General features: G+C 39.7%; 45 protein-coding genes (2 of these 45 running past the window's edge). 32 read left to right on the forward strand and 13 right to left on the reverse strand.

Going from position 1 to position 57671, the window contains the following annotated elements; genetic code table 11:
• Both ACX0HA_RS02780 and ACX0HA_RS02785 read left to right on the forward strand, forming a co-directional pair.
• Positions 1 to 2461 carry the 3' portion of a hypothetical protein gene (locus tag ACX0HA_RS02780; protein ID WP_458843748.1) on the forward strand. It extends 323 nt beyond the left edge of the window, so the window shows 2461 of its 2784 coding nt (coding positions 324-2784); its start codon lies off the left edge, out of view; its stop codon occupies positions 2459 to 2461.
• A gap of 256 nt (positions 2462 to 2717) precedes the next feature.
• Complete coding sequence (locus ACX0HA_RS02785) at positions 2718 to 3668, forward strand: alpha/beta hydrolase (protein WP_458843749.1); 951 nt, start codon at positions 2718 to 2720, stop codon at positions 3666 to 3668.
• Here ACX0HA_RS02785 and ACX0HA_RS02790 read toward each other — a convergent pair.
• Positions 3663 to 4637 (reverse strand): LysR substrate-binding domain-containing protein, encoded by a 975-nt coding sequence (locus ACX0HA_RS02790; protein ID WP_458843750.1) that lies wholly within the window; start codon positions 4635 to 4637, stop codon positions 3663 to 3665. The two genes, ACX0HA_RS02785 and ACX0HA_RS02790, sit on opposite strands and share 6 nt — an antisense overlap.
• A 156-nt stretch (positions 4638 to 4793) precedes the next feature.
• Here ACX0HA_RS02790 and ACX0HA_RS02795 point away from each other — a divergent pair, with 156 nt between their 5' ends.
• The 6 genes from ACX0HA_RS02795 (at position 4794) to ACX0HA_RS02820 (ending at position 10929) form a co-directional block, all read left to right on the forward strand.
• Positions 4794 to 5213 (forward strand): OsmC family protein, encoded by a 420-nt coding sequence (locus ACX0HA_RS02795; protein WP_458843751.1) that lies wholly within the window; start codon positions 4794 to 4796, stop codon positions 5211 to 5213.
• A 264-nt stretch (positions 5214 to 5477) separates the two neighbouring features.
• Complete coding sequence (gene lpxD / locus ACX0HA_RS02800) at positions 5478 to 6470, forward strand: UDP-3-O-(3-hydroxymyristoyl)glucosamine N-acyltransferase (protein WP_458843752.1); 993 nt, start codon at positions 5478 to 5480, stop codon at positions 6468 to 6470.
• A 168-nt stretch (positions 6471 to 6638) separates the two neighbouring features.
• Positions 6639 to 7817, forward strand: a complete 1179-nt coding sequence (locus tag ACX0HA_RS02805) for an acetyl-CoA C-acyltransferase (RefSeq protein ID WP_458843753.1) — start codon at positions 6639 to 6641, stop codon at positions 7815 to 7817.
• Between the two features lie 170 nt (positions 7818 to 7987).
• Positions 7988 to 8749, forward strand: coding sequence for a C40 family peptidase (locus ACX0HA_RS02810; protein WP_458843754.1), 762 nt, complete (start codon positions 7988 to 7990; stop codon positions 8747 to 8749).
• A 160-nt stretch (positions 8750 to 8909) separates the two neighbouring features.
• Positions 8910 to 9602 carry a carboxypeptidase-like regulatory domain-containing protein gene (locus ACX0HA_RS02815; protein ID WP_458843755.1) on the forward strand — a complete coding sequence of 231 codons (693 nt, stop codon included), beginning with the start codon at positions 8910 to 8912 and terminating at the stop codon, positions 9600 to 9602.
• Positions 9603 to 9693: 91 nt separating this feature from the next.
• Positions 9694 to 10929 (forward strand): glycoside hydrolase family 5 protein, encoded by a 1236-nt coding sequence (locus ACX0HA_RS02820; protein ID WP_458843756.1) that lies wholly within the window; start codon positions 9694 to 9696, stop codon positions 10927 to 10929.
• Between the two features lie 258 nt (positions 10930 to 11187).
• On the opposite strand, the gene dnaK is transcribed toward ACX0HA_RS02820, so the two are convergent.
• From dnaK to ACX0HA_RS02840, 4 genes are all read right to left on the reverse strand, one after another.
• Complete coding sequence (dnaK, locus tag ACX0HA_RS02825) at positions 11188 to 13071, reverse strand: molecular chaperone DnaK (protein WP_458843757.1); 1884 nt, start codon at positions 13069 to 13071, stop codon at positions 11188 to 11190.
• A gap of 204 nt (positions 13072 to 13275) precedes the next feature.
• Complete coding sequence (locus tag ACX0HA_RS02830) at positions 13276 to 14253, reverse strand: endo alpha-1,4 polygalactosaminidase (RefSeq protein ID WP_458843758.1); 978 nt, start codon at positions 14251 to 14253, stop codon at positions 13276 to 13278.
• A gap of 56 nt (positions 14254 to 14309) precedes the next feature.
• On the reverse strand, positions 14310 to 15089 hold the full coding sequence (locus ACX0HA_RS02835) for a DUF2490 domain-containing protein (RefSeq protein ID WP_458843759.1): 780 nt from the start codon (positions 15087 to 15089) through the stop codon (positions 14310 to 14312).
• A gap of 150 nt (positions 15090 to 15239) precedes the next feature.
• A complete protein-coding gene (locus ACX0HA_RS02840; RefSeq protein ID WP_458843760.1) occupies positions 15240 to 17741 on the reverse strand; it encodes a M14 family zinc carboxypeptidase in 2502 nt (833 codons plus the stop codon).
• A gap of 98 nt (positions 17742 to 17839) precedes the next feature.
• Between ACX0HA_RS02840 and ACX0HA_RS02845 the strand changes: the two genes are divergently transcribed.
• From ACX0HA_RS02845 to pheT, 3 genes are all read left to right on the forward strand, one after another.
• On the forward strand, positions 17840 to 19450 hold the full coding sequence (locus ACX0HA_RS02845; protein ID WP_458843761.1) for a S8 family serine peptidase: 1611 nt from the start codon (positions 17840 to 17842) through the stop codon (positions 19448 to 19450).
• 84 nt (positions 19451 to 19534) lie between these two features.
• The gene (locus tag ACX0HA_RS02850; protein ID WP_458843762.1) at positions 19535 to 20668 is read left to right on the forward strand and encodes a DUF4369 domain-containing protein; all 1134 of its coding nucleotides are present in this window, start codon (positions 19535 to 19537) and stop codon (positions 20666 to 20668) included.
• Positions 20669 to 20759: 91 nt separating this feature from the next.
• Positions 20760 to 23183 carry a phenylalanine--tRNA ligase subunit beta gene (pheT, locus tag ACX0HA_RS02855; RefSeq protein WP_458843763.1) on the forward strand — a complete coding sequence of 808 codons (2424 nt, stop codon included), beginning with the start codon at positions 20760 to 20762 and terminating at the stop codon, positions 23181 to 23183.
• Between the two features lie 70 nt (positions 23184 to 23253).
• Here pheT and ACX0HA_RS02860 read toward each other — a convergent pair whose 3' ends face one another.
• Both ACX0HA_RS02860 and gyrA read right to left on the reverse strand, forming a co-directional pair.
• Positions 23254 to 24543 carry a tetratricopeptide repeat protein gene (locus tag ACX0HA_RS02860; RefSeq protein WP_458843764.1) on the reverse strand — a complete coding sequence of 430 codons (1290 nt, stop codon included), beginning with the start codon at positions 24541 to 24543 and terminating at the stop codon, positions 23254 to 23256.
• A gap of 13 nt (positions 24544 to 24556) precedes the next feature.
• Positions 24557 to 27121, reverse strand: a complete 2565-nt coding sequence (gyrA, locus tag ACX0HA_RS02865; RefSeq protein ID WP_458843765.1) for a DNA gyrase subunit A — start codon at positions 27119 to 27121, stop codon at positions 24557 to 24559.
• Between the two features lie 280 nt (positions 27122 to 27401).
• Between gyrA and ACX0HA_RS02870 the strand changes: the two genes are divergently transcribed.
• The 8 genes from ACX0HA_RS02870 (at position 27402) to ACX0HA_RS02905 (ending at position 35523) form a co-directional block, all read left to right on the forward strand.
• Positions 27402 to 29951 carry an ATP-dependent Clp protease ATP-binding subunit gene (locus ACX0HA_RS02870; RefSeq protein ID WP_458843766.1) on the forward strand — a complete coding sequence of 850 codons (2550 nt, stop codon included), beginning with the start codon at positions 27402 to 27404 and terminating at the stop codon, positions 29949 to 29951.
• A 325-nt stretch (positions 29952 to 30276) separates the two neighbouring features.
• Complete coding sequence (gene rimK / locus ACX0HA_RS02875; protein ID WP_458843767.1) at positions 30277 to 31644, forward strand: 30S ribosomal protein S6--L-glutamate ligase; 1368 nt, start codon at positions 30277 to 30279, stop codon at positions 31642 to 31644.
• Between the two features lie 12 nt (positions 31645 to 31656).
• Positions 31657 to 32019, forward strand: a complete 363-nt coding sequence (locus ACX0HA_RS02880) for a DUF1304 domain-containing protein (protein WP_458843768.1) — start codon at positions 31657 to 31659, stop codon at positions 32017 to 32019.
• A gap of 11 nt (positions 32020 to 32030) precedes the next feature.
• Positions 32031 to 32228, forward strand: a complete 198-nt coding sequence (locus ACX0HA_RS02885) for a GldL-related protein (RefSeq protein ID WP_458843769.1) — start codon at positions 32031 to 32033, stop codon at positions 32226 to 32228.
• Between the two features lie 3 nt (positions 32229 to 32231).
• Positions 32232 to 32633 carry a hypothetical protein gene (locus ACX0HA_RS02890; protein WP_458843770.1) on the forward strand — a complete coding sequence of 134 codons (402 nt, stop codon included), beginning with the start codon at positions 32232 to 32234 and terminating at the stop codon, positions 32631 to 32633.
• Positions 32634 to 32819: 186 nt separating this feature from the next.
• A complete protein-coding gene (locus tag ACX0HA_RS02895; protein ID WP_458843771.1) occupies positions 32820 to 34139 on the forward strand; it encodes a T9SS type A sorting domain-containing protein in 1320 nt (439 codons plus the stop codon).
• The gene (locus ACX0HA_RS02900; RefSeq protein WP_458843772.1) at positions 34139 to 34552 is read left to right on the forward strand and encodes a DUF1801 domain-containing protein; all 414 of its coding nucleotides are present in this window, start codon (positions 34139 to 34141) and stop codon (positions 34550 to 34552) included. Before ACX0HA_RS02895 ends, ACX0HA_RS02900 begins: the two co-directional genes overlap by 1 nt.
• Positions 34553 to 34650: 98 nt before the next feature.
• Entirely contained in the window at positions 34651 to 35523 is an 873-nt protein-coding gene (locus tag ACX0HA_RS02905; RefSeq protein WP_458843773.1) for a carboxypeptidase-like regulatory domain-containing protein, read from the forward strand.
• 43 nt (positions 35524 to 35566) lie between these two features.
• Here the strand turns inward: ACX0HA_RS02905 and hutH are convergent, their stop codons facing one another.
• A complete protein-coding gene (hutH, locus tag ACX0HA_RS02910) occupies positions 35567 to 37075 on the reverse strand; it encodes a histidine ammonia-lyase (RefSeq protein ID WP_458843774.1) in 1509 nt (502 codons plus the stop codon).
• A 151-nt stretch (positions 37076 to 37226) separates the two neighbouring features.
• The gene (locus tag ACX0HA_RS02915) at positions 37227 to 38759 is read right to left on the reverse strand and encodes an NAD(P)H-hydrate dehydratase (protein ID WP_458843775.1); all 1533 of its coding nucleotides are present in this window, start codon (positions 38757 to 38759) and stop codon (positions 37227 to 37229) included.
• Positions 38760 to 38926: 167 nt separating this feature from the next.
• Here ACX0HA_RS02915 and ACX0HA_RS02920 point away from each other — a divergent pair, with 167 nt between their 5' ends.
• From ACX0HA_RS02920 to ACX0HA_RS02955, 8 genes are all read left to right on the forward strand, one after another.
• Positions 38927 to 40447, forward strand: a complete 1521-nt coding sequence (locus ACX0HA_RS02920) for a glycosyltransferase family 39 protein (RefSeq protein ID WP_458843776.1) — start codon at positions 38927 to 38929, stop codon at positions 40445 to 40447.
• A 134-nt stretch (positions 40448 to 40581) separates the two neighbouring features.
• Entirely contained in the window at positions 40582 to 41664 is a 1083-nt protein-coding gene (gene gcvT, locus ACX0HA_RS02925) for a glycine cleavage system aminomethyltransferase GcvT (RefSeq protein ID WP_458843777.1), read from the forward strand.
• A 6-nt stretch (positions 41665 to 41670) separates the two neighbouring features.
• Positions 41671 to 43713 carry a S41 family peptidase gene (locus ACX0HA_RS02930; protein WP_458843778.1) on the forward strand — a complete coding sequence of 681 codons (2043 nt, stop codon included), beginning with the start codon at positions 41671 to 41673 and terminating at the stop codon, positions 43711 to 43713.
• A gap of 68 nt (positions 43714 to 43781) precedes the next feature.
• Positions 43782 to 44492: a YebC/PmpR family DNA-binding transcriptional regulator gene (locus ACX0HA_RS02935; RefSeq protein WP_458843779.1), complete on the forward strand. Its 711-nt coding sequence runs from the start codon at positions 43782 to 43784 to the stop codon at positions 44490 to 44492.
• Between the two features lie 244 nt (positions 44493 to 44736).
• Positions 44737 to 45291: an RNA polymerase sigma factor gene (locus tag ACX0HA_RS02940; RefSeq protein ID WP_458843780.1), complete on the forward strand. Its 555-nt coding sequence runs from the start codon at positions 44737 to 44739 to the stop codon at positions 45289 to 45291.
• Positions 45291 to 45848 carry a hypothetical protein gene (locus ACX0HA_RS02945; protein ID WP_458843781.1) on the forward strand — a complete coding sequence of 186 codons (558 nt, stop codon included), beginning with the start codon at positions 45291 to 45293 and terminating at the stop codon, positions 45846 to 45848. Before ACX0HA_RS02940 ends, ACX0HA_RS02945 begins: the two co-directional genes overlap by 1 nt.
• Complete coding sequence (locus tag ACX0HA_RS02950; protein ID WP_458843782.1) at positions 45829 to 46887, forward strand: hypothetical protein; 1059 nt, start codon at positions 45829 to 45831, stop codon at positions 46885 to 46887. The genes ACX0HA_RS02945 and ACX0HA_RS02950 overlap by 20 nt, the downstream gene beginning before the upstream one ends.
• Positions 46888 to 47107: 220 nt before the next feature.
• Positions 47108 to 47833: a head GIN domain-containing protein gene (locus ACX0HA_RS02955; protein ID WP_458843783.1), complete on the forward strand. Its 726-nt coding sequence runs from the start codon at positions 47108 to 47110 to the stop codon at positions 47831 to 47833.
• Between the two features lie 184 nt (positions 47834 to 48017).
• Here the strand turns inward: ACX0HA_RS02955 and ACX0HA_RS02960 are convergent, their stop codons facing one another.
• The 3 genes from ACX0HA_RS02960 to ACX0HA_RS02970 form a co-directional block, all read right to left on the reverse strand.
• Positions 48018 to 48380, reverse strand: a complete 363-nt coding sequence (locus ACX0HA_RS02960) for a hypothetical protein (RefSeq protein WP_458843784.1) — start codon at positions 48378 to 48380, stop codon at positions 48018 to 48020.
• Between the two features lie 68 nt (positions 48381 to 48448).
• Entirely contained in the window at positions 48449 to 49489 is a 1041-nt protein-coding gene (locus ACX0HA_RS02965) for a PLP-dependent cysteine synthase family protein (RefSeq protein WP_458843785.1), read from the reverse strand.
• Positions 49490 to 49567: 78 nt separating this feature from the next.
• Positions 49568 to 51700: a S9 family peptidase gene (locus ACX0HA_RS02970; RefSeq protein WP_458843786.1), complete on the reverse strand. Its 2133-nt coding sequence runs from the start codon at positions 51698 to 51700 to the stop codon at positions 49568 to 49570.
• Between the two features lie 73 nt (positions 51701 to 51773).
• Here ACX0HA_RS02970 and ACX0HA_RS02975 point away from each other — a divergent pair, with 73 nt between their 5' ends.
• The gene (locus tag ACX0HA_RS02975; RefSeq protein ID WP_458843787.1) at positions 51774 to 52100 is read left to right on the forward strand and encodes a YbaB/EbfC family nucleoid-associated protein; all 327 of its coding nucleotides are present in this window, start codon (positions 51774 to 51776) and stop codon (positions 52098 to 52100) included.
• A 279-nt stretch (positions 52101 to 52379) separates the two neighbouring features.
• Positions 52380 to 53435, forward strand: coding sequence for a linear amide C-N hydrolase (locus ACX0HA_RS02980; RefSeq protein WP_458843788.1), 1056 nt, complete (start codon positions 52380 to 52382; stop codon positions 53433 to 53435).
• A 28-nt stretch (positions 53436 to 53463) separates the two neighbouring features.
• Here ACX0HA_RS02980 and ACX0HA_RS02985 read toward each other — a convergent pair whose 3' ends face one another.
• Positions 53464 to 54489, reverse strand: coding sequence for a threonine aldolase family protein (locus ACX0HA_RS02985; protein ID WP_458843789.1), 1026 nt, complete (start codon positions 54487 to 54489; stop codon positions 53464 to 53466).
• Between the two features lie 50 nt (positions 54490 to 54539).
• Here ACX0HA_RS02985 and prfB point away from each other — a divergent pair.
• The 3 genes from prfB to ACX0HA_RS03000 form a co-directional block, all read left to right on the forward strand.
• Positions 54540 to 55644 (forward strand): peptide chain release factor 2 gene (gene prfB, locus ACX0HA_RS02990; RefSeq protein WP_458843790.1). Its coding sequence is split into 2 segments (ribosomal slippage): positions 54540 to 54602 and positions 54604 to 55644, totalling 1104 coding nucleotides; the frame shifts between segments, so codons are not numbered across the junction.
• A gap of 192 nt (positions 55645 to 55836) precedes the next feature.
• A complete protein-coding gene (locus ACX0HA_RS02995; protein WP_458843791.1) occupies positions 55837 to 57069 on the forward strand; it encodes a GAF domain-containing sensor histidine kinase in 1233 nt (410 codons plus the stop codon).
• A gap of 57 nt (positions 57070 to 57126) precedes the next feature.
• A protein-coding gene (locus ACX0HA_RS03000) for an AraC family transcriptional regulator (RefSeq protein ID WP_458843792.1) crosses the window boundary here: on the forward strand, positions 57127 to 57671 show its 5' portion. The gene runs 373 nt beyond the window's last position; the window shows 545 of its 918 coding nt (coding positions 1-545); it begins with the start codon at positions 57127 to 57129; its stop codon lies off the right edge, out of view.

A 57671-nucleotide genomic window follows, 5' to 3' on the forward strand; every position in this document is an offset into this window, starting at 1 on the left:
TCTGATGTCTGGTGCGGGTAAATATGGTGCTTCTCATACTCCTGTTGATACATCAATGCTGTGGATGCTGCCGGCGCGTAACCTTCTTCCTACAGATCTAACCGAAAACCCTGACATCACTATCGAACCCCTTGTGGTGCCGGAAAGCAAAACCTTTGTTGATGTGGCAAATGAATCGTTGCGATATTGGGAAGACAACGGCAATGAAACGGATTCAAGTAGTATTAAGCAATATTATTTCACTTTTGAAAAAGGTGGCACTTTACTTTTTGCTTTCTTTAAAGGAACTGCCGGAACGTATGGTAACGACGCAACACCATTCACTGAAGAAATGTTCAGTATCACAACACAAAGCGATACCGCTCCTGAGAAAACAAAGCTTTCCGAGTTTATTAATGATGTCCCTTTTGTAGAAGCCGATTTTAATAAAACAATAACCTGTGGTGCCAACGGTGATTATGAAACACTGGAGACTCTTTTTGCTGATGAGCCTGCTGGTAAAACCCTGATATTGCTAACTGATGCCGTAACATATAATGTTGAAAATCCGAAATTTGTTATTAAAGAAGGTTGGATATTAAGGGGACAAGGTATAGGAAAAACAAGAATAGCTCAAACTTTTAATACCACGATTGATCCCGATACTTCGGGATTTCATATCAGACAAACGTGTAAATTAGAGGATTTTGAACTGATTACAATAAACAACGTAACTCCAGGCGGTTTAGGTCAATATGCTTTGCATGCGGATTACTCTACTTATTCGTTTGATGCTGAGATAAACAGATGCTCTTTCAGGACAGTGCTTTCTGCGGATTCTGCGGATTTTAATGATTTTAACGGCCTGGTAGTAGGCATTGGCACTTGGGAAGATCAGAATCTGACTTTTAATCATTGTTTCTTTGAGGGCGCTTATGTTACATATAGTGATAAATACACTTTAAATCTTCATAATAAATACACGGCATCGCCTCATTTGCTGCCTTCGCGCGTACTGTATAATAACTGTTTGCAGATTGGCGGTTACACTACAGTTTTAATCTCAGATGTTTACAGTAACGATGCGGAGCCTAATGAAGACAGGGTTCAGGATTTATATGAGTTTACCAATGGTTATATTTCAAGTTTGTGGCTTAGGTCACATAGCCAGTTGGGTACAATACCAAAAAAGAATGGAATCCTTTATAATTTCACCGGTACAAAAGTTTTTGAATTTTTAAATACGGCTGAAGTTGTAGATACTTCTTTGAGTAATTATACGGTAAAATCGCTACCTGTAACCGAAGATGTTGAGTTTCTTAAAAATATTGGTGCAACGACAATAAATGCAGGCGATTTTGTTTGCTACATATATGATGACAGGCTTCCTGAATATCACCTCACGTCTGAAAAAACCATAAATACCGTGATAGGTATTGAGAAATTAACATCTGTCAATATTAAAAATTTTGCTGGTATAGCTTTGGCAACATCTGCTGCCGGCAACTTCAACCACTTTGCAAAGGGTGCAATTGCTTATACGGCTTTAACGTCGACAAATTTGAATATTGGTGATGTTGTAACTTTTGATAGTACTGGTAATTTAATAAAGGCATGGTTTGGCGGTATAGGCGTTGTGCGTAAAAAAAGCTATGATAACAGACTGGGTATAGAATTAACACCTACGGGAGCGAAATCTAATGTAATTGGTGATGATACACATAGGGGTATTATTGAAGTTGAAGGTAAAGCCGGAACGGTCGGCCCTCCAACAATACGAATGACAGATCATAATTCAGATAGTTACGGTTGGCAAATTACTAACGGGGTTAATCCTAATTCAGGCCCAGGGCCAGATTTAGGGAGATTTGCAATAAGTGATTTGGCTGTTGGCGTAGAAAGGTTTGGCATTTCTAAAGATGGGGCTGCTAAAGTTAGCGGGAGAAGTTTCTATGTCCAAAATTTAGATTATGATTCCGATCCTTATACTATGATTTATGTTGGTTCACTATCGAAGCCCGGGTATTTTAAAATGGTAAATGCTTTCAATGCTGGTAACGGATTTGAGATATTTCAGAATCCAGTTTCGGGTGTTACAAGTATCAATCCAAACTCAACGACATTGGCTGTTACAATTCAGGCTGACGGAAGGCTGACGTCGGAGAAAGCGCCATTAAATCCAAAAGATGTGGTGAGGCTTGGTGATGTGCAAACGGTTATCAGGCACACTGAAACAATTGATTTCCCTGACCCAGGCGACCATGCTACAAGTTTTGTATCGTTTCCTGTAACCGGTGCAGCTGTTGGTGATGAAGTATCGATAATTCCGCCTATTGGGATTATCTCTCCCGGACCTCTGGAAAACCTGGTGTTTACAGCATACGTTTCTGCAACCGATGAAGTGACAGCCAAATGCCATAACATGTATGTTGCAGCTATGAGTGTTTCAAACGCGACATTTAAATTCATAATCCGAAAATAATATGCCGACGTGTTAAAGTAATGACGTATACAATATTTGTTTTCCTACACATTGATACCGATGACGCTGGCTTTAGTAGGTAAAGGCCTGGTCTATAATTTCAAGCCGTTGGTGGATACCATCCTACGTATCTTGGTAGTAGCTGGCGCGATCACAAAAAAAACCACTCGATTGAGTGGTTTTTTTTTGCCTAAAAATTGCCACGCGTTTTGTAAGATGATTTGTATATTTTTATCTTAGCAGCAAAACACACCCCATGGCAGCAAATAGAAATATAAAATTCACAAGGAGGCTATTAAGAGGCATACTGGTGCTTTTTATTCTGATGAATATCATTGCCATCTTCCATTCCTATAAATTCACGCATTTCTCGGATAAGGTCACCGAAAAGACCGATGCCAATACACTTACAACAGCACAGAAAGCTAGTGTTTTATTTTTTGGAATTGATAATCCGCGTCCGGTAAATAGCAGCAGACCATCACAAGCTTATAAAACTGTAAGACTTAAAAGCAATAGAACCATTGAATGCTGGAGTATACAAACACCAAATGCTAAAGGAACAGTTATCCTTTTTCATGGCTATGGCGGCGATAAATCAAAAATGATCGACAAGTCAGATGAATTTATTGCATTGGGCTTTAATACCCTATTAGTCGATTTCATGGGATCAGGAAACTCAGAAGGCAATACAACCACCATAGGCTATTTTGAAGCACAGGAAGTCAAATCATGTTATGATTATATTGTAAAGAGTGGAGAGAAGAACATACACCTGTTTGGGACATCAATGGGTGCCGCTGCAATATTAAAAGCACTTAACGATTACAAGATATCTCCAACATCAATAATCATCGAATGTCCGTTTGGTACGATGTACAAAACAGTATGTGCCAGGTTCAGGGTTATGGGTGCTCCCGCGATTCCTATGGCAGGGCTGCTTGTATTTTGGGGAGGTATGCAAAACGGTTTTTGGGCGTTTAACCATAATCCTGAAGACTACGCAAAGAAAGTCAAATGTCCCGTACTGCTGATGTATGGCGAAAAAGACAACCGTGTAAGCCGTGAAGAGATTGACAATATTTACAGTAACCTTAAAGGCACAAAGAAACTGGTAACTTTTCCATTAGCAGGACATGAGAACTACCTGAACAACTATAAAAGTGAATGGACAACCTCAGTAAAGGGTTTTGTTTCCGGTTTATAAATATCCCGCTGTTGCATTTATAAAATATGGAGAATCGTTCCAGCGTATCTTTCTGTAACTATGATTCTCTTTCAACGTATCAGGCAGGCAGCTCCAGATGGTCTGGCTCATTTTTTCAAGAAGCAGCTTTCGTGAAAAGGTATCAGCCGTCACTAAGCTTATCTCTCTTACCGGTTTAGGGTCTTTAAACTGCTTAAACAATGTATTCTCCTTTTCATTAGCAATAGAAAGCTCCGGTATTATCGCAAAACCAAGCTCTGCGCGAACAAGGTTCTTAAGTGTTTCTATCGAATTGATATCATAATCAAACTGGCTGTCGGCTTTTATTTTATCATCAGTCATTTCGCAGATATCCAGCATCTGCGCATTATAACAGTATTCATTCTCTAACAGCAGTATATTGGGTTTATCACTGATATTCAATTCATAATACTCCTCTCCCGCCATGGGATGCGTTTCATTTAAAAAAGCTATAAATGGTTCGTTGAATACAGGATATTCCCTCAAACCGGGAAAGCCTGTAGGTGTAGCCATCATCGCAATATCGATCTCACCATTTTGCAATCCATGTAATAACTGGCCTGTACCCGTTTCTTTTATCGTAAAATGCATATCAGGAACTACATCCTTCATAGCCTTTATAAATTGCGGAATAAGATAGGGTGACAACGTATTGATAACCCCGAGTGTTACTTCTCCCTGAAGGTCGTTTTTCTGGCTTACCACAAAATTACGGATGGTATCGGCCTCATGAAGCACTTTTTTGGCACGGGCAATGATCTCTGTTCCCAACAGCGTAGGTTTCAAAGGCACTTTGGTACGATCAAATATCTTTATTCCTATCTCCTCTTCCAAATTTTTAAGCTGAATAGTAAGCCCGGGTTGTGTAACCATACAAACCTCTGCCGCTTTGGCAAAATGCCTGTGTTCATCTAATGCTATTATATATCTAAGTTGTTGCAATGTCATGATTATAAAATTATTTTATAAAGGTAAAAAATTATTAATTTGATTTATACATAGAACTAAAATAACTTTGTCCTATCAAAATGAATATCAAAACCTAACAAGGTTTACTAATAAACTGAGTACATTTAAATACAAAAAACTTAAAATCAAATTATCATGAAATTTACAAGAAAAGCAAACGCAAACTGGCAAGGAACAGGAATGGAAGGAACAGGAAAGATCTCTACTGAGAGCACCACCTTAAACAATGCACAACTATCATTCAAAACACGTTTTGCTGATGGCGTTGGTACTAACCCCGAAGAACTTATTGCAGCTGCACACTCAGGCTGTTATACAATGCAGTTAAGCTTCCTTCTTAACGAAGCAGGCTTTACAGCAGATAATCTTGACACTGAAGCTCAGGTTACTTTTGAAGACGGTACTATTACCAAAATCCACCTGAAACTTGAAGCTAACGTTCCGGGAATCACTGAACAGGATTTTCAGACTGCTGCCCAAAAAGCAAAAGAGATATGTCCGGTATCTAAACTACTGAAAGCTGAAATCACATTATCTGCTACATTGGTAGGCTAATAATTCAAACAAACACGACTGCATAAGCCCCGCCCTAAAGCGGGGCTTATTGTTTTTATAAACCATTTAAATTCAAGCACTAAATCTGTTACGGCACGGGGTTTGCATTACTATATAACCAACATGACCTATTTTGATATAAAAATGCATTTATAGGACTGCATAGTATTTTATTTCTATATTTACCCCCGACTATTGAAAAGTATGCATTTTATTGGGCATATTCTTTAATAAGTTTCAAACAAACATTTATACATCTACATTATGAAATCGTATTCTGTTAAGGAAATTAGCGAACTGCTGAATGGAGAATTAGTGGGCTCTACCAGCAACCAGATTTTATCGCCAGAGCAACTTGAGCTTGCAGGCAACGACCAGATTTCCTTTATTGGAAATAAGAAATATGAGAAGCTTTGGGCTGACTCAAAAGCTTCTGTAGCGGTTGTAAATACCGATATAGGTATAGAACCCGGAGAGAATAGAGCTTTTATAAAAGTAAACAATGCCGACCTGGCAATGTCGAAGGTACTTGAGTTGTTCGCTCCTGCCCCTCCGGTATTTGAGCAGGCAATACATCCTACAGCAGTAGTTCATGAAACAGCTGTTATTGGTGAAGGTTCAAAAATAGGTGCCGGTTGTTATGTAGGCCCTAACGTAAAAATAGGCAACAACACCATACTTTATCCTAACGTTACTGTTTTAGACGAATGTACTATAGGAAACGGCACAACCATTTGGTCAGGCGCCGTAGTAAGAGAACGTTGTCATATAGGTTCGTACTGTATCATCCATCCTAATGCAACCATTGGTGCAGATGGTTTTGGTTTCAGACCGTGTCCGCAGCAGGGACTGGCAAAAATACCTCAGATCGGTAATGTCATCATAGGCAATGCTGTTGAGATAGGTGCCAATGCATGTGTAGACCGCGGTAAATTCAGTTCTACTATTGTTGGTGATGGCTGTAAGATCGATAACCTTGTACAAATAGGACATAACAGTGTGTTGGGCAGATTCTGTATCATGGCCGGAAACAGCGGACTTGCAGGCTCTGTAACCCTTGGCGATGGTGTTATCATTGGTGGAAGCGCTTCGATAAAAGACCATAGCACTATCGGCAGCGGTGCTACAGTAGGTGCAGGATCAGGCGTTACAGGCGATATCCCTGCAGGTAAAGTATATTTGGGCTACCCTGCTGTTGAAGCAAGAACCGCATTAAAACAATGGGCAATCCTTAAAAGAATGGCTGAAGCTAAATAATAAGCTCCAAATAGATATAGACCCCTGCCCAAAACGCAGGGGTTTCTTTTTTATACAGAACAATATTCAACAAACCTGCTTTTTTTACAACAATTTTTAAACAGTTTGTTTTTATCTGAGCTTTAATTCATTAATTTCGCAACTTCAACAAACAAAAGATTATACGTCATGAATAAAAAAGTAGTAATCGTTTCGGCTGTACGTACTCCTATCGGAAGCTTTATGGGTGCATTATCAACTGTTACGGCTTCTCAGCTTGGAGCTGCTGCCATTAAGGGAGCACTTGAAAAAATAAACTTAGATCCTAAACATGTAGACGAAGTAATAATGGGTAACGTAGTGCAGGCAGGTGTTGGACAGGCTCCGGCAAGGCAGGCATCCCGTTTTGCAGGACTTCCTGACTCAGTTATCGCTACGACTGTAAATAAAGTATGTGCTTCAGGTATGAAAGCGGTTATGCAGGCTGCCCAGGCTATCCAGCTTGGCGATGCTGATGTAATCGTTGCCGGTGGTATGGAGAACATGAGCCTTATCCCTCACTATGTTCAAATGAGAACAGGTGCTAAATTTGGCCCTGCTACTATGGTTGACGGACTCCAGAAAGACGGACTTACAGATGCTTACGACAACACTGCAATGGGTGTTAGCGCTGATGCAACTGCCGCTGAATATAAAATTACACGTGAAGAGCAGGACAACTTTGCAATCGAATCGTACACGCGCTCAGCTAATGCATGGGATGCAGGTAAATTTGACAACGAAATCGTTCCTGTAGCTGTTCCTCAGCGTAAAGGTGACCCAATCATGGTTACTAAAGATGAGGAGTATACTAACGTAAGACTTGACAAAATCCCTTCGTTAAACGCTGTATTCACAAAAGATGGTACAGTTACTGCTGCTAACGCTTCTACTATTAATGACGGTGCTGCTGCACTTGTTATCATGAGTGAAGAAAAAGCAAACGAACTTGGCCTTAAGCCTCTTGCTTACATTAAAGGTTATGCAGATGCAGAACAGGAGCCAAAATGGTTTACTACTGCTCCTGCAAAAGCGCTTCCGAAAGCACTTGACAAAGCAGGTATCTCTAAAGATGATGTTGATTTCTTCGAATTCAACGAGGCATTCTCTGTAGTAGGTCTTGCTAACTGCAAAATATTAGGTCTTGATGCTACTAAAGTAAACGTAAACGGTGGAGCAGTATCTCTTGGACACCCTCTGGGATGTTCAGGTGCAAGGATCATTGTTACGCTTATGAACGTACTTGAGCAAAATAACGCTAAAACAGGAGCTGCAGCTATCTGTAATGGTGGCGGTGGTGCTTCTGCTATTGTTATTGAGCGCGCTTAATTAAAATATTGTTACTAAAAAGTTGTTATTAACTTAGGTGAAAACAGCTTTCAGCATATAACGCTGCTTCAGATTTTACTGCTATATTTGTGGTATCTGTAAGCAGCGTTTTTCTTTTAGCTACTGCAGTAATAGTCAATACACAATAAAAAATAAGTCAATTAAGAAGGATGTTCGGTATATGTAATCTTGCCATTGTGCCCCTACGTTTAGAACCAAGCGACAGAAGCGAAATGACAACGCAGGTGTTGTTTGGTGAGCATTTTAAAATATTGGAGCAAACCGAAAAATGGTCGCGTATAGAGCTGGCTTTTGATGGCTATAACGGCTGGATCGACAATAAGCAATACCGACTGATCAGCGAAGCCGATTACCACATCCTGAGCAACAGCGCTGTTGTGCTTAATGGCGACCTTATTGAGTACCTTACCACACCGGACAATCAGCTGTTATCCATACCACTAGGTTCGTCCCTTAACTTTCTTGACCATCATTCTATTAATACCGATAACTTCTTGTTTGAAGGGCTTAAAGTATCCGGGGTAACAAGCAAACAGCAACTGATTCAAACCGCTTTCATGTACCTGAACGCACCCTATTTATGGGGAGGAAAAACACCTTTCGGAATAGACTGTTCAGGATTTACACAAATGGTATATAAACTGAATGGCTATTCGCTGTTGCGCGATGCCTCACAACAAGCCACACAGGGCGAAGCCTTAAGCTTTATCGAAGAAAGTGAGCCCGGTGACCTTGCATTCTTTGATAATGAAGAAGGCCGTATCATTCACGTGGGTATTATAATGGAAGATAACTATATCATCCACGGGCATGGCAAAGTGCGCATTGACCGTCTTGATCATTTAGGTATTTATAATACCGATACCAAAAGGCATTCTCATAAACTAAGGGTTATCAAAAAAATCATATAACGTAAAGCAGGTTTAAGCCTGCTTTTTTTATTTATATTAGTGAGCATAAAATATAAATGCCAACTGACCCAACCTTTAGACCAATTATAGCATCATATAGTATATGAAGAAGCCAATCCAGATATCCATCCCTACCCCATGCCATGAAAACTGGGATGCAATGACTCCTGAAGCCAAAGGACGTTTTTGCGCTTCATGCCAAAAGACAGTATTTGACTTTACAAACTCATCTGACAGGGAAATTGCTACTATACTAAAAAACACAGAAAATGCCTGTGGAAGGTTCAGGACAACACAACTTGAAAGGGATTTGGTTGTACCAAAAGAAAAATCTACTATATGGATAGCAGCCAGTGCAGCAATAGTTAGTTTTCTGACGATTGGAAATCATACTATTTCTGCGCAAACACCAGTAAATACTGAACAGCGTGTTACTGAAACTGACGATATAATTGGCAAGGTTGCTCCTCCACAAAAACGTATAATCACTGGTACAGTTGTAGATTCAGAGCAATTCCCAATCTCTGGAGCGGATGTAATCATTAAAGGAACCGGAAAAGGTGTAAAAACTGATATTGATGGTAAATTTTCAATTGATACTAAAAAAAATGATATTTTGGAAGTATCATATGTTAGTATGATAAAACAAGACATTGTGATAAATAATGATTCTAATATTTTAATTAAACTAATTGATGAAATTCAAAAAGATATAGTTGTTGAGCCTTATCACAGAAGCACCGAACAAACTGGTACGATTGGAGCAATAACAACTATTACAACCACAACATACACACAAAAACGCACATTCTTCGGACGTGTTTTTCATTTTATAGGCAATTGGTTTAGGTAATATGGAGATTATCGCATTAATCTCCTATACACTACCTCAACAACTGCAAATCGCTTACTGTATTCTTTATCTTTAGGGGTAAATTACCATCATGATGATAAACAAAATTACCGCTTCCCTCCTGCTTATAGCTCTTATTTCAGTGAACCATTCATTTGCACAAAACAAAAGCAAGTTTGTAAAAACAAATGGCAAACAAATTATTGAACCCAACGGGAAACCCATCCTGCTTAAAGGCACAAACCTTGGCAACTGGCTCGTACCCGAAGGCTATATGTTCAAAACCGGTAAAGTTGCCGCTCCCCGACAAATTGACCAGCTCTTTCAGGAAATGATTGGCCCTGACAGTACCGCTGCCTTTTGGAATAAATACCTTGACAACTACATTACCCATGAAGATATTAAATACCTGAAACGAACAGGCTCAAACCACCTTCGCCTGCCTTTTCATTATAAACTATTCACCAATGACCTGTATATGGGTAAACGCAATGCCGGTTTTGAATACTTTGACCGTGTTATAGAATGGTGCCGTCAGGAAAACCTGTATGTACTTTTAGACATGCATTGCGCTCCGGGTGGACAGACCGGCGACAACATCGATGACAGCTATGGTTATCCGTGGCTGTACTACAGCAAAACAGCGCAGGACGAAATGAGCGCTATCTGGATAAAAATCGCTAAACGCTATAAGAACGATCCGATAATTTTAGGTTATGACGTAATCAACGAGCCTTTTGCACATTATTTTGCCAAAGAGATACCTGATTACAACCACAGGCTTTTTATGGTCTACGAACGAATAGTAAAAGACATACGATCGGTTGATAAGAAACATACAATTTACCTGAATGGCTCTATGTGGGCAGGTGACTTTGGTGTGTTTGAACGCATACTGGATGACAATGTGGTGTATGAATTCCATAAATACTGGTTTGATATCAATCAGGAGTCAGTGCAAAAGTACCTTGACTTTAGCAATAAGCATAATGTGCCGATCTACATTGGTGAAACCGGAGAGAATACCGATGAATGGGTTATGGATTTCAGGAAACTGCTTGACCAGAATAAGATCAACTGGGCATTTTGGCCGTACAAGAAAATGGACAACACTAAAGGTATTATGAACTTCAAGCAACCGGATGACTATGCGTTAATAACAAAGTATGCCGAAAGCGACCGGAGTTCGTTTGAGAAGATCCGTGAGAATATGCCCGACAGGATTAAAGTTCAAAAGGCATTGAATCAATACTTAGAGAATTGCCTTTATAAGAACAACTTCCAGAACAAAGAATATATTCAAGGATTAGGATTTACTGTGGAGTAGATTTGTTGTCGGTTGATGGTTTATAGTTGTCCGCTTTGTCATTCTGACGAAGGAAGAATCTCTACACATTACGCATCTCTATCCTGAGATTTTTCGACTGCGCTGCACTGCGCTCAAAATGACAAAATAATCAATGCGAAATACATAAGAGTGAAGCTTCTCCCTCTCCTTTGGAGAGGGTTGAGGTGAGGCCTAAAACAAAAACGCCGCACAATGTGCGGCGTTTTCTACTATCTCAAATCTATATTGCTATAGAAATTATTTTACTTCTTCGAAGTCAACGTCCTGAACGTTGTCTCCTTCTGCCTGAGCAGCTTCAGGTTGTCCCTGAGCACCTGCATCACCTTGCTTGTACATCTCTTCAGAAGCATTTTTCCATGCTTCGTTAATTTGGTCAAGTGCCGGTTGGATAGCGTCAACATCTTTAGCTTCATAAGCCATTTTCAGTTGAGTAAGTGCCATTCCGATAGTGTCTTTGTTTCCTTGTGACAATTTATCGCCAAACTCAGTAAGTTGTTTCTCCGTTTGGAAGATCATAGCGTCAGCTTCGTTAAGTTTCTCAACGCGCTCTCTTGTGATCTTGTCAGCATCAGCATTAGCTTCAGCTTCTTTACGCATTCTGTCAATTTCTTCAGCAGTTAAGCCTGAAGAAGCCTCAATACGGATATCATGTGTTTTTCCTGTTCCTTTGTCAGTAGCCGATACTTTGATGATACCATTGGCATCAATGTCAAAAGTAACTTCAATCTGCGGAATACCTCTTTGTGCAGGTGGAATTCCGTCAAGGTGGAAACGACCGATAGTTTTGTTATCTGTAGCCATTGGTCTTTCTCCCTGTAGTACATGAATCTCAACAGATGGCTGATTGTCAGCTGCAGTAGAGAATACCTGAGATTTTTTAGTAGGGATAGTAGTGTTAGCCTCAATTAGTTTAGTTAACACACCGCCCATAGTCTCGATACCAAGAGAAAGTGGCGTTACGTCAAGAAGCAATACATCTTTAACATCTCCTGAAAGTACACCACCCTGGATAGCAGCACCAATTGCCACAACCTCATCAGGGTTAACACCTTTAGAAGGTTTTTTGTTGAAGAATTTCTCTACTTCTTCCTGGATACGTGGTATACGTGTAGAACCACCTACAAGGATAACCTCATCGATGTCAGATATAGAAAGACCTGCATCTTTAAGAGCCTTAGCTACCGGCTGCATAGAACGTTTTACAAGTTCGTCAGCAAGTTGCTCAAATTTAGCTCTTGTTAATGTTTTAACTAAGTGTTTTGGTCCTGAAGCCGTAGCAGTTACGTATGGCAGGTTTATTTCTGTTTGTGTAGAAGACGAAAGCTCAACTTTAGCTTTTTCAGCAGCTTCTTTCAGACGCTGAAGTGCCATTGGGTCTTTACGAAGATCTACACCTTCTTCACTGTTGAATTCATTAGCTAACCAATCTATGATTACCTGGTCAAAGTCATCTCCACCAAGGTGAGTGTCACCATTCGTAGAAAGTACTTCAAATACACCGTCACCTAACTCAAGGATAGAGATATCGAATGTACCACCACCTAGGTCATATACAGCAATTTTTTGGTCAACACCTGTTTTGTCAAGCCCGTAAGCAAGAGCAGCAGCAGTTGGCTCGTTGATGATCCTTCTAACTTTAAGACCTGCAATCTCACCAGCCTCTTTAGTAGCCTGACGCTGCGCATCGTTAAAGTATGCAGGAACAGTAATAACCGCTTCGGTTACTGTTTGCCCAAGATAATCTTCGGCAGTTTTTTTCATTTTCTGCAATGTCATCGCCGAAAGTTCTTGTGGAGTATAAAGACGTCCATCGATATCAACGCGTGGTGTATCGTTGTCACCTTTAACTACACTGTATGGTACATTACCAGCTTCTTTTGAACTTTCAGTGTATTTATTACCCATGAAACGTTTGATAGAAGCGATGGTTTTTGTGGGATTGGTCACTGCCTGTCTTTTAGCAGGATCTCCAACTTTGATCTCTCCGCCTTCAACAAATGCAATTACTGACGGGGTTGTTCTTTTTCCTTCAGCATTAGGAATAACTACCGGTTCGTTACCTTCCATTACGGAAACACACGAGTTGGTTGTTCCTAAGTCAATTCCGATTATTTTACTCATCTTCTTTCTTTTTATTATTTTGTTTTGATTCTTATTTATTCAAGTGGACGTTTTACATTAGACAATCATTGTGCCAATTAAAAGAATGACACAACAATATGACAAGATGACATTTGAATTAAAATCAGAATCAGATAAGTAAAGAATATTTGACAGTTGTATGTCAGCAGTAAACTGACATGCATTGCCGAATCTGTTTTTTTATTACTCGAAAAACTCAAAAGCATCTATGATATCGAGATAAACTCCGTCAAATCCTGCAGATGTAATCTTGTTCAGGTATGAATTGTTGTTCTTGTAGATGATGCCCTGCCAGTCTTGATTCCAGTATTTCACTTTAAAATTCCCGGGCCAGTCAGGGTTTTCGGCAGCAATCCATTCAGGTTTATTACTACTGTTCCATGAAGACTGCCAGTAATACCTGTAATCCTCAGCCTCCCCTATCGACATATAACAAATTACCAAACGTTTTCCACCGTTAGCTTTATTACGCAATTGAGTGATTTCAGCAGCTGTAAAAATTTCATCATTTAAAAACAGGTCTATGATAACTGCATCATAATTGGTTGCGGTTAAAGCATTTATAAAGTCTGCTTTAGAAGCAAAGTTTTCGGGATTTATGAGATACAAAAAGTTTTTAGCCTGTGAAAGCGTTGTAATCGCAGTAGCGTTCACATTGTTAGGTTCTGTTGCGGGAACCACATTAAGGCTACGCTCAGGTGCGGCAAAAGACACATACCCAAATCCGTTATTAGCAGCATAAGAGTGAGTAATATGTGATGGTGTTGAGCAATAGTCTGTTGCCAAAATAGTATTGCCGGCATTCTTGGATATATCCAGAAAACCCTTCAGATAAGATGTCACATCAGCAGGTGTTGTAACATCGTCATTGTCATAGCCATATAAAAAATCCTCCTGACCATTTCCATCTATAGCATCAAGATAAGCAGTATGAGGTGCGCCACCGGCTTCCCCTGTTATGGAAACTAACTCAATACCATTTTGGGGTATGACAATAAATCCGGGATGTATACCTTTCCCTTTTTGGCTAATGCCAATGACCAATTCACGCATATCCTGCTTAAAGTCACGATTTTCATTATTATTGTTATCTGAATCTGAATCGCTGTTGTCACATCCTGTAAATACTGCCAGCATAAATAGAAAAATCACTGCTCTCATAAAAATACCTTTTGAATATATAAACCCTAAATAAGTACTTTTATTTTACACAACAGCTACGAATGTGAAAAAGGATCTTTGATAATGATATCCATCGCGAGGTAACCAGCATCAGATGTGTCGTACCCATTACCCATCAGATCATTCATGTAACCAATATCAAAAGTCACGGGGATTTCATTAGGTGAATAGCTATAATACAGACAAAATCGTGCCTCTTTATATTCAGGGTTATTCCACCCTTTATTGCTGTCATTTGTCATGGCAAACAAAACTTCGGCACTTCCGATAATACTATTTTCAGAATCATTATCCAGAGGAACAAAGAGCTGTGTTTTTAACCGCGTACGCAATTGCAGGTCCTCAGGTACCTGTGCAAAATCATTGGTATAAAATTTACGTACTTCCTGGCGTAAGGTGGTTGTCCATTTTAAATTCCCAACAGGAACAGTATAGCTAATCCTGCCGTATACCCTGAATTCCTGTTTTATGCCTATATCCTGAGGTTCATCGAAGCTGTCATCATATTCGTGCTGCCTGCGGTAACTTAAAGCATAGCTATACTGCCATTTTGAATTCAGCTTATGATAAAACTCCTGGTTCAGTACCATTATGGAAGGCTCATTAAAGGGATTGCCATTTTCTGTACCACTTATGTAGCCTGTACCAAAATAGGTTTTAGATGTGTTCTTTTCGTCCAGCTTTTGCGACACTCCTATTGCCGACCAAAAGGCTGTTTCAGTTTCCCCAAGTCCGGGTGGAGTTAATTGCGCAAAGGCAGTTGTACCGAAAATAAGGCTAAGAAAAAAGGTAAAGAAACGGGTACTCATCATCATTCACATTTGTAGTTTATACTGCAAATTTGAATGATGAATCTGTAAAGAATTGGGAACTTTAGTTTTTAAGCAGTTTCAAGTGTTTTTCTGCCACGAATTACTCAAATTAGCACAAATTAAATTAGTGTAAACTAGTGGCTAAAATTTATTTTAATCTACCAAAAACAACGCATTACTGAACAACAGGTTACCATTTTCCCAGAAGCCACGGAACAACGGATTATCTACCATGTAAATGATCTCGCCCCTGCCTTTTTGCTCTACAGCGAAGGTCACCGTATTTTCAAACTTCTTTTTCAGGCTTTTGCCAATGAAACCAAAGTTCTTGTATCCTGTAGGAACATAAGCCACATTCCAGGAATTCTTAAGTAACTGATAACGGCTGTCGGTTGTTTTCAGGCTGAAATACTTATCGCCAAGACCAAACGAAAGCGGATGAGTCCTGTCTAATACATTCTCTACTATCGCTCCCGGCACCGATGCGGAAAGCGCGCGTCTTTCTGCATTTTGATAATCCAGAAAACGCGCCTTCATTACTTGCTCATCGTGCTCAGTATTTTCAAGTTCCTTTGCTGCTTCAGATGCAAATTTGGTAAGGCTATAACCCGGCCTGTCTTCAAAAAGGCTGAGCGCATTGGCTATCGCGATCACTTTACCGCCATTGTCTATAAAATCGTCTATTTTCTTTTTTTGATTTTCGGTCAGGTCATACCAACCGTCCGGTAAAATAAGTGTATTAAAATCGGACATGCTTATTCTGCCCATACTCTGAATATCTACTATACTCACAGGATAATTAATGATTTCATCCATATAAAACCATGCCTGTCCAAAATCGGTTGCGCTAACGCCATTACCCGAAAGCAAGAGTACTCTTGGTGTTTCAAGCAATGGATAGTTCTCTCCTCCCAAATCTCCACCTGAAAGCGAGTAGCCGCTCTCAATCACTTCGTAATCGGCTTTTTTGTCTACAAAAGCATCCATCATGTTTTTGAAATCGCTTAATTGCGGATTGTCTCCTTTAAGTATTACAAGGTCGCCCGGACTCACTTTTATCCCCCTGAATGCCGAAGCCCTTCTTGATGAACGTACTTTTACACCACTCTTCAGCATCAGTCCAAGTACTTTAGCTGATTCCCTTCCGTTCCATGGCACATAATAAGCATAAACGCCTTCGTATTCAAACTTGCCCTTGCGGCTAATTTCAGCCTTTGTATCTATAGAGAGGTTACCCTTCAGGGCATAACTATCAATACCATAAGCATGTGGTAATGCCCATGCAGTTATGTCATACGACAAGCTGTCTGTAAGCCTCTGTGCAGGTTCAAAAAGCACCTGAGTAAGTACTGCTTTTGGTTGGTTTGCCCTTACAATAAGATCATTAGGCTCTATAGTAAAATCCTTGTCTTTATCGCTCTGATAATGATAACCTGATGTCTTTTTTGTTTCAGCAGCATAGCTATACTGTATCTTATTGCGTTTTAGCAATCGTACCAGCTGCTCAGTCTTACCTGAATTCTTAACCACATAGGTTTTGTATTTGCCTTTAAGGTCTTCCCTGCTTTCTTTAAAGTAAGCCCTGAAATCTTTTACCAGCTTGTCTTTTTTCCATGAAGCCGTCTCAACAGCGGTAAGCACGGCAGCTGTGTGATGATCTATCCTGTCCTGAAGCGTAAGGATGTTTCCGTTAGCCATCTGTACGGCACGTCCTGCCCCAATACCTCCTTGCTCATAGGTCATACCCACCGCTCCGTTAAAGCTTGGATAAGTATCACCATAACTCGGATAGAACAGGTCGAAACGCTCACGGGTATAGTAATTCCATCCTTTTGTATCAAACTTTTTGGCGGTCATTTCGCCAATGGTGTTATGAAAATCGCGCTGTGCTTTGGTAATGAAATCATGCATTGGCTCTGCTGCAGGCGGAAAGAAATATGGCTCGTTGAAACCCATTTCATGCACATCTACATGTACCATTGGCATCCACTCGTTATACAGCACCATGCGTTGGCGGGTTTCGGCCTGTGTCTGCCATGCCCAGTCACGGTTCAGGTCATAATCATAATGGTTTTGCCTTCCTCCCGGCCATGGCTCCATGTGCTCACGGTCGCTAAGTCCCGGATGCAGGTTTTTACCCGATACATCCCTCAGCCAGTTACCATAACGCGAAAAACCATCAGGGTTTAAACAGGGATCAAGTATAACGACCGTGTTAGCCAGCCATTGCTTCGTTTCTTTATTATCAGGATTCAACAGCTGATAAGCAACAGACATGGCACTTTCTGTAGCACCCGGCTCGTTACCATGCACATTGAAGCTCAGCCATACTATGGCCTTATCATTCAGGTTGGTCAGTTTCACATCGCTCATACCTATCTGGCTTAGGTTGGAAACCCGTATATTCTCAAGACTGCGAAGATTTTCAGCTGATGATATGAAATACACATTAAGATTGCGCTCTTGTGTAGTCTGCCCGTAATTCTGTTGCTTTATCATGTCAGAATTCTGAGTAAGATAACCAAAATAATCTTCTACCTGGTGGTAATAACTTACGGTCTTACCATAATTCGGCAGAAAATCAGAAGGGCTTTTTAACTGGGCATTTACAGATAAACTTAAAAGGAGTGCTATAGCGGAAACTATGTATTTCATGGCATTAAATTACTGATTTCAAATGTAAGGAATTTATGATTGTTTGATTAAAAAGTATTTATGATTCTCTATATTTGTTGAAACCAACTAATCACCCAATGAAAAAAATCATCTTACTTATCACTGCTTTTGCTTCTTTTAGCGTTTTGGCCCAAAACGGACAGCGCATAATCGTAAAACTAAAGCCGGGAATAAAAATTACAGCCGAAGCTCTAACCCAAAATACTACCGGTATAGCTGCTATCGATAAAATAAACACTCTTAATCACTCCAGCACCGCAAAGCAATTAAGGATGGGAAAACGAAATCCGTCTACTGTGCTGGCATTTACTTTTCCTGAAACAGCAAGAACCGAAGCCATAATTAAGTCCTATGAAAGTACGGGCCTTGTTGAATATGCAGAGAAAGATGCAATTGGAAAAGCAGGAGGTGTAAAAGCTGTCACAACTAATACTCCAAGTGATGACTTTTATTACAGGCAATGGGGATTGAATAATAATGGTTCTTTTAATATGCTTACCGCTACAAGCGGGGCCGATATACAGATGGAAGACGCCTGGAATATTGAGCTGGGAAGTAACTCAATTGTTGTAGCTACTATGGATTCCGGACTTAAACTTGATCATCCTGAATTTGAAGGACGGTTATGGGCAAATACTCTTGAAATAGAAGACAATGGAATTGATGATGACAACAATGGTTACATAGATGACATTAATGGCTGGGACTTTGTAAATAATGACAATTTGCCTGTTGACGATCATGGTCATGGCACTAATGTAACAGGGATTATTGGTGCCAATGGCAATAATATCATAGGATATAGCGGGATTGATTCAAATTGTAAGCTAATGACATTAAAAGGTATTAGTGCTGATAATTTTGGCTTCTATACATGGTGGGCCGAAGCAATTGTGTATGCTGCAGATAATGGTGCCAATGTTATAAATCTTTCTGTTGGAGGTGATACTTACTCTTCAATACTGAAAGAGGCTATAGATTATGCGTTAGAAAATGGAGTTACAGTGGTTGCCTGTATGATGAATACAAATACCAACTTACCATATTATCCTGCTAACTATGAGGGTGTAATCGCAGTAGGTGCTACAAATCCTGATGATACAAGAACAGTTCCTTTCTTTTGGGATCTGAATAGCGGGAGTAATTATGGATCGCACATCTCTATAGTAGCACCAGGTAATTTTATTTATGGCCTCTCAAATACATCTGACACTAATTATGATGATTATTGGGGCGGCACCTCTCAGGCGACCCCTGCTGTGGCAGGTATTGCTGCGTTATTGCTGGCGCAGGATCCTTCCCGAACACCGGCACAAATAAAGAGCATTTTAGAAACTACTGCCGAAGATCAGGTAGGCAATGCTATTGAGGATACGGAAGGATTTGATGAATTCTATGGCCATGGCAGGGTTAACGCTTATAATGCGTTGCAGCAATCTCTTTCTGTCAATGAATATAACATCAAAAACACTCTTATAGTTTATCCAAACCCTTCAGAAGGAATGGTAACTATAGAACTCAAAGACTATCCGGCCCGCGTTACTGTTCTAAATATGATTGGCCAGCTTATACTAACTAAAAACATTAACGCTGAAGATAACACAATCAACATTAAAGAGAAAGGGATATTCTTAATTTCTGCGACAAACAGTACAGGCAGCGCTACTAATAAAATTATCATTAAATAGAGTTTCCAAAAGGAAATAACTTTAAAATTTACCTTAAATTTTTAAAGAGATTATAGAACAAACTGAAAGACTACTGATTCAACAATGAAGACATTTAAACTATACAAAATAGTAGTACTAGCAAGTCTACTAATGCTCTCAGCCTGCCAAAAAGAAAGTTTTATCTTAACAGGCCATATCACCGGATATAAAGATGGCACACGCGTTAAGCTTGCATCTTTTGAAGACCAGTCTGAAGAATATTACACAACGCTCAATAATAATTCATTTACTTTTCAGGGGCCTGCGAACAGTGAACCTGAAAAATTCATCCTCACCATTGATAATGGTAAAAATTTACCTGCTGATTACTGTAGCCTTTTTATTAAAGATGAAATACTGACTATAAACGCCGATAAAAAGGATTTTCCATATCATGTAAACATTTCAGGGTCGAAAGAACAGGAAGCTGCAAACAGCCTGAACGGGCTTTTGGCAAAAGACATGGAAGACAGAGATAAAATATCGGATGAATATTTTGCCCTGTCCAAAGACATTAGAGCTACAGACAGCATTAAAGAACTTTATGATGGTAAAAACGGTAAATTCACAAAAGTTGAAAACCGTCTAGAGGCAACAATTAAAGATTTCATCCGTAAAAACTATAATACTGTTGCAGCCCTTGATTACTTTCTGATACTCAGGGAAAAATTTGATTCTGAAGAAATTGAAGCCATTTATAACAAAATGGATGTAAAGGCCCAAAACAGTAGGAATGGTAAAGCAATCAAAGAATATGTCGAGGCAAAAAAAGTAAACCCGGGCAGTATTGTTTACAATTTTGAAGCTAAAGATCAACACGGCAAAACACATCAAATGCACGATTACCTAAACAAGGATAAGTATATATTGCTTGAATTTTCGAGTCCGGGTTGTGGCTGGTGCAAAAAGGCGATACCCATGCTGGAAGAAATTTCAAAAGAGCAGAAAAACAAGCTCGAAGTAGTTTCTCTAACTACTATTATTGATAGCAAGGGTTGGGAAAAAATCAACAAAACAGAAAAAATAAGCTATACGAGGCTAAATAATAATGAAGGCAGGTATGGCAGGACCACTATGCGCTATGCAGTTAATGCAACGCCAACTTTTATCTTAATAAGTCCGGAAGGCAGGATGCTGAAAAAGATCGAAGGATATAACGAAAAATTAAAAGACAGCATCTACCCTCTTCTTAAATAATTCTTTAAAAAAAAGCAAACATTCACCTGAAATTGTAACCCTGTTTTTAACCAACAATCATTATCTTTGCATGCTTTTAAAATAAACTACAATGCGTATATCCTATAACTGGTTAAAACAATTCATAAAATTAGACTGGAAATCTGAAGAAACCGCTGCACTGCTTACCGATCTTGGTCTTGAGGTAGAAGGTGTGGACAAATTTGAGTCGCTTAAGGGCGGTCTTGAGGGTGTTGTGGTAGGCCATGTGCTTACCTGCGTTCAGCACCCTAACGCTGACAGGCTAAGGATTACAACTGTAGATTTAGGTGATGGAACTCCGGTACAAATCGTTTGCGGTGCTCCTAACGTTGCCGCTGGACAGAAAGTTCCGGTTGCTACTATTGGCACTACGCTATATGATAAAGAAGGTAACGCTTTCCAGATAAAAAAAGGAAAGATACGCGGCGAAGACAGCCATGGTATGATATGTGCCGAGGATGAGCTTGGGCTTGGCGAAGGGCATGACGGCATCCTTGTGCTTCATGAAGACCTGAAACCGGGTACTTCTGCTTCAAAGATATTCAACATAGAAAGCGACGAGGTTTTTGAGATCGGGCTTACACCAAACCGTGCCGATGCCATGAGCCACTGGGGTGTAGCACGAGACCTGCGTGCGGGTCTTTCGCAAAAGAATGTTCACACAGAACTTATCACACCATCAGTAAGTAATTTCAGGGTAGACAAACGCACCCTTAAAATAGACGTTAAAGTAGAAGACAATAAGCTTGCGCCAAGGTATTGCGGTGTGACCATATCCGGTATTACTGTAAAACCATCTCCGGCATGGCTTCAGAACAGGCTTAAATCAATTGGTCTTACTCCAAAAAATAATATCGTAGACGTTACAAACTACGTACTACATGAATTAGGGCAGCCGCTTCACGCGTTCGATGCATCTAAGATAAAAGGTAATAAAGTAATCGTGAAAACAGTTGCGGCAGGCACAAAATTCACAACGCTTGACGATGTGGAAAGAACCCTGCACGAAGAAGACCTGATGATTTGTGACGAAACCGGGCCAATGTGTATTGCCGGTGTATTTGGCGGAAAAAATTCAGGTGTTACCGAAGGTACTTCTTCGATATTCCTGGAGAGTGCTTACTTCAATCCTGTATCGGTACGAAAGACCGCTAAACGTCATGCGCTTAGCACAGATGCTTCTTTCCGTTTTGAAAGAGGTATCGACCCAACCATTACAGAATATGCCCTTAAAAGAGCTGCACTCCTTATACAGGAAACAGCGGGTGGCGAGATAACATCGGATCTTATAGACATTTATCCTAAAAAGATTGAAGACAACTCGGTAGTGGTAAACTTTGCCAATGTAACCCGTGTTATAGGGCAGGAACTTTCTAAAGAGACCATCAAAAAGATACTGGTATCGCTTGATATCAAAATCAACAATATGTCAGATGCGGGACTTGGACTTGTAGTGCCTGCTTACCGCGTTGACGTAACACGTGAAATAGACGTTATTGAAGAGATACTTAGGGTTTATGGCTACAACAACATATCGTTTACCCAAAAACTGAATGCTTCTATCTCTAACTCTGCACGTAATGAAGATTACAAATTGCAGAATATCATAGGTGCGCAAATGGTGTCACTTGGCTTCAACGAAATGATGGCTAACTCGCTTACCACACCTGATTATATCAAACTTTCAGAAAACCTGAAAGAAGAGTTCAATGTTATGATGCTGAATCCGCTAAGCAGCGACCTTTCTGCTATGAGGCAATCATTGCTGTTCAGTGCACTTGAAGCTGTTTCATTCAACATCAATCGTAGAAGAAGCGATCTTAAGCTGTTTGAGTTTGGCAAAACGTATCATAAATTACCTTCAGGCTATGATGAGAAAAAACACCTTACCCTGACAGTAACCGGAAGCCGTTTAGCAGAGAGCTGGAGCTATGCCCAGAAACCGGTAGACTTCTTTATGTTCAAAGGATATATCAATCTTATAACTACAAGACTTGGCTTAGCCAAAATACAGACACAACCGGTAAACAATGATATTTTTGCAGAGGGCATTGCATTGGCTATTGGCACTGAAACCATTGTTGAATTTGGTACCATTAAAAAATCGATACTGAAACATTTTGATATCAAGCAGGATATTTTCTTTGCCGATTTCAATTGGGGTGCAATCATAAAACTTGCAACAGGTAAAATTAAATATACAGAGATATCTAAATTCCCAGAAGTTAGAAGGGATTTAGCACTGTTGGTAGACCAATCAGTTTCTTTTGAATCGATTTATACAGTTGCAAAACAAACAGAGAAATCACTTCTTAAAGATGTTAGCCTGTTTGACGTATATGAAGGAAACAACCTTCCTGAAGACAAAAAGTCGTACGCAGTTAGCTTCCTGCTTCAGGACAGCACCAAAACCCTTACCGATGAGCAAATCGATAAGATAATGGGCAAAATAAGACAAAACCTTGAAAAAGAAACAGGAGCTCAATTAAGATAATCCTGTTTTTATCCTAATAAAAATGCCCCTCGGTTTCGAGGGGCATTTTAGTTTATAGACGAATCGTAATTTACGATTTGATCTTAGCTTTCATCGCTTTGTAATCATCCATTCTGTCAATCGCCTGGTAAATTGAAGCAAGCGTTGATATTACATATTGATTATCCGGCTCATCTTTATGTGCCTTTTCAAAATAAGGTAGTGCTTTATTATAAATTGCCTCCCTTTGTTTTTTAAGAGCATCGTAACGCTGATTATCTTTAGCAGTATTACCTGTTATAGCATTCATTTGTTCAACGATCTTTTTCTCGTCTTTCAGCATCAATAAACCAAGATTAATGTTTGCATTAACATAGTTAGGTTTAATTTGTAACGCTTTGTTGTAGTAAGTGATTGCCTCATTAGCATCAGACTCCCCGGTAACAACTCCAAGATTATAATACAAATCCGCATCGTTAGGGGATTTTTGTATTGCCTCACTGATAAGCTCTTTATATTTAGCCATATCTTTAGCTTTAAAATGAAGATCTGCCTCAGCAATTATAAGGTTAGTATCATCAGGATTAGCTTTTCTTGCATTTGCAAAAGCAGCTTTAGCTTTTTCAGTTTCTCCTTTAGTATTATAGATAAGTGCAATGTTCTTAACAATCTCTCCTTTTACTGATGGCGTTTTTTCTTCCTGAGGTAAAATATACTGTGCGGACTGTACTGCGATATCCCTGGTACTTTTATTCGGGAAAGCTTCAACAACACCTGTCGCTTTGTTTTTAGCTGTATAAACAACACTCTCTCCTGTAAAGCCAATCCTGTCCAGTTCAAGATAATAATCAAGTGCCCTGTCATAATTTTTAGCATTCACTGAAGATGCAGCAGCGTTGTAAAGATTAAAAGCATCTTTAGGGTCTATTTTGTAAGCAGCTGCATAAAATAGGGCAGACTCATTAAACATCTGCGCTTTACCTAATGATTCTGCTCCACTAACTGCTGACGATTTAAGTGCAGGATAAATCTGTTGTTCAATCTGCGGGGTATATTTCTTTTTCCCTGCTTTTTCAAGCTCAACAACTTTATTAAAGCTAGCTAAAGTTTCCTCAAATACAGCCTGAGATTTATTAGGGTTAGCCTTAAGCTGGTTAAGGTTGTACATCCCTTTAAAATAATTGTAGTCAATTTGCTGTTCAGGAGTAGCAGCTCCCATTTTAGATTCAACCTGAGATAAAAGCGTACCCATCTCCTGAATATCTGCAGGAGCAGGCTGTTGTTTCTCAGTTAGCTTTTTAAGAGCTTTTAGCTCATCTTTTTGTGCAAACGCGCTTACTGAAAGCAATACCGACGCTGCAATTGCATATTGAATTTTCATAGTAGTTTATTTATTATTCTTCTTTTTGTTCTTCGTTATCGTTTTCAGTAGCTGAATCGCCATCCTCAGCGATAAAGCCGGTAACTCCATTTTCTGCACCTTCGCCATCAAGCTCTTCAAGCCCCTCCTCGATTGCATCTTCTTCACGCACAACTTTAGTTACTGCAGCAATAGAGTCGTTGCCTTTGATATTGATAAGACGTACACCCTGAGTCGCACGGCCCATAACCCTTAGGTCAGACACCATCATGCGGATAGTAAGCCCCGATTTATTGATGATCATAAGATCATCAGCATCGGTAACACCGTTAATAGATACAAGCTTACCTGTCTTATCGGTAATATTTAGTGTTTTTACACCTTTACCGCCTCGGTTAGTAATCCTGTAATCGTCAAGGCTTGAACGCTTACCATATCCTTTCTCGGATACTACAAGGATCTCACTGTTCATATCGTTTACAGAAACCATGCCGATCACCTCATCACTGTCATCAGCAAGGGTAATACCACGGACACCCGAAGCGCTACGGCCCATAGGACGCGTTTTACCTTCTTCAAAGCGTACAAGCTTACCAGACTTAACAGCAATAAGCACCTGGCTCTCACCTGTAGTCAGTTTTGCTTCTAATAACTCATCATCTTCCCTGATGGTAATCGCAGCAATACCGTTTAATCTTGGACGTGAGTACTGCTCAAGAAGTGTTTTCTTAACGATACCCTTTTTGGTAGCCATGATTACATAGTGACTGTTAGTATATTCTTCGTTCTTAAGATCCTGGGTACAGATAAATGCTTTTACCTTATCATCATTCTCGATATTGATAAGGTTTTGTATCGCACGTCCTTTGCTTGTTTTATTTCCTTCAGGAATTTCGTAAACACGCATCCAGAAACATTTACCTTTTTGGGTAAAGAACAACATATAGTTGTGGTTAGTCGCAACGAACAGATGCTCAAGATAATCCTGGTCACGTGTTGCCACTCCTTTTTGTCCTACTCCACCCCTGTTTTGTGTTTTGTATTCACTAAGTGGCGTACGCTTGATGTACCCTGCGTGAGATATGGTAATAACCACATTCTCATCAGCGATAAGGTCTTCAATACTTACATCGCCACCAGAATATTCAATTTGCGAACGGCGGTCATCGCCATATTTATCTTTTATCTCGATAAGTTCTGTTTTAATAAGCTCCATCCTTAGCTCTTTGCTTTCCAAAAGGGCTTTCAATTCAGCTATTAACTTCATTATCTCTTCATATTCAGCACGAAGTTTATCCTGCTCCAGACCTGTAAGCTGCCTTAAACGCATCTCTACAATAGCACGTGCCTGTATTTCAGATAAGCTAAAACGCTCCATCAATTTACCACGCGCTTCTTCACCGTCTTTAGAGCCACGGATTAGAGCGATTACCTCATCGATATTATCAGAAGCAATGATAAGGCCTTCTAATATGTGTGCACGCTCTTCGGCTTTACGAAGTTCATATTGTGTCCTCCTTACAACTACATCATGCCTGTGTTCCACAAAATAGTGGATCATCTCTTTCAGGTTAAGTAATTGCGGCCTTCCTTTTACAAGTGCAATATTGTTAACACTGAATGATGACTGTAACTGTGTATACTTAAATAAGGTATTAAGCACCACATTTGGCACAGCATCACGTTTAAGTATGTATACGATTCGCATACCATTCCTATCCGATTCATCACGGATGTTGGCAATACCCTCAATTCTCTTTTCATTAACAAGGTCGGCAGTTTTCTTGATCATGTCCGCCTTGTTCACCTGGTAAGGGATTTCGGTAACAATAATTGACTCTCTGCCTTCTACTTCTTCAAAACTGGTTTTGGCACGCATAACAATACGCCCACGACCTGTTTTGAATGCTTCACGAACACCTTCATAACCATAAATTGTACCTCCCGTAGGGAAATCCGGTGCTTTTATATGTGTTATAAGTTCGTCAATCTCAATATCATTATTATCTATATAAGCAAGTGTACCATTAATAACCTCAGTAAGGTTGTGCGGCGCCATATTGGTCGCCATACCTACTGCAATACCTGATGCACCGTTTACCAAAAGGGTTGGCACCCTTGTAGGCATAACTGTCGGTTCTTCTAAAGTATCATCAAAGTTAAGCTGGAAGTCTACTGTCTCTTTATCAAGGTCGGCCATGATCTCTTCCGATATCTTGCGCATCCTTGCCTCAGTATAACGCATCGCTGCGGGGCTGTCGCCATCTACCGATCCAAAGTTACCCTGACCGTCTACAAGAAGGTAACGAAGACTCCACTCCTGTGCCATACGCACCATTGCGTCATATACTGATGAGTCACCGTGAGGGTGGTATTTACCAAGTACCTCACCAACGATCCTTGCAGATTTCTTGTGAGCCCTGTTAGATAATACTCCTAATTCATACATTCCATAAAGTACTCTTCGGTGTACCGGTTTCAAGCCATCTCTAACATCCGGAAGCGCCCTTGATACGATTACCGACATTGAATAATCAATGTAGGCTGATTTCATTTCGTCTTCTATGTTAATAGGAATTAACTTTTCTCCTTCAGACATAAGTAGTTATATTAAAATATTATAGTTGTTACAAAACGTGCCAATATACGTATTTTTCTCAGGATTATAAATCAATAAATCCAATAATTTACACGTTTTATTAACAGAAGATTAATACGCAATAGTTAATAAACATTTGGTTTTTTACTTTTATTTCCGGCTTTTTTTTCGTCACTTAGCATAACAGGCATTGTCAGCAATGTCAGTACCATTAATTAGGTATGGTTTTTGTAAAATCTTTTACAAATACTTACATTTACAAGTATCAAAGAATAACATTATGGATGATAATTTTTCACCAAGAGTCAAAGATGTGATTACCTACAGTAAGGAAGAAGCCTTGCGTTTGGGTCACGACTTTATTGGTACAGAGCACTTAATGTTAGGGATTTTGAGAGACGGCAACGGTAAAGCCATTTCCATTTTGAACAACATTTCTGTTGACCTGGATCATTTACGCAGAAAAGTAGAGATATTAAGCCCCGCAAATCCAAATGCTGACCGCAATAATGAGAAGAAAAACCTTCACTTAACGCGCCAGGCAGAACGCGCCCTGAGAACAACATTTCTTGAGGCTAAGGTTTTCCAGAGCACCTCTATAAGCACAGCACATTTACTGTTGTGCATTTTACGCAATGAGAATGACCCGACCACAAAATTGCTTAACAAACTAAAAATTGATTACGAAACCGTTAAAGAACAATTTATCAGTATGACATCAAACGAAGAAGAATACCTGGAGAACCTTCCTAAGGCAGAGTCATATAATGACGATGCAGGACAAGATGACAGTATGCGCGAAAGCAATTTCAATAATCCTTCTTCCGGTGCCAAAGCCAATAAAAAGTCAAAAACACCTGTTCTTGACAATTTTGGCCGTGATTTGACCGAGCTTGCCGAAGAAGGCAAACTTGACCCCGTAGTGGGCCGCGAAAAGGAAATTGAGCGCGTATCGCAGATATTAAGCAGAAGAAAAAAGAACAATCCGCTACTTATTGGTGAGCCGGGTGTGGGTAAATCGGCCATTGCCGAAGGACTTGCATTACGCATCATTCAGAAAAAAGTATCGCGTATCCTTTTCAACAAGCGTGTGGTAACCCTTGACCTTGCCAGTTTAGTGGCAGGCACAAAATACCGCGGGCAGTTTGAGGAACGTATGAAAGCGGTTATGAACGAACTTGAAAAGAATGATGACATCATTCTTTTCATAGACGAGATACACACTATTGTTGGTGCAGGTGGTGCTACAGGCTCACTTGATGCCAGCAATATGTTTAAACCGGCTCTCGCAAGGGGCGAAATTCAATGTATTGGTGCCACAACCCTTGATGAGTACAGACAGTACATCGAGAAAGATGGTGCTCTTGAGCGTCGTTTTCAAAAAGTTATAGTAGAACCTACTACTGTTCCTGAAACGATCACTATACTAAACAACATTAAGAATAAATATGAGGATCACCATAATGTAATCTATACACAGGAAGCTATTGAGGCTTGTGTTAAGCTTACAGACAGGTATATGAGCGAGCGTTTCCTTCCGGACAAGGCTATTGATGCCCTTGACGAAGCAGGATCACGCGTTCACATTACCAATATTGATGTTCCTAAACAGATACTTGAGCTGGAAAGGCAGCTTGAAGAGGTTCGTGAACTTAAAAATTCTGTTGTCAAAAAACAGAAATATGAGGAAGCAGCCAAACTTCGCGATGACGAAAAACGTATAGAGAAAGACCTTGCAATTGCTCAGGAGCAGTGGGAAGAAGATTCTAAGAACAACCGCGTTACCGTTACCGAAGACAATGTTGCAGATGTAGTATCTATGATGACAGGTATTCCTGTAAACCGTATTGCCCAGACCGAAAGCAACAAGCTTGCTAAACTGCCTGAACTTATTAAAGGTAAGGTTATCGGACAGGATGAAGCAGTTGCTAAGATCGCCAAGTCCATCCAGCGTAACCGTGCAGGTCTTAAAGACCCTAACAAGCCGATTGGCTCATTCATTTTCCTTGGACAGACAGGTGTTGGTAAAACACAGCTTGCCAAAGTTATCGCCAAAGAGCTTTTTGACTCAGAAGATGCACTGGTACGTATCGACATGAGCGAATACATGGAAAAATTTGCCATTTCAAGGCTTGTAGGTGCGCCTCCGGGATATGTAGGCTACGAAGAAGGCGGACAGCTTACTGAGAAAGTTAGAAGAAAACCATATTGTGTAGTACTTCTTGACGAAATCGAGAAAGCACACCCGGATGTATTCAATATGTTGCTTCAGGTACTTGATGACGGTTATTTAACTGACAGCTTAGGCCGTAAGATCGACTTCAAGAACACTATCATCATCATGACATCAAACGTTGGTGCGCGTCAGATAAAAGATTTCGGACAGGGTGTTGGTTTTGGCACATCTGCCAAAAAAGCACAGGCAGACGATCATACAAAAGGTGTTATCGAAGCTGCGCTTAAGAAAACTTTTGCTCCCGAGTTCATCAACAGGATAGATGATATTATTGTGTTCAATCCTCTTGAAAAAGAGCATATCGACCTTATCATCGACATCGAGCTTGAAAAACTTTACGGAAGGATAAAAGACCTTGGCTACAACATTGCATTATCTGATAAAGCTAAAAACTTTATTGCCGAAAAAGGCTTTGACAAACAGTATGGAGCAAGACCGCTTAAACGTGCCATCCAAAAGTATGTTGAAGACACGCTTGCCGAAGAGATCATTACCAACAAGATATCCAACGGTGATGAGATCTTTATGGATCTTGATGATAACGCAACAGAGCTTGTGGTAACCATCAAAAAAGCAGAGAAACCTGCAAACTAAAATATAATCTTTCATTTTACATAGCATCCCCGAAAGCCATAGGTTTTCGGGGATATTTTTTTATATGGACATTAGATAACAGAGCTAACCAGACCCGATAGTGTGGATTTGAAATCAGTAGTTAGAAAGAAAAGAACCCATATAGATTCTAGTAGTAAAACAAATTTATAATCAGTCTAAAAAGAACATAACCTCCTCAATATAAAAAACATAAGACAAACTTGTAATTTCCCGGCATTACCATTTCATTAAATTTCGCTAAAATAGCAAAGACAGCATCCCACAATAAAAAAAAGTAGTAATTTAGATTACAAATCTCATAAAAATGCTGGACAAAGTAATTGTAGGTAGTGAAGAGTGGTGTGCATTCCCATCACTAGGTATCCATACTATAAAAGCCCGTGTAGACTCGGGTGCCAAAACATCTGCACTACACGCTATTAACATCTCCCCTTTTCAGAAAGACGGCGATAACTGGGTGAAATTTGACATTAATCCCATACAGAATAATTCAAAAACAATCATCCATTGCCAGGCTCCTCTGGTAGACAAACGCGTGGTAAAAAGTTCGAGCGGTTACCGCGAACAGCGTTATGTGATTAAAACCGGCATCGAAATAGGCGAAGCACGATGGGAAGTTGAACTTACGCTTACCAATCGTGACTCCATGGGTTTCCGTATGCTTTTAGGGCGCGAAGCAATGAGCGGGCGCATATTGGTAGATCCGGAACAAAAATACCTGTTGGGTCAGCCTACACTGGAAAAGATCAAAGAATATTACAACAGTAATAATGAAGAAAAGAAAGGCCTTCGTATTGGTCTTTTAGCCAGTAATCCAGACTTGTACAGCAACAGGCGTATCATGGATGCCGGTGAGGTAAGAGGGCATGAAATGCATTTTCTTAACCTGAAGGACTGTTACATGAAGTTGGATGCCCATACCCCTGAGATCCATTATCGCGGAGGAAGGATACTAAACGATTTTGATGCCGTAATACCCCGTATACGCCCTAGTATGACGTTTTATGGCTGTGCACTTACACGTCATTTTGAAGCGTTAAAGGTATTTTCACTTAATTCATCTTCGGCAATAACACAGTCAAGGGATAAATTATACTCATTACAACTTTTGCTAAACAGTGGTGTTGACATTCCTACAACAGGATTTGCCAACTCCCCTCTTGATACTAACGACCTGATACAAATGGTAGGTGGGCCACCGCTAATCGTAAAGCTGCTTGAAGGCACACAGGGTAAAGGTGTTGTACTTGCCGAAACCAAAAAAGCAGCCGAAAGTGTTATTAATGCATTCAAAAGCCTTAATGCCAACATACTTGTACAGGAATTCATTAAGGAAGCCAATGGCAAAGATCTTCGCCTTTTTGTAATCGATGGTAAAGTTGTGGCAACCATTCAGCGTGAGGCATTGCCGGGAGAATTCAGGGCAAACATTCACCTTGGAGGATCGGCTTCTGTAATTAAACCTACAGCGGAGGAAAAACGTATAGCCATAAAAGCTGCCAAAGCCATGAACCTTAAAGTAGCAGGCGTGGATATTATCCGTTCCTCAAAAGGGCCACTGCTGCTTGAGGTAAACTCATCACCGGGTCTTGAAGGTATTGAAGGAGCCACGAGCAAAGATATTGCAGGCGAGATGATTCGTGCCATAGAAAAAAACTTTAAACTCATCTAAAAACCTAGCGTTATGCATATTGCTGCCAAGATTATAATTGCATTTGTAGCCCTGATACACATTTATATCCTTTGGCTCGAAATGTTTGCATGGCTCACAAAGGCACGCAAAGTGTTCAGGACACTGCCACAGGAACTGTTTGTACCTACCAAATCGATGGCTGCAAACCAGGGATTGTATAACGGTTTCCTGGCTGCCGGGCTTATCTGGTCGCTATTGATATGCGATGCTGCATGGAGTGCAAACGTAGCCACCTTCTTTTTGGGCTGTGTGCTTGTTGCAGGACTGTATGGTGCCGCAACAGTACAGAAGAAAATATTCTACATACAGGGAGTTCCTGCCATACTGGGACTACTTGCTATTTACTTATTATAACGTTAAAACAAATGAAATACTGGCATATACTTGTTATATTTATTATGGCAACGGCTGTTACGATCGTTGGCGCACTATTTAAAGTCATGCATTGGCCGGGCGCTTCTCTTATGCTCATGATAGGTATGGGAGGGCAATTTATCTCACTGGTGCTACTTGCTGCCAAGGTTATATCCGAAAGGAAAAATAACAGCCTATTAAATAAATAAGTTATGAAACGTAAAATCATTTTATCTGCAACCGCACTACTTTTTTCAGTCATTGGCTATAGCCAGACGAATTGTGCAAAATTCAAAAACGGCACTTTTAAACTGACCGATCCAAAAAGCAAAGAAGTCTGTATCATTACCCGCGATGGCAACAAACAGACAGAAAGAATGGAACAAAGCGATGATACGTATGATTTTGACATTAACTGGACTGATGAATGTACGTATACCGTAACCCCTACTCCATCTACTGCTCAAAGAAACCCTGATGTGCTAAAGTCGGGCGTTATGACAGTTAAGATCATCAAGACCAAAAAAGATTCGTATACCCAAAAAGTAACCATTGCCACCGACCCAAAATTCTCAAGGGTTGATGAAGTATTTGTAGCGGAAGGGAAAAAGTAACGATACATGAAGACATACAATTGGATTCAATATTTTATTATTATTGAAGCATGAACTCGTTTTGTAAGCATAAAACAACAAATACTCAACCGAATAGATTAAATACTCATTCACAGCTTCCTAAAACTAAATCACAATCCTAACTTATTTAAAATAGCCTACTTTAGCTTATCCAACTTATAAGCTATGAGAAAACTTTCACTTCTTGTTTTACTGTCTGCAAATGCGTTTGCCCAATTCAGTGAGCCTGTGATTATAGATAATACAGAGCTCTCGGGCGGAATTAAAAAGATTGCTGCAGCCGATATTAATAATGATGGTTTTACAGACATTATTGTTGCTCAACCCTACCAGATAGACAACATAGCCTGTTATATGAATAACGGCAATGGAGGCTTTTTAGAAAGGCAAATCATAGACGCAGACCTGTCAGATCCGGTATATGTTACTACAGGCGATTTTAATGCCGACGGCTGGCTGGATATAGCCGCCATAACCCAGACAAATGCAGATGTTTTTGTATACATAAACGATACTGACGGCAGCTTTACACGCGAAACGATAGATTCGGGAACCTTCTTTTTTGGCAATGCCGTTGTATCGGCAGATTATGACAATAACGGCTTTGATGATATAGTTGCCATCGGGCAGCATTCGATAGATTATTACCACAATATAAATGGCTCTTTTACAAAAGAGCACATCCTTACTACCAGCACTTCACCTAACATCCTTGAATGCCTGTCTTTGGCTACTGCCGACATGGACAATGATGGTGACATGGATTTAGTAACAGGCGAAACATTAGGAGGTGTCATTTATTTCAATGATGGTAACGGAGTGTTTACACCTGATATATTTACTGTAGACACTTTTATCTCCAGGCTTGTACATATAACAGATGTTGACAACGATGGAGATAAGGACATATTGATTCACCATACACCGGGTATGATGAATCTGTACCTGAATGACGGTACCGGCGAAATGACTTTTCATTCAACCGTGTTTAACGATACAGCAATTATCGAGTCAATGCAATCGGTTGATATTGATAATGATGGTTTTATGGATATTTATACTGCCTTTGGGAATATAGCACGGGCCTATCCCAATACAGGCGAAACTGGTTTTGGAGATGAGCTAACAATTCAGGTCAACGATAACATATTCATTACCCAGACAGCTGTAGCTGATATTGACAATGACGGTGTAGATGAGTACATCTGGTCGGGCGTGAACGCTACGTTGGCCTATCAAAAGAACACTGTTCTTGACACACAGCATTTTGCCAGAAACAATCTTCGCATCTACCCTAACCCTGTACAACACAAATTGTATATTGCAGGGAATAACATCCATGGATCTTTAAGCATTTACACTACATTAGGGCAGAAAGTTATGACAGTAGAAAATACACAAAGCGGCATTGACGTTTCGGGACTGGCAAATGGTATGTACATAATGCAAAGAGGCGAATCAATAACAAAGTTCATAAAAGAATAATGGCAAAAACAAAACTATCGCCTGCTGAGCAGGTTACGCAATTCATACAGGAATCAAAACATCCATTAGCTGATGTCATGCAGGCATTACGTGAGCTTATCCTCGAGACCGATACCGAAATTAGCGAACATATCAAATGGAATTCCCCTGCCTTTTACTACAATGCTGACATGGCCGACTTCGACGCCAAAGAATATAAAAGGGACATGATGGTATACAATATTCGCAAAGAGGACAGTATATTACTCATATTTCCTACCGGTAGTGTTATAAAAGACGCTGTACGAATTCTGGAAGGCAATTATGCAGATGGCCGACGTATGGTAGCCATCAAAAGCATGAATGACCTTAACACTAAAAAAGAAGCCCTGCAGGTCATTATTAAAGATTGGCTTAGTAAGATTGATAAGTAATATAAAAGATTTAGATAATAATCTATAAACATAAAGACTGTTGTCCCTAAAATAAATCTCCCAAATAACAGTTATTATTGGCAACCAAACCAATAACCATGTTACATAAATTCTGCGTGTTTTTCCTGGCACTTACATCATTTTCATCTTTCGCCCAAATTAAGGGCGTTATTCGGGACAGCAAAACCAAAGAGCCCATACCCTATGTGAATATTTCGGTGCAGGGAGAAAAAACATTCGCATTAAGTGCTGACGAAAACGGAAATTTTACGCTCCCTAAAGACATAAAACAGGAAAGCGATATTTACCTGAGTGCTGTAGGCTATGCCAACGCCTCTTTAACGATTTCAGCAATTAAGGATATTATCTTTCTACAGCCCCAGCCTATCGAATTGAATGAGGTAGTAATTGGAATTAAAAAAGGTGAACACACTCATGTAATAAATCCAATTAAAAAAGCAAAAAATACATGGACAGGTCATGCCGGTGGCAATAGCGGTATCCTTATGATGGCAAGCTATATTCCTTATAAGCCTGAATATGACAATACTCCCTATTTAGACAAAATTCAATTTAAGTTAGAAACTCACAAAGAGAATACATTTAACATGAGGCTGTATAATGTGAATGACGATGGCAGTCCCGGAGATTATCTTTATGACAAAAACATTCTCGTAACCGTAAAACCTAATCAAAAGATTGCCGTTGTTGATTTCTCGAAAAGCACAATAAGAATACCCGAAAATGGCTTATTTGTAGTAATGGAAATAATTACCATAAAACAAAACAGACTTGGCAGTAGTGACGATGATAAATTACCTGCACATCTTTATGCCTATGGCCCCGGGTTTGTTTGCGAAATTACCGACGAGCCACGCGGATGGTGGTATAAGGAAGGAAAATGGCAGCAAAATCCTAAACTTGAAAAAGGATATGGTAAAATTATCGTTGAAATAACACTTACCGATTAGCATATACTAAAAAGCTCCCACTTTCGTGAGAGCTTTTTGTTTATTATTCGAATACCGTTTCGTCTATCTGTAGGTTATGAAGAAACGCTATAGTGTTTTCGATATCGTAATGCAGTATTCTGTCTTCGGTTACCAATGGCACCTCTTCACGGTATGACTTCACAAACGCTTCAAGGAATTCGCTTGATTTAAGCGGTCTCCTGAATTCGATTGCCTGAGAAGCATTCATAAGCTCTATGGCAAGGATACGTTCAAGGTTATCAACAATTCTAAGTGCTTTGGTAGCAGCATTAGATCCCATACTCACGTGATCTTCCTGTCCGTTACTCGATACGATACTGTCTACACTTGCAGGTGTAGCCAACTGTTTGTTTTGGCTAACAATACTTGCTGCAGTATACTGAGGGATCATGAAACCTGAATTAAGGCCCGGGTTGCTTACAAGGAATGGCGGTAATCCGCGAAGTCCTGAAATAAGCTGGTAAGTCCTCCTTTCAGAAATGCTTCCAAGCTCACAAAGGGCTATACCAAGAAAGTCGAGTGTAAGTGCCAACGGCTGTCCGTGGAAGTTACCACCTGAAATGATCTGGTCGCTTTCTATGAATATATTTGGGTTATCGGTAACCGAGTTGATCTCGGTACGGAAAACCTTTTTAACGTAATCTATAGTATCTTTTGAAGCTCCGTGTACCTGAGGTATACAACGGAAAGAGTAAGGATCCTGTACGTGTTGTTTAGCCTGAGTAATGATCTCACTGTCTTCAAGAAGCTCGTTGAAACGTTTTGCAGTAACGATCTGTCCTTTATGAGGGCGAACCATGTGAATCAGTTCATTGAATGGCTCTATGCGTCCGTCAAAGCCTTCAAGGGAAACCGCACCGATGACATCGGCAAGATAGGAAAGCTTAACCGATTTAAGCAATACATAAACGCCATAAGCACTCATGAACTGCGTACCGTTAAGCAATGCAAGGCCTTCTTTAGATTTCATTACGATAGGCTTCCATCCCATTTTGTCTAAGACTTTAGCTGAAGGTTGACGGAAACCATCCATATATACCTCTCCTTCTCCCAATAGCGGAAGCGATAGGTGGGCCAAAGGAGCAAGGTCGCCCGAAGCGCCAAGCGAACCCTGATTGTATATTACCGGGAAAATGTCGTTGTTGTAAAAATCGATAAGCCTTTCTACCGTCACAAGCTGAACGCCTGAGTGGCCATAGCTCAAAGACTGTATTTTTAGCAGGAGCATGATCTTAACGATAGCCTCAGGCACTTCTTCACCTGTACCGCAGGCATGCGATTTCACAAGGTTTTCCTGTAGCTGAGAAAGATTTTCGTTAGATATCTTTACATTATATAGCGAACCAAAGCCTGTATTGATGCCGTAAATCGGGTCGCTGTGCGATTTCATCTTCTCGTCAAGGTAGGTACGGCACTTTTCGATGTTTGCCCTTGCCTCTTCAGACAGTGCCAGTTTTTTATCCTGGGATATGATATCGTGCACAATTTCAAGCGATAACAGGTCGCTGCTTATATAATGTATTGTTTCCATAGTTATGGTTTATTTGAGATGCCAAAATTCACTAAACCATAATTAAAAAACAACATTTTTGATAACTTTTCATTTTCGGATGCTATTTTAAGACGAATAAGCAATGTGGGAGTTAGTTATTTACCGCAAAGACACAAAGTAGGCCCCAAGTTCACAAAGCTTGTGATCTTTGTGAAAATTTACTGTGCTCCTTGTTGTTAAAAAGCCTCTCCACCTCAAGGTACGCTCTACCCATATATCTCAATATATCTGAAGCTATGAACGACTGCATTGATGTTTCTTTTACACCAATATCTGCCGAAAGGCCATGCAGGTACACGCCAAATATAGCCGCTGCAATAGGTGTATAAGCTTGTGCCAACAATCCGGTTATGATTCCTGTAAGCACATCGCCACTGCCACCAGTTGCCAGGCCGGCATTGCCGGTAGAATTGACATATACCTTATCGTTGTGCACCACCATAGTAGTTGCATCTTTAGCGACAAGAATCACATTGTTTGCTTTAGAAAAAGCTGTCATCTTTTCGATTTTATCAAAATCGTCATCCCAACTGCCCATGAGTCTTTCGAGCTCTTTAGGGTGTGGTGTGAGTATTGTATTTTCAGGCAATAGTGTAAACCAATCCTGATGCTGTGAAAGAATATTAAGCGCATCGGCATCTATAACTAAAGGGACCCTGTTGTTTTTCAGGAAATCGCCCATTGCTGTTTGCGTATCGGGGTGCTGCCCTATTCCGGGACCAATACCAATGGCTTTGGGTTCAAAATCAAGATTTATTCCTGAGATATGCTCTTTTCCATCAGTCAGAACCATGGCTTCATGAAATGACGATTGCACAACCTCATAACCGCATTTGGGAACGTATACCGTTACTAATCCGCAGCCGCTTTTCAGGGCAGCTTTCGCCGAAAGGCATACCGCACCGATCTTGCCATAGCTTCCGCCAATGATGAGCGCATGCCCCTGAGTGCCCTTATGTGCATGAGGCTGCATGGGTTTGTAATACTTAAGAATAGTATCTGAATCTATAAAATGATGATTGACCAAAGTTGCATCGATAAAATCTTTGTCTAACTTAATGTCCAACACCTCAAAGCTGTTCATGAATTCTTTATTTCCGGCAAGGAAAAATGCTATTTTGGGTGACTGGAATGTCAGGACTACATCAGCCTTTACAGCAATTTCTGTTTTCCTGTCCATAAACATCCCTGAAGGTACATCTATAGCTATTACGGTAGCTTCTTTTGCATTTATTGTCCTAATGGTCTGCCTTACCTCTGCTGATAATTCTCGGGTTAGGCCAATACCAAATATGGCATCAATGATAACCAATCCGCCGATACTCCCTCCGTTTATCTTTACATTTTCAAGACCCGACTCTTCTAACCGTTGTTTGTTGATCGTAAAATCTTCGGTAGGATTGCCTGTATCACTTACAATTTCCACCTTAATAGTGGTATACCCTTCCAGATGAAGTTTGCGTGCAATCACGAGTCCGTCGCCGCCATTATTGCCCTGACCGCAATACATAAAAAAGGGAGTAGACTTATCCGGGAATCTTTTCGTTAGCCATTCAAAGGCTTCATGTGCGGCACGCTCCATAAGGTCAGCCGAAGTTATCTCTTCATTATGTATAGTTGCAGCATCGGCCTGTTTTATCTGTGCAGCGCTGAAAATTTTCATGGTTTTCGGTTATTGGAATGTTATAAATAAATTTATTACAAATACCCGACATATCAGTTTATTATCAATAAATATTTAATTCTGCTGCACCCAGTTAGACAAGAATTATAAATATTCCTAAAAGTCTAACAGAAAAATAGTATTTTAACATCTCTAAAAAAACTATTTTGGGAAAAAAGAACATCATTCTCGTTGTATTCATATTATTAAAATTTTTACTTCAGTTTTACCTTTGCAATGATAAATATGACCTTCATCGGGATGAATACCTGCATCTGGACCAGGCTCATCATTTAGCATGGGGATATCTTTCTGTACCGCCAGTCACTTCGTGGTTTTCCTATATTATCTGGCTTTTGGGGAATGGTATTTTTTGGGTACATTTTTTTCCTTCACTTTTTGGAGCACTTACACTTCTCATAGTATGGAAAACAACTGAAGAACTTAAAGGTGGCCTGTTTGCCTGCATATTGGCAGCAACAGCAGTTCTTTTTAGCGCCGTTATGCGCATCAATATGTTATTCCAGCCCAACTCGTTTGATGTACTTGCATGGACCTTTTTATGCTTTTCTTTGATAAAATATGTCAACACGCAAGCCAATAAATGGTTGTATATAGCTGCACTGGCATTTTCCATCGGCTTTCTTAACAAATACAATATTGTTTTTCTTATCATTGGCCTAGTACCTGCTTTAGCACTAACAAAGCAGAGGAATATCTTTATCAATAAACATCTTTACTTCGCTGCAATCCTAAGCATAGTGCTTATTGTACCAAACCTTATCTGGCAGTACAACAATAATTTCCCCGTACTTCATCACATGAAGGTGCTTTCAGAAACCCAGCTGGAAAAAGTAAACCGGGGAGATTTTATAAAAGAGCAGATACTTTTTTTCATAGGGTCTATTTATGTACTTATAGCGGCTTTAATTGCGTTATTTATTCATAAGCCTTTTCAAAAATTTAAATTCTATATCTATGCCTTTTTTATAATACTTCTAGTATTTACATATCTTAGGGCAAAAGGCTACTATGCTATTGGCATTTACCCTGTTTATTTGGCATTTGGAGCTGTTTATATTGAATATCTATTCCAAAAGGGCAGATGGAAATACCTTAAACCCATAGCTATTGCCCTACCCATACTACTATTTATACCTATCGCAAAAGTTGTCTTTCCTTTATATACCCCAACAGAAATTAAAAAAATAAATGACAGGAATAAATCGCTGGGACTCACACGCTGGGAAGACGGCAAAGAACATGACCTTCCACAGGATTTTGCGGATATGCTTGAGTGGAAAAATATGGCCGGGATTGTAGAGGAAGCCTATAATGAGGTCAAAAACAATGGAAATACTATCATATGGTGTGATAATTACGGACAAGCCGGAGCTATTAACTATTATGTTACCGATAAAAATATCAAAGCTTATACGCTATCTGCCGATTATATGGACTGGCTGCCTGATACAGAAATAAACAATATAATATTGGTACAGGAAGGAAGTGATGACGATAAAGAAAGGAAACGCGAAAAAGAGCTGTTCGAGACCGTTAGTTTTTATGGTGAAGTCAGAAACCCTTTGGCGCGCGAGAATGGTACACGTGTTTATATCTTAAAAGGTGCAAAAATAAACATACTCCAACTTCTTCAAAAAGAGATTTCTCAAGCACGTGAATGGTAGCTAAATGATAAACAGGAACTTTTTAAAAAAAATAACAACTTATGTTGTGAAATAAATAATAATTATTAAAATATCTGCTTCATAATTTGTAAATTTCAATAATTTTGCGCCTTCAATCCATTTATACAAACAAAATGAAAAATACTGCGCTTACGCACGTTCACGAAGGACTTGGAGCCAAAATGGTACCGTTTGCAGGTTACAATATGCCTGTTCAATATGAAGGAGTAACTTTAGAACACGAAACCGTAAGGAACGGTGTAGGTGTTTTTGACGTTTCGCACATGGGTGAATTCATCATCAGCGGGCCTAACGCACTTGCACTTATCCAAAAAGTAACTTCTAATGATGCGTCTACGCTTACAATAGGCAGGGCTCAGTACTCTTGTCTTCCTAACGATAATGGTGGTATTGTTGACGACCTTATTGTGTATAAAATGAAAGAAGAGCAATACCTGCTTGTAGTAAATGCTTCTAACATAGAAAAAGACTGGAACTGGATCTCTTCTAAAAATGATGTTGGTGCTGATATGCGCAACATATCTGAAGACTATTCACTTCTTGCCATTCAGGGACCTAAAGCTGTAGAGGCTATGCAGCCACTTACATCGGTAGATCTTAGCGCTATTAAATATTACCACTTTGAGGTGGCTGACTTTGCAGGTGTTAGCGATGTTATCATTTCGGCTACAGGCTACACAGGTAGTGGTGGTTTTGAGATCTATGTAAAGAATGACCAGGTTGAAGCATTATGGAATAAAGTTTTTGAAGCTGGTGCTGCTTTCGGCATTAAGCCAATAGGTCTTGCTGCACGTGATACTTTACGTTTAGAGATGGGCTTCTGCCTTTATGGAAACGATATCAACGATACAACGTCTCCGCTTGAAGCTGGCCTTGGATGGATTACAAAATTCACAAAGGATTTCACTAACTCTGAAGCGCTTAAAAAACAAAAAGAAGAAGGGGTGACCAGAAAACTTGTAGGTTTTGAACTTACAGAAAGAGGTATACCTAGACATGATTATGAAATAACAGACAAAGACGGAAACGTAATAGGTATCGTAACATCCGGTACTATGGCGCCGTCGCTAAATAAAGGTATTGGTCTTGGTTATGTTCCTGTTGAGTATACAGCAGAGGGCAGCCAGATCTTCATCCGCATCAGGAAGAATGACATTCCTGCGCAGGTGGTGAAACTGCCTTTCTATAAAAAATAAAAGCTTATGAAGAAAATAGTAGCACTGGCATTTCTGGTATCCTGTACGCTACAGGCTCAAAAACATGATAAAGCATGTACTACTTTTTCTAAAATAAATGATGTGCTCCAATCGAGACATTATAAACCTAAACCGGTAGACGATAGTCTGTCGGTTTATGTTTTTAATACAGTCATGGAACAGCTGGATGAAAGTAAGACACTTTTTTTGCAGCAGGAATATGATAAGCTAGCTGTACATAAGTTTAAAATAGACGATTATGTGCTCAATAAAAACTGTGCTTTCTTTACCGACTTCATCTCTGCCTACAAAACTGCGCTGAAACGCAACAGGGACTATATAGAGCAAATTCGTAAAGAACCCCTGCCCTACGCTACTAAAGATACCATATTCTATTCTAAAAAAACATTTCCTTATCACAGCGAACCTGAGAAGATAAAGAAGTTTCTCAGAAAAAAAATCACTTACGACATACTTGAAGATGTTGCGAAACTGAGTAAGAATAAAGATTCGTTAAACCAAAATCTTGATAAGCTAGGTAAAGTTTCTAAAGATAAAATTTTTGAAAGTTACCTTTGCAGGCTCGACAATCAGCTATCACCTGCTGATGGTTTTGACCATAGCATATATAATCTTTTCTATACTGCTTTTTGCGGTTATTTCGATCCGCATTCCACTTACTTTAACTACAGCGAAAAGGCATCGTTCGTATCATCAATATCTTCAGAGAATTATTCGCTCGGCCTATATGTAAGCCAGAATGATGATGATGAAATCGTTGTGGAAGAACTTGTGCCCGGTGGCCCCGCATACAAAACAAAAAAAATAGACAAAGGCGACCAATTACTAAAACTGGCAGCCAACAATACTGAATATCCTGTCTCTTGTACGTCACTAGAAACCATTACGGATATTGTATACTCAGACAGTTTTAAGAAAGTACAGCTTACCTTACGTAAAAAAGACGGAACTGTTTACTCGGTCAATCTGGAAAAAACGATCATGAAAGCTGATGATCACAGTGTATATAGCTTTTTGCTTGGTGAAAAAGACCCAGTGGGTTACATAAAAGTTCCAAGCTTTTATTCGGCTTTTGATGGCGAAAGTGATCAGGGCTGTGCCGACGATGTGGCTAAGGAAATTGTAAAACTTAAAAAAGACGACATAAAAGGTCTTATTATTGACCTGCAATATAATGGTGGCGGCTCTATGGATGAGGTTATACGCATGGCAGGCATGTTTGTAAATTTTGGCCCCATAGCCATCGTAACCGACAAGAACAGGGCATATAATGTTGTGAAAGATTACAATCGCGGAATGATTTACAGTGGCCCGATAGTAGTACTGGTTAATGGTTTTTCGGCTTCTGCCAGCGAATTTTTTGCAGGTGTAATGCAGGACTATAACCGTGCATTGATCGTAGGTAGCACCACTCTTGGTAAAGCAACAATGCAAACCATACTCCCATTAGAAGATAGCGAGAAAGCACAAGATTTTGTAAAAGTTACCCTTGACAAGTTTTACAGGGTTACCGGAAAAAGCAGCCAGTATATTGGCATAGTACCCGATATTGAGCTTCCAACTTTTTTTGACAGCCTTTTACCGCGGGAAAGCAGTATGCCAACCGCTATAAAGAATGACAGCATTAATCTGGACATCTCTTTTGCACGCCTGCCAGAAAAAAACAAAGGAGAAATTATTGCCCATAGTAAAGAAAGGGTAGATCAGAATACCGATTTCAAACTCATAAACGCAGTAAATACACGTGTTAACTGGCTTTATGAAGGAAACAAAGCGCCCCTGCCCGTTACTTTTGACAACGTATTTACTGATGTACACAGCATGGATGATATTTGGAAAGATATTAAAGATGCTTCCGAAAAAGAACAGGCTTTTGTAATAAAGAACAGCGACACTACCGGTAATAATTATACGGATGAATATCTGAAAAGCGCTAACGACTACAAGATTAAGGCCGCAAAAACCGATGTTTACATTAACGAAGCCATTAATATCCTTAATGACATCAACCATATTCACAATCATTAGAAAAGACTGCATTTTGTTTTTGCAAAAACAGGGAATAAGTTTATTTTTGTGCTGCAAACAAATAAATTATGGGAAGAGCGTTTGAATTTAGGAAAGCCAGAAAAATGAAACGTTGGTCGGCAATGGCCAAAACGTTTACAAGAATTGGTAAAGATATAGTAATGGCCGTTAAAGAAGGCGGACCAAACCCTGAGAGCAATTCGCGCTTAAGGGCAGTAATACAGAATGCCAAAGCTGCCAACATGCCGAAAGACAATGTTGAAAGGGCTATCAAAAAAGCATCTGATAAAGACTCGGCTAACTTTAAAGAGGTATTATTCGAAGGTTATGCACCTCACGGTATCGCTATTCTTATAGAAACTGCTACCGATAACAACAACCGTACAGTGGCTAACATCCGTAGCTACTTCAATAAATGCAACGGTACCATGGGTACTCAGGGATCGGTTGAGTTTATGTTTGACCATACCTGTAACTTCCGTATACCTGCCGAAGGCCGCGATGTTGAAGAGCTTGAGTTGGAGATGATAGACTTTGGTGTAGAAGAAATCTTTGCCGATGAAGACGGAATTGTAATGTATGCACCATTCGAAAGTTTTGGAGCTATTCAAAAAGAACTAGAGAACAGAGGTATGGAAATATTATCTTCAGGATTTGAAAGAATTCCGCAAATTACCAAAGAGCTTACCGAAGATCAGGTTGCTGATGTTGAAAAGCTTCTTGAAAAAATCGAGGAGGATGACGACGTAATGAACGTGTACCACACTATGCAGGAGTAATCAATTTATAATTTTTATTGATTATTTCATTGTGTAAATAAATATAGAGCACCTTTCGGGGTGCTTTTTTATTGGCTAAAAACAGGCATTTACTGCACTATATAAGAAATTGTTGCATTAAGCCATAAATAAATTCATTGATTAAATCGCTACATTAGTACATTGGTACATTAAAAAAAATATTCGAAAAGTGTAACAATTTGGTAACACACCAAGTCATTATATTAAAACCATCAATCATCAGTTGACAAACACAAACCAGGATATCGATTCATTACTGGAACAGTGTAAAACGGGAAGCCGTAATGCACAGTTCGAGGTTTATAACAGGTATTATAAACCCATGTACAATACTGCCTTGCGGATAGTGAAGGACAGTCATTGGGCCGAAGATATCATGCAGGAGTCATTTTTAAAGGCCTTTATAAAACTGGATTCATTTAAAGGGGAAGTAACCTTTGGAGCATGGCTTAAAAAAATCGTGGTAAACCACAGTATTGACAATTACAAGAAGATAAACAAGAACAGCCTTGACCCTATTGACAATGTACTGTATAAAGTAGCCGAAGATGACAACAATGATGAGGAAGCCGCAATCGACTTCAGAGACGTAAAAGTACAACAGGTATCGGCAGCGATAAACTCGCTCAAAGAAAATTACAGGATAGCACTAACCCTGTTATACATTGAAGGGTTCGACCAGGAAGAGATTAGTGAAATTATGGGTATTACCGCCGGAAATACCCGTACAACCATAAGCAGGGCTAAGGAAAGCCTGCTCAAAAAATTGAAAGGATAATGAAGACAGAAGACAACAAAATGGACGAAATGTTTAGCCGCTTTGATGGTCTATGGGATATGGAAGAGCCTATCACAGGACACCAGGACCGTTTCCTTGACAGGCTAGATAAGAACAAGGGAAAAAAACCAAAAGTAAAAGGACTGATCTATTGGATAGCCATGCCCGCAGCTGCTGCAATAGCCATACTGGTTACGCTGATGTTTACCTTCTCCCCTGGCAGCAGCGAGAAGCAGGTGGCAAAAATTTCGCCCAAAACTGAACAGACACAAATGTACTTTGCATCCGTAATAAATAAGGAGCTTGAAAAAGTACGAAAAGAGAATACCCCCGAAACCAAAGCGCTTGTTGAAGACGCCATGCTGCGCATGCAGCAACTGGAAGCCGATTATGATAAAATAACGCATGACCTGGCTAAAAAAGGAGAAAACAAGCAATTGCTTCATGCCATGATAACCAATCTGCAGACAAGGATATCATTTCTTGAAGACGTACTCGTGAAAATTGAAAACATCAAAAAGATTAAAGAAAACTACCATGAAAACACTAATGCATAAACTTTTACTACTACTGTTTCTACTCCCATGCATTTCGATAGCAGGAAATGGTATTAAAGGTGGAAAATATACTAAAGAAAAGAAGATTGCCAAAGCCTATATTGTAAATCCGGACTGCGCACTACAGGTAGATAACCAGTTTGGGAGCATCTATGTTACCACCTGGGATGAAAATAAAACCCAGATCGAAGTTGTAATTAAAGTAAGCGGCAATAACGAAGATAAGGTAAACAAAAGGCTTGCCGGTATCGATGTATATCTTAACGCAACTATAGCCCTTGTAAAAGCAGCCACTAACATAGATAATATGAGTGGTAACAATATCAATATGGAGATTAACTACACCATTAAGATACCTAAAAAAGGAAGTATCAACCTTATTAATCAACATGGCCCTATCATAACCACTAAGATATATGGCAAAGCAGCTATTGATTGCCAATACGGTACTGTAAACATTGAAGAGCTTAATGCTGATAATAACAGTATACAGATGCAGTACTGCGGGAGCGGCAAGATCGATTATATGAAAAGTGGAGAGGCTAATATACAATACTCTAATCTGACTATTCAAAAAGCAACAAACCTTAAACTTAAAATTGAGTATAGTCCTGTAACTGTAAATGAAGTGCATAACCTGAACTACAGGGCAGAATATGGATCACTCGTAGTTAGCACTGTAGACAATGCTACCGGATCGGGTGATTATACGCCTCTCACGTTTGGGTATGTATCCGGTAACTTCAATACAACCACTAACTACGGTGATATGGCAATAGGCAGCATGAGCAAAAATTCTAAAAATATTGCAATTAACGCCACCTATAGTAACATAACCGTGAATTACAACGAAAATGTACCCTTCGATTTTGAATTTTACCTTGAATATGGAAAACTTAGGGGATCTTCGGGGCTTAAGTTTACAGAAAAAAGCGATAGAGATTTTACAGCACGCTACAAAGGTTACAACAAAACTCAGGGCGTAAACCGTTTTTATATCAGATCAGAATACGGAGACATTAATCTGGGCAAAAACTAAAAAATTTTAGAGGCATGCAACCATTTATTGGTTACAGTCGTCTATGATAATAACTGCCTTAATCACGCAGGAGTTCAATCATCATCAAAAAACAATTGCCCTCATCAGGCTGCCTGCTCATCACAGGTATAATAACAGTTATTACCCCTGCCGCCGGGCAGGAAAAATCAATCATCATCAACCATTTCCACGACTGTAGGAAATCAAAAAACGAACCACCATGAAAAAAGCAGCATTAATTGTCGCAGGGCTCTTCTTTGCCTTCACGCTAACCGCACAAGAATCTACAACTACCCTGGCAGGAAACGGAAACATCGTTAAAGAGAAACGCGATGTAAGCGACTTTACGAAAGTATCAGTAACAGGATCATTTGAAGTATGCCTGACATCCGGCGAAACCGGAAAAGTCAGCCTCGAAGGCGATGAGAATATCCTCGCCATCATAAATACCAAAGTCGTAAACGGAACACTTACCATAACTACAGAGAATAACGTAAATGTGAAACCCAGCCGCACCAATAAAATTAAGATAAAAGTCCCGGTACAGCTGCTTGACAGTATTTCACTTAACGGATGTGGTTCAATTACGTCAAAGACTACTATTAAAAACATGAAACTTAAAGTAACCCTGGATGGCCCCGGCAGTATCACTATTCCTGTAGATACTACCGAAGCCACGGCATGGATATTGGGTTCGGGTACGATAAATTTAAACGGTATAACCGAAAATTTTAGCTGCAGGATCTCAGGTTCCGGAACAATCGAAGCATCGGGTCTTGAGGCAAAACAAGTAAGTGCATCTATTTCGGGGTCAGGAGATGCAAAAGTAAACAGCACCCTTGCCATAACAGGCAGGATCATTGGTACAGGAAATATTGCCTTTGCCGGTGAGCCAAAACAAACCGACCTGAAGTACATGGGCAATGGAACCTTCAGTTGGGAATGATTGGTTTAGGGGTTGTAATTTTGGGTAAAGCCCTTCCGCGAATGCGGAAGGGCTTTTGTTTTAAAATACCTATTTATGGGTATTGTATAGGATCTGAACTGGCGGTAATTTTACAGTTTCACATAAGTTTGAGTTAGTTTGAAAAGACTGGCCCCGGAATTGCAGTTTCGGGGCTTTTTTGATATCAATCTACTTTTTCGTAATAAAGACCCAAATCTTCATTTACTGCAATTCTGGGAGTACCAACAAAGAAAGACCTGTTGAAATAAGACCCAAAGCTGGCAAGTCCCAATTCATACTTATAAGTCATATCAAAACAAGTTCCGCCAAATCCTTGTTCAATCTTATAGGTTCCTGAACCATAGTAACCACTTTTAAAAGTATTGTCGTTATTAAGTACAAGCGTATCAACTTTGGTAGGAGCTTCAAGAGAAGGATAATCAGGATAATATACGTAGATACCGGTAATCATTCCTTTTGTAAAAAAGTGCCCATAACAGTACAATAAAAACATTACTGTTAAAAAAGATAAAATTGCTTTCTTCATACCCAAATATATAAAAACAAAAAACTCCCCGCATTGCGGGGAGTTTATATATCGCTATAATCATTCGATTATTTAATGAATTCTATCTTTTGAGCTTCTTCAGCGTTGATACTGTCAAAGAATCCCTGTTCGTTCATCCATTCGTCGCTGAACACTTTACTCATGTAACGCGATCCGTGGTCAGGGAAAATAAGAACGATGTTACTGTTCTCGTCAAACTCTCCTGCTTCAGCATATTGTTTTGCAGCCTGGAAAGTCGCTCCACTCGTGTATCCTACAAACAATCCTTCGCTTTTGGCAATATACCTTGCAGTATGGGCACTATCTTCGTCTGATACTTTTATGAATTTATCGATAACATCAAAATCAGTAGCGGTTGGGATCAGGTTTTTACCAAGACCTTCTATCCTGTATGGATAGATCTCATCGCTGTCAAACTCTTTTGTTTCGTGGTATTTTTTAAGTACCGAACCAAAAGCATCTACGCCTAATATCCTGATGTTTGGATTTTTTTCTTTAAGGAAACGTGCCGCACCGGATATAGTACCTCCTGTACCGCTGCACGCAATAAGATGCGTTATCTGTCCTTTAGTCTGTTCCCAGATTTCAGGACCGGTAGTTTTATAGTGAGCATCTACGTTAAGATCGTTGAAGTATTGGTTAATGTAAACCGAACCCTTGATCTCTTCATGAAGCCTTTTTGCTACATTATAATAAGAGCGTGGGTCATCTGCCGATACGTTTGCAGGGCAAACATATACTTTAGCTCCCATTGCACGAAGCATGTCTATTTTATCCTTTGAAGATTTAGAACTTACTGCAAGAACACAATCATATCCTTTTATAATGCTTACCATTGCCAGGCTAAAGCCTGTATTACCCGATGTAGTTTCGATGATAGTATCTCCCGGTTTCAGGATACCTTTTTTCTCTGCTTCTTCGATTATATATAATGCAATCCTGTCTTTTGTGGAATGGCCCGGATTAAAAGCTTCTACTTTGGCGTAAAAATTTCCTTGTAATCCTTCAGTAACTTTGTTGAGTTTAATCAGTGGTGTGTTCCCAATTAGCTCCAACACATTATTATAGGCTTTTATCTCTTCTTTCATAAAAAATAAGTTAGTAAGGTAAACTGCTACAAAGTTTATTGACCTCAAAACCTTGCAAATCTAACAAAAAAAATTTAATTACTTTTTAATTCCTTCTAAATCTAATAAAAAACTGTATTCTTTGGCAACTTCCTTTATAGCCTCGAATCTTCCCGATGCTCCGCCGTGCCCTGCTTCCATGTTGGTATCCAGATACAAAAGGTTGTTACCGGTCTTGGTAACCCTTAATTTTGCTACCCATTTGGCAGGTTCCCAGTATTGCACCTGAGAGTCATGAAGACCTGTTGTTACGAGCATATTTGGGTAATTTTGGGCAGTAATATTGTCATATGGCGAGTACGATTTCATATAATTGTAGTACTCTTTCTCATTTGGGTTACCCCATTCGTCATATTCTCCCGTCGTCAGCGGAATACTGTCATCCAGCATTGTTGTCACAACATCTACAAAAGGCACTTGTGCAATAACGCCATGATACAGCTCCGGAGCCATATTAATGATGGCGCCCATAAGCAAACCTCCGGCAGATCCTCCTTCGGCATATAAATGCTGGGGAGTGGTATATTTCTGCTCGATAACATACTTGGAACAGTCAACGAAATCAGTAAATGTATTTTTCTTTTTAAGCAGTTTTCCATTATCATACCATTCACGGCCCAAATCTTCACCACCCCTGATGTGTGCGATACCAAAGATAAAACCACGATCAAGAAGGCTAAGCCTTATCGATGAGAAATAAGCATCCATAGATGCCCCGTATGAGCCATACGCATACAGCAGGAACGGATTATTGCCATCTTTCTTTATGCCTTTACGGTACACGATAGAGATTGGCACTTTGGTCTCATCCTGAGCAGTAGCCCATACCCTTTCTTCGGTATAATTGTTTTTATCGAATTTACCACCAAGAACTTCCTGTTCCTTAAGGATGGTTTTCTCTTTGGTCTTCATGTTGAAATCGATCACCGATGATGGTACAGCCATCGACTGGTAGCTATAACGAAGTATTTCGGTATCAAAATCAGGATTGGTAGAGGTTCCTGCAGTGTACGTTTCGCTTTCAAATGGCAGGTAATACTCCCCTTTTCCATCCCATGGGCGAATGCGTATCTTGTTGAGACCATCGTTACGCTCTGAGACCACAAGGTAGTTTTTAAAGATGTCTATATCTTCAAGAAGCACGTCTTTACGGTGTGCGATAAGGTCTTTCCAGTTGTCTTTTCCTGTTTTGCCTTCCGGCGTAACCATCAGCTTAAAGTTGGTAGCCTTGTCTTTATTGGTAACGATATACCAGTTGTTTCCGTAATGCGAAATGCTGTACTCCAGTTCGCGTGTCCTTTTCTGGAAAATTTCAAATTCGCCATCAGGCTTTTTGGCATCCAATATGCGGAATTCACTGGTAAGCGTGCTGCTTGAGCCAATTACCAGGTATTTCTTCGATTTTTCTTTGTAAATGAATGTACTGTAGGTATCATCCTTTTCGTGATAGATAAGAGCATCATCTTTTACATCGCCATTAAGCTTGTGCTTATATATCTTATCCGAACGAAGTGTGGTAGGATCTTTTCTTGTATAAAAAAGCGTTTTATTATCACCAGCCCATGTAGAGCCGCCAGTAGTATTCTCAATTTTGAAAGGAAGTATCTCATTGGTGACAAGATTCTTTACCTGGATGGTATATTGCCTTCTAGAAACAGTATCTACGCCAAACGCAGCCCATTTATTATCTTCACTGATATTAAGTCCGCCAAGCTGAAAGTACGAATGCCCTTTTGCCATTTCGTTACAGTCAAACAATAGTTCTTCTTTAGCGTCAAGACTGCCCTTTTTACGGGTGTAAATTGGATAATCTTTTCCTTTTTCGTAACGGGTTATATAGTAGTAGCCATTGTAAAAGTAAGGTACCGATGAATCGTCTTCTTTGATACGGCCCTTCATTTCTTCGAACAGGTCTTTCTGGAACTGTTTCTGACCGGCGGTCATGGTATTATAGTAGGTATTCTCTTTATTGAGATAATCTATTACTTCGGGATTTTCCCTTTCGTTAAGCCAGTAATAGTTATCTGTCCTTACATCGCCGTGTTTTTCAAGAGTCTTTGGTTTGACAGCGGCCAAAGGGGGAGAAATGGTTTCGGTCATCTTAGTTTTATTAGATTGCGCATTCGCTGCAAAAATAACACAAACACAACTTAAAAGTAAGTGTTTTTTCATTTGTTTTCTGGTTAGCATATCACTTTGCAATTTAATACTTTTGCAATATAATCATATAATAAAATTCGTAAAAATGTTTGGAGATATCATGGGAATGATGGGTAAACTTAAAGAAACCCAGCAAAAAATTGAAGAGACTAAAAAAAGGCTTGACACTGTGCTTATTGATGAGCAAAGCAATGACGGACTGCTAAAAGTGACTATGACAGCAAACAGAACGCTTAAGTCTGTCAGTGTTGACGATTCGCTTTTAGAAGATAAAGAACAGCTTGAAGATTATCTTGTATTGGTTATGAACAAAGCTATCGCAAAAGCCACTAATGTAAACGAAGCGGAACTTGGAGCTGTAGCACAGGATGGTATGCCTAATATTCCCGGACTTGACGGGATGTTTAAGTAATATCTGTTAAAAGTTTTAAAGTCAAAAGTCAAAAGTCGTAAAGTCGTAAAGCCTTGAGAAAACCTCTGACTTTACGACTTTTGGTATTTAATGAATTCATAAATAACTGACATATTAGCTATCTGAATATTGTGCCGCTATTATTTTAATCCGTATATTGGTCTGACATAAAACACTACTTTATAGACATCTAAAACAATCTTGTTAAAAATTTTGGAAATATAAATCTAGTATAAAATTTATTTCGCATAATTGAATTGTAATTTAATAGAAGCCGTTATGAAAATAAAAAAAACAATTTTACTGACTTTTGCTTTACTATACAGTGTAATTCTAAGTGAAGATGCAATTGCATGCACAAGGGTTGTATACAAAGGACTAAATGGAACGATTATTACAGCACGCTCTATGGACTGGAAAAGCAGTATTCCGGCTAACCTATGGATTTTTCCTCGTGGAATGCAGAGAAATGGTGAAGCAGGCAACAGTTCTATAAAATGGAAATCTAAATATGGAAGTGTTATAACCAGTTCGTGGGATATAGCATCCTCTGACGGAATGAATGAAAAAGGTCTGGTTGGTAACCTTTTGTGGCTGGCTGAGTCTGAGTTTCCTAAATTCGAAAAAAACGGAACTAAGAAATTCTTATCAGTTTCGCTTTGGTTACAATATACACTTGACAGTTTTGCTACAGTAGAAGAAGCAGTTAATACATTTGAAAAAAATAATTTCTCAGTTGTCTCATCTCACATTCCGGGAACTGATATTTTTGCCACAGTCCATCTGTCTATTTCTGATCCTACAGGCGACAATGCGATCTTTGAATATATTAACGGGAAATTAGTCATACATCATGATAAAAAATATGTTGTAATGACAAACTCTCCTATTTTTGAAGAACAATTAGCAATAAACAGCTATTGGAAGGGAATCCCCGGAACTATTATGCTGCCAGGAACAAACAGGGCTGCTGACAGATTTACAAGGGCATCATATTATATTGATGCTATTCCCAAAACTGATGATACAAGAACAGCAATCGCCAGTGTATTCGGTGTTATTCGAAATTGTTCTGTTCCACTTGGAATTTCCTCGCCAACAGAACCCAATATTTCTTCGACAAGATGGAGAACCGTTGCAGATCAAAAAAACCTTGTTTATTATTTTGATAATGTACTAAATCCTAATGTTATATGGGTAGAGTTCAATAAAATTGACTTTAGCGAAAAAGCTAAAACAAGAAAGTTGAGTTTAGAAAATAATGAGAACTATTCGGGAGAGTCTCTAATTAATTTTAAAGTAACTCAGCCATTTACGTTTGCCGGTATCGAATAAATTCCAATATTTAACTTCTATTTCCAGCTTAAAATGTAAGCTTCTGCAATGTCTCTATTACGTAATTATGCATCACTTCTTTATAATCAAGGTGCGTAACAATACGCAGTTTTCCTTTGCCTAATGAACTAATGAATATGCTTTTTTGTTTCAGCTTTTCCATTAAGGCAGCTTCGCTGTATTGTGGCTTCAGCGAAAAGATAAGTATATTGGTTTCAACAGGCTCTACTTTATCTACCCAAGGCAGCTGCTGAAGGAAATTACCTAATTGTCGTGCCCTGCGGTGATCTTCTTCCAGTCGGCTAACGTTGTTTTGTAATGCATACAATCCTGCCGCAGCAAGATAACCTGCCTGGCGCATGCCTCCACCAAAAACCTTACGTATACGTATCGCTTTATTGATATGTTCCTGTTTACCTATAAGCAGCGAACCAACAGGCGCACCAAGCCCTTTTGATAAACAAACAGATATAGTGTCGAAGATTGAACCAAACTGTTTTGGATGCTGTTTTTTGGCTACAAGAGCATTCCACAAACGGGCACCGTCGAGGTGGTAATTAAGATTATTGGTTTTGCATACCTCACCTATTTCCATAAGTGTTTGCAGGTCATAACAGGCACCACCGCCTTTATTGGTCGTATTTTCAATACACACAAGGCTCGTAAGCGGGCTGTGATAAAAATCAGGTGGATTAATGGCTTCTGCTACCTGATTGGCAGTGATCATACCGCGATCACCGTCTATCAGCTGGCACGAAACGCCACTATTAAAGGCAACGCCTCCGCCTTCATAATTAAATACGTGTGCCCATTTATCGCAGATGAGTTCGTCACCCGGATTTGTATGTAGTTTTATTGCTGTCTGATTGGCCATGGTGCCCGAAGGAAAGAACAAAGCAGCCTCCATTCCAAAAAGGTCGGCCACGGTTTCTTCGAGCTGTACAACGGTAGGATCCTGTTTATAAACGTCATCACCCACTTTTGCCCTGAACATTTGCTGAAGCATTTCATGTCCCGGACGGGTTACCGTGTCACTTACTAAATTTATTTCCATATTATTGAAAAGGATAGCTTATTTTTGCTTAATACAAAACTACATTATTTATGACAAATACCGAACAAATAAAAGGTATTATAGAGCGCCTTGGTGCGCTGAGGAGGTATCTTTGACATCGACAGGAAGTTAATAGAAATAACCAACGAAGAAGAAAAGACTTTTGCTCCGGACTTTTGGAATAACGCCAAACAAGCCGAAATCATTGTCAGAGACCTGAGATCCAAGAAAAAATGGGTAGAAGACTATGAAAAAGGTAATGCTATGGCCGAAGAGCTTCAGGTAATCTATGAGTTTTTCAAGGAAGGCGATGTTACCGAGGAAGAACTGGACAACCAGTACAACCTTACGATAACCCATATTGAAAACCTTGAATTCAAGAACATGCTTTCTGACGAAGGCGACAGCCTGAGTGCCGTAGTGCAGATCACGGCAGGCGCCGGAGGTACCGAAAGCTGTGACTGGGCAGCTATGCTTATGCGTATGTACATGATGTGGGGCGAAAAAGAAGGCTACAAAATAAAAGAACTTAACTTTCAGGCAGGTGAGGTTGCCGGTATTAAAACCGTAACCCTTGAGTTTGAAGGCGACTATTCTTTTGGTTACCTGAAAGGCGAGAACGGCGTTCACCGACTGGTGCGCATATCCCCTTTTGACAGTAATGCCAAACGCCATACCTCATTTGCATCGGTATATGTTTATCCATTAGCAGATGATACTATCGAGATTGACATCAGCCCGTCAGACATTTCGTGGGAAACCATGCGTTCCAGTGGTGCGGGAGGACAAAATGTAAATAAGGTAGAAACTGCGGTGCGACTGCGCCACCACCCTACCGGAATCATCATTGAGAACTCCGAGACCCGTTCACAGCTGGACAATAAGACAAAAGCCATGCAACTCCTAAAGTCTCAGCTCTATGAAATTGAGCTTAAGAAACGCCAGGCGGTCCGTGACGAGATCGAAGCGAATAAGATGAAGATCGAATGGGGTTCGCAGATACGAAACTACGTTATGCACCCATACAAACTGGTTAAAGATGTGAGAACACAATTCGAAACCAGCGATGTAGACGGTGTCATGAACGGAAACATAGATCAATTTCTTAAAGCTTACCTGATGATGATGGGCCAAAAAGAAGAAGAAAAAAGTTAAGTATAACTTGCACTTATAAGCCCCTGATTGAATATCAGGGGTTTTCTTTTACAATTTGCTATTGGTTTATGAAATAATGCAGGTTTTGTTACAAGATTAGCTTTTAACAAGATATTAGGAGTTTTTAAGCGTATTTTCACATTGCGAAATAATTCAATGTTTTTAACCTAATTAAATTTCGTTAAGTAACCCATGAGCTTTAAAAACGCTGTCTACTACATACCCGATACTGAAGAACTTAGGCTTGAAAAGCTTAGGGATTATCAAATATTGGATACACATTCCGAAGATACTTTTGATAAGATCTCCTTAATGGCTTCGCAGGTTTTTAATTGCCCAAATGCATTTATCACCTTTGTAGATGAGAAAAGGATATTCATAAAGTCTAACCTGAGCTCACTTGATATTAATGAAGTGCAACGGGAAGGTACTTTGGCTGATAGGGTTATAAAAAATGACGATGTTGTTCTATACACAGACACCCATACTTACCCTGAACTGGCTGAAAGCCCGTTTGTGAAAATGAAAAATGGCATACGCTTTTTTGCCGGTGTGCCCTTAAAAAGCCCTGAAGGCTTTAATGTAGGTGTACTTTCGGTAGCCGATGACATACCACGTGAGGTAACACCCCTGCAGCTTGATATGCTGAAAACATTATCCAAACTTGTAATAGACAAATTGGAGAACAGGCTTCGTTACAGGAAATCGATAGAATCACAGATCAACCTGATGAATATAGCCCTTCACGAAATTAAAAATCCGTTAGCATCCATAAATCTTGCAAACGACATCATTCGTAAAGATGTCACCACCGCAGGACGCATGACCGATATGATAAAATCCTCTGTCGGTATCATGCAAAAAAGACTGGCCAATCTGCTTACACAGTCTGAACTTGAAGAAAAAGACCTTGTACTCAACATAGAAGAGATCAATATTAAAGATATGTTTACAAGGCTGCTAAATAATTTTGAGTTACTGGCAAACCGCAAGCAGCAGATCATTGAGCTAAACTGCGAAAACAGCCTTATCGTTGAAGGTGACAGGTCTAAAATATCTGATGTGCTGCATAACCTGTTAAGCAACGCTATAAAATACTCTTATCTGAATACGACGATCCGTGTATCTGCACGCGAGGCCGGAAATTACATGCACATTGAAGTAAAAGATGAAGGACAGGGACTAAACTTTGAAGATATTCAGAAACTGTTTACCAAATTTGCCAAACTAAGCTCAAAGCCTACCGGTAAAGAAACATCAAATGGTTTAGGCTTATCCATCACGAAATCATTTGTAGAGCTTCACAGAGGAAACATCTATGCTATGAGCCCGGGTAAAGACAGAGGCACCACATTTATTGTTTCGCTTCCGCTAAAATACCGCGTTGCAACAGATATTGAAGCAGTTGCGGAATTAAACTCGTAAAAATTTCGCTAAATCATTAAATATCCTTACTTTAAAGGCTGCTTAAAGTAAAAGGATATGAACAATCGCAGGGCACTACTTGAAACACCTTCATTGACAGTAGAAAAATCACTAAAGACACTGATAGAGAACAGAACTGTTTATTCGCTGGACAATTGCGAACTTAACCTCTTTGAGACCTATCAGGAATCATTGCTTGTACCTCTAAAATTTAATGACCTTGTGGTGACAAGCATGCTGAGAGGTAAAAAGATAATGCATTTGTTTGACGACCCAAGCTTTGAATACCTTCCCGGAGAAACAGTAATTGTTCCCGGAAATGTAGAAATGAAGATCGATTTCCCGGAGGCTTCAGTTGCTAATCCCACACAATGCCTGGCACTGGCCATAGATCACAATAAAATAAGTGACACCCTCGATTTTCTTAATGAACGCTATCCTAAAGAAGATGAATTATGGAAACTTAATCATGAGAATTATTTCTTTTACAATAACACTGAATTAGCCACAACCATAAATAAGCTCATTCGTGAGTGCATGAGTTATTCCATTACCAAAGATGCCCTTGCCGACCTGGCATTACAAGAACTGCTTATACGCAT

It is taken from the genome of Flavobacterium hauense (assembly GCF_054457175.1).

Bases quoted from the DNA above. Each gene is read 5' to 3' on its own strand.
- ACX0HA_RS02970 (WP_458843786.1), bottom strand. From the start codon at position 51,700: ATGAAAAAACACTTACTTTTAAGTTGTGTTTGTGTTATTTTTGCAGCG.
- ACX0HA_RS02995 (WP_458843791.1), top strand. From the start codon at position 55,837: ATGAGCTTTAAAAACGCTGTCTACTACATACCCGATACTGAAGAACTT.
- ACX0HA_RS02935 (WP_458843779.1), top strand. From the start codon at position 43,782: ATGGGAAGAGCGTTTGAATTTAGGAAAGCCAGAAAAATGAAACGTTGG.
- ACX0HA_RS02960 (WP_458843784.1), bottom strand. From the start codon at position 48,380: ATGAAGAAAGCAATTTTATCTTTTTTAACAGTAATGTTTTTATTGTAC.
- ACX0HA_RS02900 (WP_458843772.1), top strand. From the start codon at position 34,139: ATGGCAAAAACAAAACTATCGCCTGCTGAGCAGGTTACGCAATTCATA.
- ACX0HA_RS02950 (WP_458843782.1), top strand. From the start codon at position 45,829: ATGAAAACACTAATGCATAAACTTTTACTACTACTGTTTCTACTCCCA.
- lpxD (WP_458843752.1), top strand. From the start codon at position 5,478: ATGAAATCGTATTCTGTTAAGGAAATTAGCGAACTGCTGAATGGAGAA.
- ACX0HA_RS02915 (WP_458843775.1), bottom strand. From the start codon at position 38,759: ATGAAAATTTTCAGCGCTGCACAGATAAAACAGGCCGATGCTGCAACT.
- ACX0HA_RS02880 (WP_458843768.1), top strand. From the start codon at position 31,657: ATGCATATTGCTGCCAAGATTATAATTGCATTTGTAGCCCTGATACAC.
- ACX0HA_RS02795 (WP_458843751.1), top strand. From the start codon at position 4,794: ATGAAATTTACAAGAAAAGCAAACGCAAACTGGCAAGGAACAGGAATG.
- gyrA (WP_458843765.1), bottom strand. From the start codon at position 27,121: ATGTCTGAAGGAGAAAAGTTAATTCCTATTAACATAGAAGACGAAATG.
- ACX0HA_RS02860 (WP_458843764.1), bottom strand. From the start codon at position 24,543: ATGAAAATTCAATATGCAATTGCAGCGTCGGTATTGCTTTCAGTAAGC.
- ACX0HA_RS02830 (WP_458843758.1), bottom strand. From the start codon at position 14,253: ATGAGAGCAGTGATTTTTCTATTTATGCTGGCAGTATTTACAGGATGT.
- ACX0HA_RS02930 (WP_458843778.1), top strand. From the start codon at position 41,671: ATGAAGAAAATAGTAGCACTGGCATTTCTGGTATCCTGTACGCTACAG.
- dnaK (WP_458843757.1), bottom strand. From the start codon at position 13,071: ATGAGTAAAATAATCGGAATTGACTTAGGAACAACCAACTCGTGTGTT.
- rimK (WP_458843767.1), top strand. From the start codon at position 30,277: ATGCTGGACAAAGTAATTGTAGGTAGTGAAGAGTGGTGTGCATTCCCA.
- ACX0HA_RS02980 (WP_458843788.1), top strand. From the start codon at position 52,380: ATGAAAATAAAAAAAACAATTTTACTGACTTTTGCTTTACTATACAGT.
- ACX0HA_RS02955 (WP_458843783.1), top strand. From the start codon at position 47,108: ATGAAAAAAGCAGCATTAATTGTCGCAGGGCTCTTCTTTGCCTTCACG.
- ACX0HA_RS02895 (WP_458843771.1), top strand. From the start codon at position 32,820: ATGAGAAAACTTTCACTTCTTGTTTTACTGTCTGCAAATGCGTTTGCC.
- ACX0HA_RS02790 (WP_458843750.1), bottom strand. From the start codon at position 4,637: ATGACATTGCAACAACTTAGATATATAATAGCATTAGATGAACACAGG.
- ACX0HA_RS02810 (WP_458843754.1), top strand. From the start codon at position 7,988: ATGTTCGGTATATGTAATCTTGCCATTGTGCCCCTACGTTTAGAACCA.
- hutH (WP_458843774.1), bottom strand. From the start codon at position 37,075: ATGGAAACAATACATTATATAAGCAGCGACCTGTTATCGCTTGAAATT.
- ACX0HA_RS02885 (WP_458843769.1), top strand. From the start codon at position 32,031: ATGAAATACTGGCATATACTTGTTATATTTATTATGGCAACGGCTGTT.
- ACX0HA_RS02905 (WP_458843773.1), top strand. From the start codon at position 34,651: ATGTTACATAAATTCTGCGTGTTTTTCCTGGCACTTACATCATTTTCA.
- ACX0HA_RS02845 (WP_458843761.1), top strand. From the start codon at position 17,840: ATGAAAAAAATCATCTTACTTATCACTGCTTTTGCTTCTTTTAGCGTT.
- ACX0HA_RS02975 (WP_458843787.1), top strand. From the start codon at position 51,774: ATGTTTGGAGATATCATGGGAATGATGGGTAAACTTAAAGAAACCCAG.
- pheT (WP_458843763.1), top strand. From the start codon at position 20,760: ATGCGTATATCCTATAACTGGTTAAAACAATTCATAAAATTAGACTGG.
- ACX0HA_RS02815 (WP_458843755.1), top strand. From the start codon at position 8,910: ATGACTCCTGAAGCCAAAGGACGTTTTTGCGCTTCATGCCAAAAGACA.
- ACX0HA_RS02890 (WP_458843770.1), top strand. From the start codon at position 32,232: ATGAAACGTAAAATCATTTTATCTGCAACCGCACTACTTTTTTCAGTC.
- ACX0HA_RS02945 (WP_458843781.1), top strand. From the start codon at position 45,291: ATGAAGACAGAAGACAACAAAATGGACGAAATGTTTAGCCGCTTTGAT.
- ACX0HA_RS02805 (WP_458843753.1), top strand. From the start codon at position 6,639: ATGAATAAAAAAGTAGTAATCGTTTCGGCTGTACGTACTCCTATCGGA.
- ACX0HA_RS02840 (WP_458843760.1), bottom strand. From the start codon at position 17,741: ATGAAATACATAGTTTCCGCTATAGCACTCCTTTTAAGTTTATCTGTA.
- ACX0HA_RS02785 (WP_458843749.1), top strand. From the start codon at position 2,718: ATGGCAGCAAATAGAAATATAAAATTCACAAGGAGGCTATTAAGAGGC.
- ACX0HA_RS02820 (WP_458843756.1), top strand. From the start codon at position 9,694: ATGATGATAAACAAAATTACCGCTTCCCTCCTGCTTATAGCTCTTATT.
- ACX0HA_RS02870 (WP_458843766.1), top strand. From the start codon at position 27,402: ATGGATGATAATTTTTCACCAAGAGTCAAAGATGTGATTACCTACAGT.
- ACX0HA_RS02850 (WP_458843762.1), top strand. From the start codon at position 19,535: ATGAAGACATTTAAACTATACAAAATAGTAGTACTAGCAAGTCTACTA.
- gcvT (WP_458843777.1), top strand. From the start codon at position 40,582: ATGAAAAATACTGCGCTTACGCACGTTCACGAAGGACTTGGAGCCAAA.
- ACX0HA_RS02985 (WP_458843789.1), bottom strand. From the start codon at position 54,489: ATGGAAATAAATTTAGTAAGTGACACGGTAACCCGTCCGGGACATGAA.
- ACX0HA_RS02835 (WP_458843759.1), bottom strand. From the start codon at position 15,089: ATGATGATGAGTACCCGTTTCTTTACCTTTTTTCTTAGCCTTATTTTC.
- ACX0HA_RS02965 (WP_458843785.1), bottom strand. From the start codon at position 49,489: ATGAAAGAAGAGATAAAAGCCTATAATAATGTGTTGGAGCTAATTGGG.